The 57,054-nt window shown below is 70.9% G+C and carries 52 protein-coding genes, 1 pseudogene and 1 riboswitch (1 of these 54 running past the window's edge); of the genes and pseudogenes, 8 read left to right on the forward strand and 45 right to left on the reverse strand.

Annotated elements, in window-relative coordinates:
- Positions 1-37: 37 nt before the first annotated feature.
- Positions 38-556 (reverse strand): annotated as a pseudogene (locus ACJMNC_RS00605) (UbiA family prenyltransferase); the annotation flags it as partial.
- 168 nt (positions 557-724) lie between these two features.
- On the opposite strand from ACJMNC_RS00605, the gene tkt reads away from it, so the two are divergent.
- The 5 genes from tkt to pgl are packed head-to-tail and all read left to right on the forward strand — an operon-like array spanning position 725 to position 7,222.
- On the forward strand, positions 725-2,824 hold the full coding sequence (gene tkt / locus ACJMNC_RS00610; protein ID WP_408946024.1) for a transketolase: 2,100 nt from the start codon (positions 725-727) through the stop codon (positions 2,822-2,824).
- An 11-nt stretch (positions 2,825-2,835) separates the two neighbouring features.
- A complete protein-coding gene (tal, locus tag ACJMNC_RS00615) occupies positions 2,836-3,963 on the forward strand; it encodes a transaldolase (RefSeq protein ID WP_408946025.1) in 1,128 nt (375 codons plus the stop codon).
- A gap of 4 nt (positions 3,964-3,967) precedes the next feature.
- The gene (gene zwf / locus ACJMNC_RS00620) at positions 3,968-5,527 is read left to right on the forward strand and encodes a glucose-6-phosphate dehydrogenase (protein ID WP_408946026.1); all 1,560 of its coding nucleotides are present in this window, start codon (positions 3,968-3,970) and stop codon (positions 5,525-5,527) included.
- 31 nt (positions 5,528-5,558) lie between these two features.
- Positions 5,559-6,464, forward strand: a complete 906-nt coding sequence (locus tag ACJMNC_RS00625) for a glucose-6-phosphate dehydrogenase assembly protein OpcA (RefSeq protein WP_408946027.1) — start codon at positions 5,559-5,561, stop codon at positions 6,462-6,464.
- A gap of 44 nt (positions 6,465-6,508) precedes the next feature.
- Positions 6,509-7,222: a 6-phosphogluconolactonase gene (gene pgl, locus ACJMNC_RS00630; protein ID WP_408946028.1), complete on the forward strand. Its 714-nt coding sequence runs from the start codon at positions 6,509-6,511 to the stop codon at positions 7,220-7,222.
- Positions 7,223-7,917: 695 nt separating this feature from the next.
- Here pgl and ACJMNC_RS00635 read toward each other — a convergent pair.
- The 14 genes from ACJMNC_RS00635 to ACJMNC_RS00700 all read right to left on the reverse strand — a co-directional run bounded on the left by ACJMNC_RS00635 (position 7,918) and on the right by ACJMNC_RS00700 (position 23,191).
- Positions 7,918-8,205: a GIY-YIG nuclease family protein gene (locus ACJMNC_RS00635; protein ID WP_408946029.1), complete on the reverse strand. Its 288-nt coding sequence runs from the start codon at positions 8,203-8,205 to the stop codon at positions 7,918-7,920.
- 469 nt (positions 8,206-8,674) lie between these two features.
- Positions 8,675-11,455, reverse strand: a complete 2,781-nt coding sequence (gene ppc, locus ACJMNC_RS00640; RefSeq protein ID WP_408946439.1) for a phosphoenolpyruvate carboxylase — start codon at positions 11,453-11,455, stop codon at positions 8,675-8,677.
- 212 nt (positions 11,456-11,667) lie between these two features.
- Entirely contained in the window at positions 11,668-11,901 is a 234-nt protein-coding gene (gene secG, locus ACJMNC_RS00645) for a preprotein translocase subunit SecG (protein ID WP_408946030.1), read from the reverse strand.
- A gap of 133 nt (positions 11,902-12,034) precedes the next feature.
- Positions 12,035-12,823 (reverse strand): triose-phosphate isomerase, encoded by a 789-nt coding sequence (tpiA, locus tag ACJMNC_RS00650; protein WP_408946031.1) that lies wholly within the window; start codon positions 12,821-12,823, stop codon positions 12,035-12,037.
- Positions 12,823-14,040 carry a phosphoglycerate kinase gene (locus ACJMNC_RS00655; RefSeq protein ID WP_408946032.1) on the reverse strand — a complete coding sequence of 406 codons (1,218 nt, stop codon included), beginning with the start codon at positions 14,038-14,040 and terminating at the stop codon, positions 12,823-12,825. Before ACJMNC_RS00655 ends, tpiA begins: the two co-directional genes overlap by 1 nt.
- A gap of 4 nt (positions 14,041-14,044) precedes the next feature.
- On the reverse strand, positions 14,045-15,061 hold the full coding sequence (gene gap, locus ACJMNC_RS00660; RefSeq protein ID WP_408946033.1) for a type I glyceraldehyde-3-phosphate dehydrogenase: 1,017 nt from the start codon (positions 15,059-15,061) through the stop codon (positions 14,045-14,047).
- Between the two features lie 149 nt (positions 15,062-15,210).
- Positions 15,211-16,194 carry a DNA-binding protein WhiA gene (gene whiA, locus ACJMNC_RS00665; protein WP_408946034.1) on the reverse strand — a complete coding sequence of 328 codons (984 nt, stop codon included), beginning with the start codon at positions 16,192-16,194 and terminating at the stop codon, positions 15,211-15,213.
- Positions 16,195-16,255: 61 nt separating this feature from the next.
- Positions 16,256-17,272, reverse strand: a complete 1,017-nt coding sequence (gene yvcK, locus ACJMNC_RS00670) for a uridine diphosphate-N-acetylglucosamine-binding protein YvcK (protein WP_408946035.1) — start codon at positions 17,270-17,272, stop codon at positions 16,256-16,258.
- Positions 17,269-18,180, reverse strand: a complete 912-nt coding sequence (rapZ, locus tag ACJMNC_RS00675; RefSeq protein ID WP_408946036.1) for an RNase adapter RapZ — start codon at positions 18,178-18,180, stop codon at positions 17,269-17,271. Before rapZ ends, yvcK begins: the two co-directional genes overlap by 4 nt.
- A complete protein-coding gene (uvrC, locus tag ACJMNC_RS00680; RefSeq protein ID WP_408946037.1) occupies positions 18,177-20,180 on the reverse strand; it encodes an excinuclease ABC subunit UvrC in 2,004 nt (667 codons plus the stop codon). The genes rapZ and uvrC overlap by 4 nt, the downstream gene beginning before the upstream one ends.
- A gap of 63 nt (positions 20,181-20,243) precedes the next feature.
- Positions 20,244-20,750: a PH domain-containing protein gene (locus ACJMNC_RS00685; protein ID WP_408946038.1), complete on the reverse strand. Its 507-nt coding sequence runs from the start codon at positions 20,748-20,750 to the stop codon at positions 20,244-20,246.
- Complete coding sequence (ribH, locus tag ACJMNC_RS00690; protein ID WP_408946039.1) at positions 20,747-21,223, reverse strand: 6,7-dimethyl-8-ribityllumazine synthase; 477 nt, start codon at positions 21,221-21,223, stop codon at positions 20,747-20,749. Before ribH ends, ACJMNC_RS00685 begins: the two co-directional genes overlap by 4 nt.
- The gene (locus ACJMNC_RS00695; protein WP_408946040.1) at positions 21,220-22,530 is read right to left on the reverse strand and encodes a bifunctional 3,4-dihydroxy-2-butanone-4-phosphate synthase/GTP cyclohydrolase II; all 1,311 of its coding nucleotides are present in this window, start codon (positions 22,528-22,530) and stop codon (positions 21,220-21,222) included. Before ACJMNC_RS00695 ends, ribH begins: the two co-directional genes overlap by 4 nt.
- A 7-nt stretch (positions 22,531-22,537) precedes the next feature.
- Entirely contained in the window at positions 22,538-23,191 is a 654-nt protein-coding gene (locus ACJMNC_RS00700) for a riboflavin synthase (protein ID WP_408946041.1), read from the reverse strand.
- A gap of 58 nt (positions 23,192-23,249) precedes the next feature.
- Positions 23,250-23,434, reverse strand: a riboswitch (FMN riboswitch).
- 140 nt (positions 23,435-23,574) lie between these two features.
- Between ACJMNC_RS00700 and ACJMNC_RS00705 the strand changes: the two genes are divergently transcribed.
- Complete coding sequence (locus ACJMNC_RS00705) at positions 23,575-23,838, forward strand: LapA family protein (RefSeq protein ID WP_408946042.1); 264 nt, start codon at positions 23,575-23,577, stop codon at positions 23,836-23,838.
- Here the strand turns inward: ACJMNC_RS00705 and ribD are convergent.
- The 10 genes from ribD to mihF all read right to left on the reverse strand — a co-directional run bounded on the left by ribD (position 23,835) and on the right by mihF (position 33,948).
- Positions 23,835-24,824 carry a bifunctional diaminohydroxyphosphoribosylaminopyrimidine deaminase/5-amino-6-(5-phosphoribosylamino)uracil reductase RibD gene (ribD, locus tag ACJMNC_RS00710; RefSeq protein ID WP_408946440.1) on the reverse strand — a complete coding sequence of 330 codons (990 nt, stop codon included), beginning with the start codon at positions 24,822-24,824 and terminating at the stop codon, positions 23,835-23,837. The genes ACJMNC_RS00705 and ribD overlap by 4 nt on opposite strands.
- A gap of 41 nt (positions 24,825-24,865) precedes the next feature.
- Positions 24,866-25,585: a ribulose-phosphate 3-epimerase gene (gene rpe / locus ACJMNC_RS00715; protein ID WP_408946043.1), complete on the reverse strand. Its 720-nt coding sequence runs from the start codon at positions 25,583-25,585 to the stop codon at positions 24,866-24,868.
- 97 nt (positions 25,586-25,682) lie between these two features.
- A complete protein-coding gene (locus ACJMNC_RS00720) occupies positions 25,683-27,095 on the reverse strand; it encodes an RsmB/NOP family class I SAM-dependent RNA methyltransferase (RefSeq protein WP_408946044.1) in 1,413 nt (470 codons plus the stop codon).
- Positions 27,092-28,030, reverse strand: coding sequence for a methionyl-tRNA formyltransferase (gene fmt / locus ACJMNC_RS00725; protein ID WP_408946045.1), 939 nt, complete (start codon positions 28,028-28,030; stop codon positions 27,092-27,094). Before fmt ends, ACJMNC_RS00720 begins: the two co-directional genes overlap by 4 nt.
- A 1-nt stretch (position 28,031) precedes the next feature.
- A complete protein-coding gene (locus ACJMNC_RS00730) occupies positions 28,032-29,972 on the reverse strand; it encodes a primosomal protein N' (RefSeq protein WP_408946441.1) in 1,941 nt (646 codons plus the stop codon).
- A gap of 145 nt (positions 29,973-30,117) precedes the next feature.
- Positions 30,118-31,332, reverse strand: a complete 1,215-nt coding sequence (gene metK, locus ACJMNC_RS00735) for a methionine adenosyltransferase (protein ID WP_408946046.1) — start codon at positions 31,330-31,332, stop codon at positions 30,118-30,120.
- A 68-nt stretch (positions 31,333-31,400) separates the two neighbouring features.
- A complete protein-coding gene (gene coaBC, locus ACJMNC_RS00740; protein WP_408946047.1) occupies positions 31,401-32,675 on the reverse strand; it encodes a bifunctional phosphopantothenoylcysteine decarboxylase/phosphopantothenate--cysteine ligase CoaBC in 1,275 nt (424 codons plus the stop codon).
- A 10-nt stretch (positions 32,676-32,685) separates the two neighbouring features.
- Positions 32,686-32,985, reverse strand: a complete 300-nt coding sequence (rpoZ, locus tag ACJMNC_RS00745; protein ID WP_408946048.1) for a DNA-directed RNA polymerase subunit omega — start codon at positions 32,983-32,985, stop codon at positions 32,686-32,688.
- 67 nt (positions 32,986-33,052) lie between these two features.
- Entirely contained in the window at positions 33,053-33,631 is a 579-nt protein-coding gene (gmk, locus tag ACJMNC_RS00750; protein ID WP_408946049.1) for a guanylate kinase, read from the reverse strand.
- Positions 33,632-33,633: 2 nt separating this feature from the next.
- Positions 33,634-33,948 (reverse strand): integration host factor, actinobacterial type, encoded by a 315-nt coding sequence (mihF, locus tag ACJMNC_RS00755; protein WP_408946050.1) that lies wholly within the window; start codon positions 33,946-33,948, stop codon positions 33,634-33,636.
- Positions 33,949-34,167: 219 nt separating this feature from the next.
- On the opposite strand from mihF, the gene ACJMNC_RS00760 reads away from it, so the two are divergent.
- On the forward strand, positions 34,168-35,244 hold the full coding sequence (locus ACJMNC_RS00760) for an alpha/beta hydrolase (protein ID WP_408946051.1): 1,077 nt from the start codon (positions 34,168-34,170) through the stop codon (positions 35,242-35,244).
- On the opposite strand, the gene ACJMNC_RS00765 is transcribed toward ACJMNC_RS00760, so the two are convergent.
- The 11 genes from ACJMNC_RS00765 to ACJMNC_RS00815 all read right to left on the reverse strand — a co-directional run bounded on the left by ACJMNC_RS00765 (position 35,241) and on the right by ACJMNC_RS00815 (position 47,430).
- Positions 35,241-36,272 carry a zinc-binding alcohol dehydrogenase family protein gene (locus ACJMNC_RS00765; protein WP_408946442.1) on the reverse strand — a complete coding sequence of 344 codons (1,032 nt, stop codon included), beginning with the start codon at positions 36,270-36,272 and terminating at the stop codon, positions 35,241-35,243. The two genes, ACJMNC_RS00760 and ACJMNC_RS00765, sit on opposite strands and share 4 nt — an antisense overlap.
- Positions 36,273-36,363: 91 nt before the next feature.
- The gene (gene pyrF, locus ACJMNC_RS00770; RefSeq protein WP_408946052.1) at positions 36,364-37,203 is read right to left on the reverse strand and encodes an orotidine-5'-phosphate decarboxylase; all 840 of its coding nucleotides are present in this window, start codon (positions 37,201-37,203) and stop codon (positions 36,364-36,366) included.
- Positions 37,200-40,553 carry a carbamoyl-phosphate synthase large subunit gene (gene carB / locus ACJMNC_RS00775; RefSeq protein ID WP_408946053.1) on the reverse strand — a complete coding sequence of 1,118 codons (3,354 nt, stop codon included), beginning with the start codon at positions 40,551-40,553 and terminating at the stop codon, positions 37,200-37,202. The genes pyrF and carB overlap by 4 nt, the downstream gene beginning before the upstream one ends.
- Positions 40,553-41,764, reverse strand: coding sequence for a glutamine-hydrolyzing carbamoyl-phosphate synthase small subunit (gene carA, locus ACJMNC_RS00780; protein ID WP_408946054.1), 1,212 nt, complete (start codon positions 41,762-41,764; stop codon positions 40,553-40,555). The genes carB and carA overlap by 1 nt, the downstream gene beginning before the upstream one ends.
- On the reverse strand, positions 41,761-42,333 hold the full coding sequence (locus tag ACJMNC_RS00785) for a transporter (RefSeq protein ID WP_408946055.1): 573 nt from the start codon (positions 42,331-42,333) through the stop codon (positions 41,761-41,763). Before ACJMNC_RS00785 ends, carA begins: the two co-directional genes overlap by 4 nt.
- Positions 42,330-43,616 carry a dihydroorotase gene (locus ACJMNC_RS00790; RefSeq protein WP_408946056.1) on the reverse strand — a complete coding sequence of 429 codons (1,287 nt, stop codon included), beginning with the start codon at positions 43,614-43,616 and terminating at the stop codon, positions 42,330-42,332. The genes ACJMNC_RS00785 and ACJMNC_RS00790 overlap by 4 nt, the downstream gene beginning before the upstream one ends.
- Positions 43,613-44,617: an aspartate carbamoyltransferase catalytic subunit gene (locus ACJMNC_RS00795; RefSeq protein ID WP_408946057.1), complete on the reverse strand. Its 1,005-nt coding sequence runs from the start codon at positions 44,615-44,617 to the stop codon at positions 43,613-43,615. Before ACJMNC_RS00795 ends, ACJMNC_RS00790 begins: the two co-directional genes overlap by 4 nt.
- Positions 44,614-45,192 carry a bifunctional pyr operon transcriptional regulator/uracil phosphoribosyltransferase PyrR gene (pyrR, locus tag ACJMNC_RS00800; protein ID WP_408946058.1) on the reverse strand — a complete coding sequence of 193 codons (579 nt, stop codon included), beginning with the start codon at positions 45,190-45,192 and terminating at the stop codon, positions 44,614-44,616. Before pyrR ends, ACJMNC_RS00795 begins: the two co-directional genes overlap by 4 nt.
- Before the next feature lie 61 nt (positions 45,193-45,253).
- On the reverse strand, positions 45,254-45,721 hold the full coding sequence (gene nusB / locus ACJMNC_RS00805; RefSeq protein WP_408946059.1) for a transcription antitermination factor NusB: 468 nt from the start codon (positions 45,719-45,721) through the stop codon (positions 45,254-45,256).
- Positions 45,708-46,271: an elongation factor P gene (efp, locus tag ACJMNC_RS00810; RefSeq protein WP_408946060.1), complete on the reverse strand. Its 564-nt coding sequence runs from the start codon at positions 46,269-46,271 to the stop codon at positions 45,708-45,710. Before efp ends, nusB begins: the two co-directional genes overlap by 14 nt.
- A gap of 49 nt (positions 46,272-46,320) precedes the next feature.
- A complete protein-coding gene (locus tag ACJMNC_RS00815) occupies positions 46,321-47,430 on the reverse strand; it encodes a M24 family metallopeptidase (RefSeq protein WP_408946061.1) in 1,110 nt (369 codons plus the stop codon).
- 42 nt (positions 47,431-47,472) lie between these two features.
- Here ACJMNC_RS00815 and ACJMNC_RS00820 point away from each other — a divergent pair, with 42 nt between their 5' ends.
- Positions 47,473-47,964: a B-4DMT family transporter gene (locus tag ACJMNC_RS00820; protein WP_408946062.1), complete on the forward strand. Its 492-nt coding sequence runs from the start codon at positions 47,473-47,475 to the stop codon at positions 47,962-47,964.
- Between the two features lie 266 nt (positions 47,965-48,230).
- Here ACJMNC_RS00820 and aroB read toward each other — a convergent pair whose 3' ends face one another.
- The 9 genes from aroB to alaS all read right to left on the reverse strand — a co-directional run.
- Positions 48,231-49,340 carry a 3-dehydroquinate synthase gene (gene aroB / locus ACJMNC_RS00825; protein WP_408946063.1) on the reverse strand — a complete coding sequence of 370 codons (1,110 nt, stop codon included), beginning with the start codon at positions 49,338-49,340 and terminating at the stop codon, positions 48,231-48,233.
- Complete coding sequence (locus ACJMNC_RS00830) at positions 49,333-49,878, reverse strand: shikimate kinase (protein ID WP_408946064.1); 546 nt, start codon at positions 49,876-49,878, stop codon at positions 49,333-49,335. Before ACJMNC_RS00830 ends, aroB begins: the two co-directional genes overlap by 8 nt.
- A gap of 29 nt (positions 49,879-49,907) precedes the next feature.
- A complete protein-coding gene (aroC, locus tag ACJMNC_RS00835; protein ID WP_408946443.1) occupies positions 49,908-51,116 on the reverse strand; it encodes a chorismate synthase in 1,209 nt (402 codons plus the stop codon).
- 71 nt (positions 51,117-51,187) lie between these two features.
- The gene (locus ACJMNC_RS00840; RefSeq protein ID WP_408946065.1) at positions 51,188-52,006 is read right to left on the reverse strand and encodes a DUF1906 domain-containing protein; all 819 of its coding nucleotides are present in this window, start codon (positions 52,004-52,006) and stop codon (positions 51,188-51,190) included.
- 65 nt (positions 52,007-52,071) lie between these two features.
- Entirely contained in the window at positions 52,072-52,488 is a 417-nt protein-coding gene (locus ACJMNC_RS00845; RefSeq protein ID WP_408946066.1) for a prepilin peptidase, read from the reverse strand.
- A gap of 115 nt (positions 52,489-52,603) precedes the next feature.
- Positions 52,604-53,434: a shikimate dehydrogenase gene (locus ACJMNC_RS00850; protein ID WP_408946067.1), complete on the reverse strand. Its 831-nt coding sequence runs from the start codon at positions 53,432-53,434 to the stop codon at positions 52,604-52,606.
- The gene (gene mltG, locus ACJMNC_RS00855) at positions 53,434-55,455 is read right to left on the reverse strand and encodes an endolytic transglycosylase MltG (protein ID WP_408946068.1); all 2,022 of its coding nucleotides are present in this window, start codon (positions 55,453-55,455) and stop codon (positions 53,434-53,436) included. Before mltG ends, ACJMNC_RS00850 begins: the two co-directional genes overlap by 1 nt.
- Positions 55,448-55,909 (reverse strand): Holliday junction resolvase RuvX, encoded by a 462-nt coding sequence (gene ruvX, locus ACJMNC_RS00860; protein ID WP_408946069.1) that lies wholly within the window; start codon positions 55,907-55,909, stop codon positions 55,448-55,450. The genes mltG and ruvX overlap by 8 nt, the downstream gene beginning before the upstream one ends.
- Positions 55,906-57,054 carry the 3' portion of an alanine--tRNA ligase gene (gene alaS / locus ACJMNC_RS00865; RefSeq protein ID WP_408946070.1) on the reverse strand. Its footprint extends 1,554 nt past the window's final position, so the window shows 1,149 of its 2,703 coding nt (coding positions 1,555-2,703); the start codon falls outside the window, past its right edge — the gene reads right to left on this strand; its stop codon occupies positions 55,906-55,908. The genes ruvX and alaS overlap by 4 nt, the downstream gene beginning before the upstream one ends.

A 57,054-nucleotide genomic window follows, 5' to 3' on the forward strand; every position in this document is an offset into this window, starting at 1 on the left:
AGCCGAAGATGCACCCGCAGATGTGCGACTAGGAGTTCGCGGCGCCCCAGATCACGTTCTGCCAGGTCCGGCGCTTGAGGATCAGCGTGTAGACGCCCACGTAGCAGCCGATGGTGATCATCACCAGCACCGGCGGCAGCCACTTGTTCCCGGTGCCGAAGTAGAGAATCGCGAACGATGCGGCGGCGAGCACGATGCCGAAGATCAGCGCATTGCGCACCGGTACCGCGTGCCGGGCCAGCGGCCGCCGTTCGGTGCGCTTCATCTTCTGATCGATGTCGGCGTCGGCCACCATGTTCAGGCTGTTGGCGCTGGCCGCGCCCATCCAGCCGCCGATCACGGTGATCAGGACCAGCCCGATGTCGACGTGGCCGCGATCGGCCTGCAGCATCACGGGAATCGTCGAGACCAGCAGCAGCTCGATCACCCGGGGCTTGGTCAGCGCGATGTACGCCAGCAGGGTGGCCTTGATCCGGCTCGGGAGAGACTGCGGTTCAACGGTGTTCCGGGATGCCTCGGCGGAAGGGTTCGCGCTCACGCTTTCCCCAATCTTCAACGCCAGGCTCCTTAAGTACGCAAGAAAGCCGCCGCAAGAATCGCCGATCGGGAATCGCCGGGGCCGCTGTCCTCCTGACCGATGGTATCCCTCCGGCTCCCCACAGAAGAATCCGGGCCGCTAGGCTGGAGGAACCCGCAGCTTCGACCCACAGGAGACACCCCCACCGTGGCCGTTACAGATGAGATCCGTGCGCTGACCCAGCAGATCTACCCCGACGACTGGACCGATGTGGACTCCCGTGCGGTGGACACCGCCCGGATCCTCGCCGCCGACGCCGTCCAGAACTGCGGCAGCGGCCACCCGGGGACCGCGATGAGCCTGGCACCGCTCGCCTACACCCTGTACCAGCGGATCATGCGGCACGATCCGGCCGATCCGGCCTGGGTGGGCCGCGACCGCTTCGTCCTCTCCTGCGGACACTCGAGCCTCACCCAGTACATCCAGCTCTACCTGGGCGGTTTCGGTCTCGAACTCGGCGATCTCGAAGCGCTGCGCACCTGGGGCTCGCTGACCCCCGGTCACCCCGAGTTCCGGCACACCAAGGGTGTGGAGATCACCACCGGCCCGCTCGGCCAGGGGCTGGCCTCCGCGGTCGGAATGGCGATGGCCGCCCGGCGCGAACGCGGCCTGTTCGACCCCGACGGCGGCGCCGGGCAGAGCCCGTTCGACCACTACGTCTACGTGATCGCCTCCGACGGCGACATCGAAGAGGGCGTCACCTCCGAGGCCAGTTCCCTGGCCGGCACCCAGCAGCTGGGCAATCTGATCGTCTTCTACGACCAGAACCACATCTCGATCGAGGACGACACTCAGATCGCGCTCACCGAGGACGTGGCCGCACGCTACCGCGCCTACGGCTGGCATGTGCAGACCGTCGAGGGCGGCGAGGACGTCGCCGCCATCGAAGCGGCCGTCGCCGCCGCGCAGGCGGTGACCGACCGGCCGTCGATCATCTGTCTGCGCACCATCATCGCCTGGCCGGCACCGACCAAGATGAACACCGGCGCCTCGCACGGCAGCGCGCTCGGCGCCGACGAGGTGGCCGCCACCAAGGAGCTGCTCGGCTTCGATCCGGCGAAGAACTTCGAGGTGCCCGACGAGGTGATCGCCCACACCCGCGCGCTGCGCGAGCGGGCCGCCGCCGTGCGCGCCGAATGGCAGCGCGACTTCGACGTGTGGGCCGCGGACAATCCGCAGCGCAAGGAACTCTTCGACCGGCTCTACGCCCACGCCCTGCCCGAGGGCTGGACCGAGGCGCTGCCGTCCTGGGAGCCCGGCGACAAGGCCGTGGCGACCCGGTCGGCGTCGGGCAAGGTGCTCTCGGCACTCGGCCCGGTGCTCCCCGAACTGTGGGGCGGCTCGGCCGACCTGGCCGGCTCGAACAACACCACCATGGAAGGCGCCGCCTCGTTCGGCCCGGAGGCGATCAGCACCGGCACCTGGACGGCGCACCCGTACGGCCGCACGCTGCACTTCGGCATCCGCGAACATGCGATGGGCGCCATCCTCAACGGCATCGTGCTGCACGGGCCCACCCGGCCGTATGCGGGCACCTTCCTGCAGTTCGCCGACTACATGCGTCCTGCCGTGCGGCTCGCGTCGCTGATGGAGATCGATCCGGTCTACGTCTGGACGCACGACTCCATCGGTCTGGGCGAGGACGGTCCCACCCATCAGCCGGTCGAGCACCTGGCCGCGCTGCGCGCCATCCCGCACCTGGACGTGGTGCGCCCGGCCGACGCCAACGAGACCGCGCACGCCTGGCGGCACCTGCTCACCCGCCGCAACCGGCCGGCCGGTCTGGCCCTGACCCGGCAGAACGTGCCGGTTCTGGAAGGCACCTCGTACGAGGGCGTCGCCCGCGGCGGTTACGTCCTTGCCGACGCCGAGGGCACCCCCGAGGTGGTGCTCATCGGCACCGGCTCCGAGGTGGAGTTGGCGGTGGCCGCCCGGGAAAGCCTGGCCGCCGAAGGGATTTCGGCGCGGGTGGTGTCCATGCCGTCGATCGAGTGGTTCGATGAGCAGGACCAGGCGTACCGGGAGTCCGTGCTCCCCGCCGGTGTTCCCCGCGTCTCGGTGGAGGCCGGTATCGCCATGCCGTGGTACCGGATCGTCAACGGCGGCAGCGGCATCCCGGCCGCGCCCGGCCGCATCGTCTCGCTGGAGCACTACGGTGCTTCGGCCCCGTACCAGAAGCTCTACGAGGAGTTCGGCATCACCGCCGCCGCCGTCGCCGGCGCCGCCCGCGAACTGCTCGGCCGATAGGAGACATTCCGATGACCCAGAACCCGAAACTCGCCGAACTCTCCGCTGCCGGGGTGTCGGTGTGGCTCGACGACCTCTCCCGTGACCTGATCGCCTCGGGTGGCCTGCAGGACGAGATCGACACCCGTTCGGTGGTCGGTGTGACCACCAACCCGGCCATCTTCCAGGCCTCGATCTCCAAGGCCAGCACCTACGACGAGCAGATCGCCCGGCTCGCCGCCGAGGGTGCGGACGTGGACGCGGTGATCACCGCCATCACCACCGACGACGTGCGGTCGGCCTGCGACGTCTTCGAGCCGGTCTTCGCCGACAGCGACGGCCTCGACGGCCGCGTCTCCATCGAGGTGGACCCGCGGCTGGCACACAAGACCGACGAGACCGTCGCCCAGGCGATCGAATTGTGGAAGCTGGTGGACCGGCGCAACACGCTGATCAAGATTCCGGCGACCAAGGCCGGTCTGCCCGCGATCACCGCCGTCCTGGCCGAGGGGATCAGCGTCAACGTCACGCTGATCTTCTCGGTGGAGCGCTACCGCGAGGTGATGGACGCCTTCCTCGACGGCCTCGAGGCCGCGCACCGCAACGGACACGATCTCTCGCAGATCGCCTCCGTCGCCTCGTTCTTCGTCTCCCGTGTCGACACCGAGATCGACAACCGGCTCGAGAAGATCGGCACCGACGAGGCCCTGGCCCTGCGCGGCAAGGCCGGCCTGGCCAACGCCCGGCTGGCCTACGCGGCCTACCGGGAGACGTTCGAGACCGAGACCAAGTTCCCGGATCTGCAGGCGCACGGCGCCCGGCCGCAGCGCGCTCTGTGGGCGTCCACCGGCACCAAGAACCCGGAGTATCCGGACACCCTGTACGTGAGCGAACTGGTGGCGCCGAACACGGTGAACACCATGCCGGCCAAGACGATGCAGGCCTTCGCCGATCACGGCTGGGTCGACACCGACTCGATCATCGGCCGCGCGGAGGAGTCCCGCGAGGTCTTCGCCGCCCTGACCGCCGTGGGTGTGGATCTCGCCGACGTCTTCGAGGTGCTCGAATCCGAGGGCGTCGCGAAGTTCGAGGATGCGTGGAACGAGCTGCTCACCGCCACCGCGGAGCAGCTCGACCGGTCGCGTTCCGGTCAGGCCTGAGCCGATGGCGCACGCGGAGGGCTCACGGAAACCGTCCGACGGAACCTGGCGCAATCCGCTGCGTGATCCGCACGATCGCCGGCTGGCGCACATCGCCGGGCCCTCGGCCCTGGTGATCTTCGGCGTCACCGGCGATCTCTCGCGGCGCAAGGTGATGCCGGCGATCTACGACCTGGCCAACCGGGGACTGCTGCCGCCGAGCTTCGCGCTGGTCGGCTTCGCCCGCCGCGACTGGGACGATGCGGCGTTCGCCGACGTGGTCCGTGAAGCGGTGGAGGCCAACTGCCGCACCGGATTCCGCGAAGAGCAGTGGAACCGGCTGGCCGAGGGGATCCGGTTCGTCGAGGGTTCCTTCGACGACGACGCCGCATTCGAGAACCTCAAGGCCACACTGGAAACCCTCGACGCGGAACGCGGCACGGACGGCAACCACGCCTTCTATCTGGCGATCCCGCCGAACGGCTTCCCCACGGTGCTCAGCCGGCTCACCCAGACCGGCATGGCCGTGACGGACGGACCGGGCTGGCGACGCGTGGTGATCGAGAAGCCGTTCGGGCACGATCTGGAGAGCGCCGAGGAGCTCAACCGGCTGGTCGGCAGTGTCTTTCCGGAGGACTCGGTGTTCCGGATCGATCACTATCTCGGCAAGGAGACGGTCCAGAACATTCTGGCGCTGCGCTTCGCCAATCAGCTGTTCGAACCGCTGTGGAACTCGCACTACATCGATCACGTGCAGATCACCATGGCCGAGGACATCGGTCTGGGAGGCCGGGCCAGCTACTACGACGGCATCGGTGCAGCCCGCGACGTGATCCAGAACCATCTGCTCCAGTTGCTGGCACTGGTCGCCATGGAGGAACCGGTCTCGTTCTCTCCGCGCCATCTGCAGGCCGAGAAGATCAAGGTGCTCGCCAGCACCCGCAACATGCTGCCGCTGGCCGAGAACTCCGCCCGCGGCCAGTACGGCCCTGGCTGGCAGGGTTCGGAGCCGGTGGTGGGCCTGCTCGACGAGGACGGCTTCTCCCCCACGTCCACCACCGAGACCTTCGCCGCGATCACCCTCGAGGTCGATACCCGCCGCTGGGCGGGCGTTCCGTTCTATCTGCGCACCGGTAAGCGGCTCGGACGGCGGGTCACCGAGATCGCACTGGTCTTCAAGCGGGCCCCGCATCTGCCGTTCGACGCCTCGATGACCACCGAACTCGGACAGAACGCCCTGGTGATCCGGGTGCAGCCCGACGAGGGCGTCACCTTGCGGTTCGGCTCCAAGGTGCCCAGCACCGCGATGGAGGTGCGTGATGTGAGCATGGACTTCAGCTACGGCGAGGCCTTCACCGTCAGCTCCCCCGAACCGTACGAACGGCTGCTGCTCGACGTGATGCTCGGCGAGCCGTCGCTGTTCCCCGGTACCGAAGAGGTGGAGCTGAGTTGGCAGATCCTCGATCCGGTCCTGCAGGCCTGGGAGCAGGAGGGTGCGCCGGAGACGTACGAGGCGGGAACCTGGGGACCGGAGTCCGCCGAGAAGATGATGACCCGGACCGGACGCGCGTGGCGGCGTCCGTGACCGCACCGACCATCGGCCGCAGGAGGACACCATGATCGTCGATCTGCCCGACACCTCCACCATGGAGATCAGCAAGAAGCTGGTCAGCATGCGCAACACCGGCGGCGAGGTGACCGTCGGACGGGTGCTCACGCTGCTGGTGGACACCGATGCGGACACCGATGCCGAGGGCCCGGTGGCGGCCTCGAACGACGCCAGTCGCGAGCATCCGTGCCGCATCATCGTGGTCACCCGGGGCGACCGCCGCGAATCCACCCGCCTGGACTCGCAGATCCGGGTCGGCGGGGACGCGGGCGCCTCCGAGGTGGTGGTGCTCGAACTGCACGGCGAGCTCGCCGATCACGCCGAGGCCGTCGTCGTCCCGTTTCTGCTTCCCGACACCCCGGTGGTCACCTGGTGGCCCGGGTGGGCCCCTGATCTGCCGGCCGCGGATCCGCTGGGCCGCTTGGCCTCCCGCCGCATCACCGATGCGCGCGGGGCCGAGGATCCGGCCGGTTTCCTGGCCGCGCGGCGCACCGGCTACACCGCCGGCGACACCGATCTGGCCTGGTCGGCCACCACCCCGTGGCGGGAGATGCTGGCCTCGGCGGTCGACCGTCCGCCGCATATGCCGATCACCTCGGCCCATGTGCAGGGTCCGGCGAGTTCGCCGTCGATCGATCTCATCGGCGGCTGGCTGGTCCATGCGCTGGGGGTGCCGGTGACCCGCGGTGTGGGCAACTGGGAGGTGCGTCTGGACCGCACCGACGGCCCGCTGCAGATGACCGTCGACGAGATCGGCGGGGTGCTGCGCAGCCCGGGCCATCCGGACGGCCGGGCGCCGTTCCATCCGCGGACCACCGCCGAATGTCTCACCGAGGAACTGCGCCGGCTCGATGCCGATGTGGTCTACCGGGCCGCCCTGCAGGGGCTCTCCGGTGTCCGGCGAGCCGACTGAGCCGCCGACTGATCAGCCCCCGACGAACCGAGAGGATCCCTGCCGTGAGCACTGCTGAAACCCTGGTCTTCGACGATGCGGCGGCGCTGGTCGCTGCGGCCGCCGAACGATTCGCAGCGACGGTCCGCCGGGCCCAGGACGAACGGGGTGTGGCCGCGGTGGCGCTGACCGGTGGCAGCAACGGCATCGCGCTGCTGCGGGCCCTGGTGGATGCACCGATCGACTGGTCGCGGGTCGAGATCTACTGGGGTGATGAACGTTTCGTGCCGGAAGGCGACCTGGAGCGCAATGCCGGGCAGGCCCGCGAGGCGCTGCTCGACCGGGTGCCGGTGGATCCGGCCCGGGTGCATCCGATGGCGGCGTCCGGTGGCGCCTTCGGCGACGACATCACCGCCGCGGCCGCGGACTACCGCCGGGTTCTCGGCGACACGGTCTTCGACGTGCACCTGTTGGGGATGGGCGGCGAGGGACACGTCAATTCGCTGTTCCCGCATACTGCGGCCACCGCCGAGAACGCGGAACCGGTACTCGCGGTGACGGATTCGCCCAAACCTCCGCCTCAGCGCATCACGCTGACGTTCCCGGTGATCAACCGCTCCCGGGAGGTGTGGCTGCTGGTCTCCGGTGCGGAGAAGGCCGAGGCGGTGGCCGCCGCCCACACCGGCGCCGACCGCGCCGACTGGCCCTGCGCCGGCGCCCACGGCACCGAATCCACCCTCTGGTTCCTCGACGCCTCCGCCGCCTCCCGCCTCCCCTGACGTCACGAGCACCGGACACGGTCTCGGTACACCCCCTTGCCGGGCTTGAGGGGCCGGTGCGTGTTGGTGGTGGTCGGTGCCCGGCGAGCACTCGGCCACCAAGTGGGCGCGTGCCTTCGGTAGTCGTCCGGTGTGGGGGCTGCTTCTTGGTGGTCGGTGCCCGGCGAGGCGCTAGCCGAGGCGGGTGTATCGAGACCCGGCACGGTGCCCTCGTCGCACCGGAGGATGTACCCGTGGAGGCTGTCGAGGACGCTGTCCACAGACGCCGGCGAAGGCGCGGACTCGGGTGAGGCCTCGATACACCGCCTCGCCCCCGGGGGCTCGTCGGCACTCGGCCAGCAACAGAGGCGACGCCGAGCTTGCGCGGCGGTGCGTGTTGTTGGTGGTCGAGTGCCCGGCGAGGCGCTAGCCGAGGCGGGTGTATCGAGACCCGGCACGGTGCCGTCGTCGCCCCGGAGGATGTACCCGTGGAGGCTGTCGAGGACGCTGTCCACAGACGCCGGCGAAGGCGCAGGCTCGGGTGGGGCCTCGATACACCGCCTCGCCCCCGGGGGCTCGTAGGCACTCGGCCAGCAAGTGAGCGCGTGCCTTCGGTAGTCGTCCGGTGCGGGGCTGCTTCTTGGTGGTCGAGTGCCCGACGAGGCGCTAGCCGAGGCGGGTGTATCGAGACCCGGCACGGTGCCCTCGTCGCCCCGCTAGCGGCGGAAGGTCTTGCGGGACAGGCCGGGCAGCAGATCGAAACGGCCGTCGATCAGCGCCTGCCGTTTGGCGCGCGACCAGCCGTGAATCCGCTTCTCGAAGCCGAACGCCTCGGCGACCGTGCTGCACTCGCGGCAGAAGACCAGCTCGACGGGCCGTCGGCGCTTCGTGTACTCGGCGCCGTCTCCGTCCTGATGCTGACGGAGCCGGTGATCGATGTTGCGAGTGCTGCCGACGTAGTACGTGCCGTCGGCGCATCGGAGGATGTACACGAAGCCGGTCATGCCGGTGATCATGCGCGTGACCGTGGAGGCTGTCGAGGACGCTGTCCACAGACGCCGGCGAAGGCGACGATGTCCACAGACGCCGGGGAAGGCGCGGGCCCGGGTGGGGCCTCGATACACCGCCTCGCCCCCGGGGGCTCGTCGGCACTCGGCCACCAACAGAGGCGACGCCGAGCTTGCGCGGCGGTGCGTGTTGGTGGTGGTCGAGTGCCCGACGAGGCGCTAGCCGAGGCGGGTGTATCGAGACCCGGCACGGTCCCGTCGGCGCCCCGGAGGATGTACCCGTGGAGGCTGTCGAGGGCGTTGTCCACAGACGCCGGGGAAGGCGCGGGCTCGGGTGGGGCCTCGATACACCGCCTCGCCCCTGAGGGCTCGTCGGCACTCGGCCAGCAAGTGAGCGCGCGCCTACGGTAGTCGTCCGGTGCGGGGGCTGGTTCTTGGTGGTCGAGTGCCCGGCGAGGGGCTTCGGCTAGCCGGAGTTGCGCAGGGCGGTGGCCAGGCCGTTCATGGTGAGCTGGATGGCGCGGCGGACCAGCGGCGTGTCCTCGCCGGAGCGGAACCGGCCGAGGAGTTCGACCTGCATGAGGTTGAGCGGCTCGAGGTACGGGAAGCGGTTGTAGACCGAGGCCTTGAGCGCGTCGTTGCCCACCAGCAGATCGTCGGTGCCGGTGATCTTCGCGTACATCTCGATGGTGCGCTCGTGCTCGGCGACGATCATGCCGAAGACCCGCTCGCGCAGGTCGGCGTCGGGCACCAGCTGTGCGTAGCGGTATGCCAGCCCCATGTCGCTCTTGGCCAGCACCTGCGCCATATTCGACATCACCGACGAGAAGAACGGCCAGCGCCGGTAGTAGTCGGCCAGCAGGGCCAGGCGCTCGTCGTCGTCGCCCACCCAGCGCTCCAGGGCGGTGCCGGTGCCGTACCAGCCGGGCAGCATCACCCGGCACTGCGTCCACGACAGCACCCACGGGATGGCCCGCAGGTCCGAGATCGCTGTGGTCTGCTTGCGGGAGGTGGGCCGGCTGCCGATGTTCAGCGCGCCGATCTCCGAGAGCGGTGTGGACGCGGTGAAGTACTCGACGAAGCCGTCGGTCCGATGCACCAGGTCGCCGTAGGCCTCCCGGGCCAGCGCGGCCACCTCGTCGAGGACCGCATACGCCTGCGCCGAATCGTCGCCGAGCCCCTCCGTGTCGAGCAGCGTCGATTCGAGGGTCGCCGCGACCAACGTCTCCAGGTTGCGCCGCGCGCCGACCGGTTCGGCGTACTTCGCGGCGATCACCTCCCCCTGTTCGGTGAGCCGCAGCGAACCCTGCACGGCGCCCGGCGGCTGCGCCAGGATCGCCTCGTAGCTCGGCCCGCCGCCGCGGCCGACGGTCCCGCCGCGGCCGTGGAACAGCCGCAGCCGCACACCCGCCTGCGCGGCGGCCTCCACCAGATCCAGCTCGCCCCGGTAGAGCGCCCAGTTGGCGGCCAGATAGCCGCCGTCCTTGTTCGAGTCCGAATAGCCGAGCATCACTTCCTGGACGTCGCCCTGCCGCGCGACCATGGCACGGTAGAAGTCCAGTTCCAGGGTGGCCGTCACGATCCCGGCACCGGCCTGCAGATCCTCGATGGTCTCCAGCAGCGGAATCACCCGCACCGTGCACGACGGGGCGCCGTCGGGCCCGATCGTGTACAGCCCGGCCTCCTTGAGCAGCACCATCGCCTCGAGCATGTCCGAGACGCTGCCGCACATGCTGATGATGTAGTTGGGCACCGCGGCCGCGCCGAAGCGCTCGACGGCCCGGGCGGCGGCCCGCACCACGCCGAGTTCCTTGGCGGCCGTCTCCGAGAGCTCCGCGTCGGCGGCGACCAGCGGCCGGCGTGAGGTCAGCTCGCCGGTCAGCACCGAGACGCGCTCCTGTTCGTCGAGCGACCTGTAGTCCGCGCAGACGCCCGCCCAGGCGAGCAGCTCGCTCACCACGTCCTCGTGCATCTCCGAGTTCTGCCGCATGTCCAGCCCGGACAGGTGGAAGCCGAACGTGGAGACCGCCTCCCGGAGTGCGCCGAGCCGATCGTCGGCGATGGCGCCGTCGACCACCGCGCGCAGCGCCGCGTCGATCACATTCAGATCGGCCAGGAACTCACCGGCCCCCGGATAGGCGCTCTCGCCGGCGGCCCAGCTGCGCTCCTGCACGGTCAGGAAGTCTTCGCCGAGGTTCTGGGCGGCGGTGGCCGCGAGCCGGCAGCGGATGGTGTGCAGGGCGGCCCGGAACGGCTCGTCGCCGTCGTCGCCCTCCCGCTCCCCGAGCGCGCGCAGTTCCGCGGTGATCGGCGGGACCAGCCGCGCCGACATGGCCAGCTCCTGCCGGAGCAGGGTCACCTCGTCCAGATGGTGCCGCATGACGGTGGCGGCGGCCTTGGTGGTGGCCTCGGTGACCACCTCCCCGGTGACGAACGGGTTGCCGTCCCGGTCGCCGCCGATCCACGAACCCATCTCGATGATCGACAGGTCGTCGAGTCCGGCCGCCGGGTAGGCCCGGCTCAGCTGCCGGCGCACCGAGCGGTTGAGGGCGGGCACCACCGCGAAGAAGGAGGCGTCGTAGTAGCGCAGACCGGTCTCGATCTCGTCGCTGATCGTCAGCCGGCGCAACCGGATCAGCGCCGTCTGCCACAGCAGCAGGATCTGGCGGCCGATCGCCGCATCCAGGTCCGCGGCCTCCTCCGGGGTCAGTTCGGTGCGCCCGCGCACGCGCATGAGCTCGGTGATGCGGTTCTGTGCGTCGAAGACCTTCCGGCGACGGGTCTCGGTGGGATGGGCGGTGATCACGGGCACCACGCGCCCCTGGTCCAGGGCGTGGCGGACCTGCTGGTCGGACAGTCCGGCCTCGGCGAGCTGGGCGTAGGTGTAGGTCAGGCTCGACGGCTGCGGCGGGTCACCGGCCAAAAGGTGGATACGCCGGCGACGCTCACGGTGCAGATCCTCGGCCAGGTTGGCCAGCAACGCGAAGTTGGAGAACGCCCGGATGGCCGGCATGAGCTCCTCGTGGACGGGGCGTCCGGCGTAGCGCTGGGCCAGCGAGTCGCGATCCATCTTGGAGTAGCGGATGGCGAAGGCGTCCCGCCGCGAACTCTCCACCAGGTCGAAGACCTCGGGGCCGGCGTGTTCGGCGATCACCTCGCCGAGCAGCCCGCCCAGGAACCGGATGTCCTCGCGTAACGGCTCGGTGGCCGCCCGGCCGGTGTCGAGGACCCGGATCCGCTCGACCATCGGCGTCGCGATGGCGCGGTTGATCAGTTCGGTGTCCGGGCTGGCGGTGCGGTGATCGGATACGGAGGCCATGACGCCCAGTATTCCCCGGCGGCGGCCTCGGCGCTCGCCTCAGGGCCGCAGAAGCGCGCCGCGGACGAAAACGAGAACTCCCGCGGCCGCCGGTGGGCGTTCGCGGGAGTTCCGGATGCTGCGGTGCCGGGCGGGTCCGGTCAGGAGTACTTGATGTCCAGGCCGACGCCGACGATGAAGATCACCCAGAGCAGGCCGATGATGATGGTCAGGCGGTCGAGGTTCTTCTCGACCACGGAGGAGCCGGAGAGGCTGGACTGCACGCCGCCGCCGAACAGCGAGGACAGGCCACCACCCTTGGCGCGATGCAGCAGCACCAGAACGATCAGCAGCAAGCTGGTGATGATCAAGCCGATGTTGAGCGCGATGGTCACTTCTCGTCGGTCCCGTCCGTTGAAAGAGCTGTGGCAGGCCGCCCCGCAGGGCAACCTGCCACAGTCTACGCGATGTTCGTCTGATCGCCGTGCACCGGGCTGAGCGGCCGCGCGGACGCGACCGCCGCACCGGTCACAGCAGCGGGCCTCCGGCGGCGATCGCCGAGAGCTGGGCGAATTCGTCGGCCTTGAGCGAGGCGCCGCCCACCAGGGCGCCGTCCACGTCGTTCTGGCCGACGATGTCGCCGACGTTCTTGGCGTTGACGCTACCGCCGTAGAGCACCCGCACCCCCGCCGCGGTCTCCGCGTCGGCGAGTTCGGTCAGTGCGCCGCGCACGGCGGCGCACACCTCCTGGGCGTCGTCGGCGCTGGCCACCCGGCCGGTGCCGATGGCCCAGACCGGCTCGTAGGCCACCACGGTCTGCGCGATCTCGGCGGCCGACAGTCCGGCCAGCGAGGCCTTGATCTGCTCGACGTTGTAGGCGACGTGCTCTCCGGCCTCGCGGACCTCGAGCCCCTCGCCGATGCAGACGATCGGAGTCAGACCGTGACGCAGCGCGGCCTTGGTCTTGGCCAGCACCGTCTCATTGGTCTCGCCGTGCAGCGTGCGCCGCTCCGAGTGCCCGACGACGACGAAGGTGCAGCCCAGCTTGGCCAGGAAGGCGCCGCTGATCTCACCGGTGTAGGCGCCCGAGTCGTGCTCGGACAGATCCTGGGCACCGTAGGTCAGAAGCAGCTTGTCGCCGTCGACGATGGTCTGCACGCTGCGGATGTCGGTGAACGGCGGGATCACCGTCACGTCGACCTTCTCGAAGTACTTCTCCGGCAGCGCGAAGGCGATCTTCTGCACCAGGGCGATCGCCTCGAGATGGTTCAGATTGCACTTCCAGTTTCCCGCGATCAGCGGGGTACGGCTGGCCATCAGTTCTGCACCTCCAGTACGGACAGACCGGGCAGTTCCTTGCCCTCGAGGTATTCCAGGGACGCGCCGCCGCCGGTGGAGATGTGCGAGAACGCACTGTCGGGCAGCCCGAAGGAGCGGACCGCGGCCGCCGAGTCGCCGCCGCCGACCACGCTGAACGCGCCGTCTTCGGTGGCTGCGGCGATGGCCTCGGCCACCCCGCGGGTGCCGTTGGAGAACTTCTCGAACTCGAAGACGCCGGACGGACCGTTCCAGAAGATGGTCTTGGCCCCGGTCAGCACCGCCGAGAAGCGCTCGACGGTCCCCGGACCGATGTCCAGACCCATGCCCTCGGTGAAGCCGTCCCGGGTGAGCGCGATCGAGGTCTCGGCGTCGGCGGCGAAGGCGTCGGCCACCACGATGTCGTGCGGCAGGTGGATCACGTCGCCGAACCGCTCGAGCAGGTCCTTGCAGGTGTCGATCATGTCTTCCTGCAGCAGCGAATCGCCCACCGGGCTGCCCTGGGCCTTGATGAAGGTGAAGGCCATGCCGCCACCGATCACCAGGGTGTCCACCTTGGGCGCGAGCGCCTCGATGACGCCGAGCTTGTCGGAGACCTTGGAGCCGCCGAGCACCACCGCGTAGGGCTGCTCGGTCTCGCCGGTCAGCTTGGCCAGCACGGCCACCTCGGTGGCGACCAGGTCGCCGGCGTAGGCCGGCAGCAGCGTGGCCACGTCGTAGACCGAGGCCTGCTTGCGGTGCACCACCCCGAAGCCGTCGGAGACGAAGGCCCCGTCGTCACCGACGAGCTCGACCAGGGCGGCGGCGAGCGCGCGGCGCTCGGCGTCGTCCTTGGAGGTCTCTCGCGGATCGAAGCGGATGTTCTCCAGCAGCAGCACGTCGCCGTCGGTGAGGCCCTCGGCCCGGGCGAGCGCATCCGAGCCGACGACGTCGCCGGCCAGCTGCACATTGCGGCCCAGTTCCTCCGCCAGGCGGGCGGCGACCGGGGCCAGCGACAGCGCCGGGTCCGGCTGTCCCTTGGGTCGGCCCAGATGCGCGGTGACGATCACCTTGGCACCGGCCTCGACGAGCTTGGTCAGCGTGGGGACACTGGCCACGATGCGGCCCGGATCGGTGATCTCGGTGCCGTCGAGCGGCACGTTGAAATCCGAGCGGACCAGCACCCCGCGGCCCGAAACCCCTTCGGCCAGAAGGTCTTCCAGAGTACGGACAGCCATGGCGTCAGAGGGACTTGCCGACGAGGCCGATGAGGTCGACGAGGCGGTTGGAGTAGCCCCACTCGTTGTCGTACCAGGAGACGGCCTTGACCTGGTTGCCGATGACCTTGGTCAGTCCGGCGTCGAACAGCGAGCTGTGCGGGTCGGTGACGATGTCGCTGGAGACGATCGGCGCGTCGTAGTACTTCAGGATGCCCTTGAGCGGCCCCTCGGCGGCGGCCTTCATCGCGGCGTTGATCTCCTCGGCGGTGGCCGGCTTCTCCAGCTCGGCGGTCAGGTCGGTGACCGAGCCGGTGGGGATCGGCACCCGCAGCGCGTAGCCGTCGAGCTTGCCCTTCAGTTCCGGGAGCACCAGGCCGATCGCCTTGGCCGCACCGGTGGAGGTGGGCACGATGTTGATGGCGGCGGCGCGGGCGCGGCGCAGATCCTTGTGCGGGGCGTCCTGCAGGTTCTGGTCCTGGGTGTAGGCGTGGACCGTGGTCATCAGGCCCTGCTTGATGCCGAAGTTGTCGTGCAGGACCTTGGCGAAGGGGCCGAGGCAGTTGGTGGTGCACGAGGCGTTGGAGATGATGTTCTGGCTGCCGTCGTACTTGTCGTCGTTGACGCCCATCACGATGGTGATGTCCTCGTCCGAGGCCGGAGCGGAGATGATGACCTTCTTGGCGCCGGCGTCCAGGTGGCCCTGGGCCTTGTCGCGGGCGGTGAAGATGCCGGTCGACTCGACGACGATGTCGACGCCCAGGTCGCCCCACGGCAGGGCCGCCGGGCCCTCCTTGATGGCCAGGGCCTTGATGCGCTGCTCGCCGACCACGATCTCGTCGCCCTCGACGCGCACGTCCTTGTCGAGGCGTCCCAGGATGGAGTCGAACTTCAGCAGGTGGGCGAGGGTGTTGATGTCGGTCAGGTCGTTGACCGCGACGATCTCGATGTCGGTGGTGCCGAGCGCCTTCTGCGCCTCGATCGCACGGAAGAAGTTACGGCCGATCCGGCCGAATCCGTTGACGCCTACCCGAACAGTCACAGTGAGCTCCTTAGCCATGGGGTTCCGGGCCGGTCTTCATCTCCGGCCCACTACCGTCTAAGCCTAATCGGCCGGAGGCCCCACGTGTAGAGAAGGTCCTGATGCACATCGGCGCGTCCAGGTGGGATTGCTCACCCTGCCCGGGCCGGTCAGGCGTCGTCGAGCAGTTCCGGGGTCACCGCGGACTCGGTGTCCGGGATGCCTTCGGTGCGGGCCTTCTTGTCGGCCATCGACAGCAGCCGCCGGATGCGGCCGGCGACCGCGTCCTTGGTCATCGGCGGGTCGGCGAGCTGACCGAGCTCTTCGAGGGAGGCCTGGCGGTGCTCCACCCGCAGCCGTCCGGCGGCCACCAGATGATCGGGCACCTCGTCGCCGAGGATCTCCAGCGCGCGTTCGACGCGGGCGGCGGCGGCGACGGCGGCGCGTGCCGAGCGGCGCAGATTGGCGTCGTCGAAGTTCGCGAGCCGGTTGGCGGTGGCCCGCACCTCACGCCGCATCCGGCGTTCCTCCCACACCAGGCGGGTGTCGTGCGCCCCCATCCGGGTGAGCAGGGCGCCGATGGCCTCGCCGTCGCGCACCACCACCCGGTCGCTGCCGCGCACCTCGCGGGCCTTGGCCACCACGCCGAGCCTGCGCGCCGCGCCGACCAGCGCCAGTGCCGCCTCCGGTCCCGGACAGCTGACGTCGAGCGAGGAGGACCGGCCCGGTTCGGTGAGCGAGCCGTGCGCCAGGAAGGCGCCGCGCCAGGCCGCTTCCGCGTCGCCGATGCTGCCGCCGACCACCTGTGCGGGCAGTCCGCGGACGGGCCGGCCGCGCGGGTCGAGCAGTCCGGTCTGACGCGCCAGGGCCTCGCCGTCCTTGGTCACCCGCACGATGTAGCGGGCGGATTTGCGGATACCGCCCGATCGCAGGACGTGGACCTCGGAGGTGTAGCCGAACAGGTCGTGGATCTCCTGCCGCAGACGCCGCGCCACGTTGCCCAGGTCCACCTCGGCTTCCACGACGACGCGGCCGGCCACGATGTGCAGCCCGCCGGCAAAGCGCAGCAGCGCCGAGACCTCCGCCTTACGCGAACTCATCTGCGGCACCGTGAGACGTGAGAGCTCGTCCTTCACTGCTCCGGTCATCGCCACGAAAAATGCCCCTCCTCCGACTTGGTCGTTGCCGACCCCCGACCATTCACCCTAGCCGGGCCTAGCCCTCGAGCAGCAGTCGGTCGACGACGGCGGCCATCCGCTCCGGGTCGTGGACCGCGGTTCCGGGCACCGCGAGATCGGCGATGACCAGGCGTGCACCGATGGTATGCGCCGCACGTTCGAGGTGCTCCCGTTCCCGGCCCGCCGGTACCGAACCCTCGTCGACGACCACGTCGTCGACCCGCAGGGTGTCGGCGTGCGCATGCAGGACATGCAGGTGCCGTTCGACGGAGAATCCGGTGGTCTCCCCCGGTTCGGCGGCCAGGTTGACGAACAGGATCTTCCGGCCGCCGGTCCGGCGCAGCGCGGCGAGCTGATCGGGCACCAGCACGTGCGGAATGACGCTGGAGAACCACGAGCCCGGACCGATCGTCACCACGTCGGCCGTGTGAATGACGTCGACGGCGGCCGGGCAGGCCGGCGGGGCCGCCGGATCGAGCCGGACGCGGCGTACCACACCGGGGGTGGTGGCGACGGCGACCTGCCCGCGGATCACCCGGCTCATCCGCGGATCCTCCTCCAGCCCGGTGACATCGGCTTCGATGACCAGTGCGGCGGTGGACATCGGCAGCACCGCCCCCTCGACGCCGAACAGCTCGATCAGCGCCTCGAGCGCCTCGACCATGTCTCCGGTCACCTCGTCGACGCCGCTGAGCAGCAGATTGCCCACCGGATGGCCGGCCAGCGCGCCGCTGCCGCCGAACCGGTGCTGCAGCACGCGTGCCCACAGCCGCCGCCGGCGGGCTGCGGCCGGGTCACGCTGGTCGAGCTCCTCGAGGGCGGCCGGCGCTGCGGTCAGCGCGGCCAGCGCCATCCGCAGATCGCCCGGCGGGATCAGGCCGAGTTCGTTGCGCAGCCGGCCCGACGAGCCGCCGTCGTCGGCGACGGTCACCACGGCGGTCACGTCGCTGGAGAGCCGGCGCATGGCGGTGAGCGTGTTGAACAGCCCGTGCCCGCCGCCGAGGGAGGCGATGCGCAGCGGGCGGGCACCCCCGGCCCGGTCCGCGCCGCTCATTCGCGCCCCAGATCCCGGTGGCTCACTTCCACCTCGTAGCGGGCGGCACCGTCCTCGCCGGTCTCGGCCGCGAGCCGGCGCGCCAGCTCCTCGCTCATCGCCACACTGCGGTGCTTTCCACCGGTGCAGCCGATGCCGATCGTCATGTACCCCTTGCCCTCGCGCTGATAGCCGCGGGCGACGATGTCGACCAGCCCCACGTACCGACCGACGAAGTCCTCGGCGTCGGGCTGACCCAGGACGTAGTCGCGCACCGGGGCGTCGCGGCCGGTGGACTCGCGCAGCTCGGGCACCCAGTACGGGTTGGGCAGGAAACGCACGTCGGCCACCAGGTCGCAGTCCACCGGCAGCCCGTATTTGAAGCCGAAGGACTGGACGGTGATCGAGATCCGGTCGCCGGCCGACGCCGGGAAGGCCTTCTCGACGATCGATCGCAGCCGGGTGGAGCTGAGGTTGGAGGTGTCGATCCGCACGTCGGCGTCGGCCTGCGCCCGGGCCAGCATGGCGCGTTCGTCGGCGATGCCGTCCGAGAGGGTGCGCGAGCCCTGCAGCGGGTGCCGCCGGCGGACCTGTTCGAAGCGCCGCACCAGCACCTCGTCGGAGGCGTCGACGAAGACCGTGGCCACGTGGGCGCCGTCGGCGGCGAGCTCGTCGCGCAGGGTGGCCAGCTCCTCCCCGAACGCCGGACCGGTGGCGCGCACCACCATGGCCACTTTGGGCACCCGTCCGTCCGCGTGACCGTCGGCATCGTCGCCGATACGGTCGATGACCTGCCGGATCACCGAGACCGGCACGTTGTCGGCCACATACCAGCCCTCGTCCTCGAGCACCTTGGCCACCGAGGTGCGGCCCGCCCCGGAGAGTCCGGTGACGAACAGGACCGTGGTCGCCGTGTCGTTCTCGCTCACCGCGAGGTCCTTCCTGTCAGTTCATCCGTGTGCGGGTGCAATGCGTCATACACGCTACGGGCGGTCGCCGGTCCGATACCGGCCACTTCGCCGATCTCCTCGACCGTCGCCGTGCTCAGCCGCGCCACCGAGCCGAAATGCGTCACCAGTGCGGTGCGCCGGGTGGCACCGAGGCCGGCGATCCCGTCGAGTGCCGAGGCGGTCATCCGCTTGCTGCGTTTGGACCGGTGGAAGGTGATCGCGAAACGGTGTGCCTCGTCGCGCACCCGCTGCAGCAGGAACAGGGCCTCGGAGTTGCGGGGCAGGATCGCCGGGTCGTCGTCGCCGGGGATCCACACCTCTTCGAGCCGTTTGGCCAGGCCGATCACCGTCACATCGGTCACCCCCAGCTCGTCGAGCACCGAGGCCGCCGCATGCACCTGCGGTGCACCGCCGTCGACCACGTACAGGTTGGGCGGGTAGGCGAAGCGCCGGGGCCGCCCGGTCTTCGGGTCGATCGCCGCCTCCGGAGCCGCATCGCCGCCGTTGTCCTCGTCGGGGGCGGTGCCCGCACCTGCCGGGCTCCCGGCGTCCTGATCGGCCCGGTGGCGGGCGAACCGGCGCCGGGTGACCTCGGCGATGGAGGCGACGTCGTCGGAGCGGCCGTCGCCGGCCGCCTCCCGGATCGAATAGTGCCGGTAGTCGGATTTGCGGGGCAGCCCGTCCTCGAAGACCACCAGCGAGGCGACCACGTCGGTGCCCTGCACGTGCGAGATGTCGACGCATTCGATCCGCAGCGGCGCCTCGTCCATGCCGAGCGCCTCCTGCAGTTCGGTCAGTGCCGCCGACCGGGTGGTCAGATCACCGGCCCGCTTGAGCTTGTGCCGGGTGAGCGCCTCGCCCGCATTGCGTTCGACGGTGCCGGCCAGCGCCGCCTTGTCGCCGCGCTGCGGGACGCGCAGCGACACGCGGCTCCCCCGGCGCTGGGAGAGCCAGGCGGTGAGATCGTCGACGTCCTCGGGCAGGGCCGGCACGAGCACCTCGCGCGGCACCCCGGAGCTGGCCCCGGGTGCGCCGCCTTCGTACTCGTCGCCGTAGAACTGCAGCAGGAAGGCGCCCACCTGCTGGGCCGGGGTCGCGTTCTCCTGCACCTCCACCACCCAGCCCCGCTCGCCGCGGACGCGGCCGTCGCGCACATGGAAGACGGCCACCGAGGTCTCCAGCTCGTCGCCGACCATGCCGATCACATCGGCGTCGGTGCCGTCGCCGAGCACCACCGCCTGCTTCTCCATGGCGCGCTGCAGCGCGGCGATGTCGTCACGCAGCCGTGCCGCCCGCTCGAAGTCCAATTCCTCTGCGGCGGCGGTCATCTCGCGCTCGAGTTTGCGGATCAGCGAATCAGTGCGGCCGGCCAGGAAGTCGCAGAAGTCCTCGGCGATGGCGCGGTGCTCGTCGGCGCTGACCCGGTCGACGCAGGGTGCGGCGCATTTGTCGATGTAGTCGAGCAGGCACGGCCGTCCCATCTGCGCATTGCGCCGGAAGACGCCGTTGGAGCAGGTGCGCACCGGGAAGACGCGGGTGAGCAGATCCACGGTCTCGCGGATCGCCCAGGCGTGCGAGTACGGACCGAAGTAGCGCACCCCCGGCCGGCGCGGTCCGCGGTAGACGAAGACCCGCGGGTACTCCTCGTTCATGGTCACCGCGAGCATCGGATAGGTCTTGTCGTCGCGGTAGCGGACGTTGAAGCGCGGATCGAACTCTTTGATCCAGTTGTATTCGAGCTGCAGCGCCTCGACCTCGGTGCCCACCACCGTCCACTCCACCGAGGCGGCGGTGGTCACCATCTGCCGGGTGCGCGGGTGCAGCGTCGACAGGTCGGCGAAATAGGACGTCAGACGCGACCGCAGCGACTTGGCCTTGCCGACGTAGATGACCCGCCCGTGCGCATCGCGGAACTTGTAGACGCCGGGGTCGGTTGGGATGGTGCCCGGCGCCGGGCGGTAGGTCGTCGGATCGGCCACAGACCCCAGGTTAGTCCGAGGGGACGACAAAGGCGGCCCGGCCCCGGTCCGCGGGCCGCGGGATCAGTGCGGGCCGCCGCCGGATCCGTCCGGATCGGTGTACCGGGCGCGCAGTTCGCGGAAGTGCCGCATGGCCTGCACCGCGGCGTCGCCGTCGCGGGCCTGCACGGCCATCACGGGGATGTGTTCGTCGTGCGGAAACAGCAGCCGGGCCCACTGGGCGCCGTCGGGATAGCTCATGCCGACCACCTGGTCCCAGCCGTACACCCGCTCGGAGACCAGATTGCGCACGCCCACGCCGTCCGGTCCCACCCGCAGCCGGGCCCGGGTCACCAGCAGCACGGCCCCGGCGATCACCAGCCCGATGCAGATCAGTGCCAGTTTGTCACCCCAGCCGATGTTGACGCCGGTGTACGAGATCGACAGCAGCAGGCCGAAGGTGACGTGGATGGCGATCACCACCAGCGCCACCCAGACGGCGATGATGCTGAAGGCGCGCGGCCGGTAGACGTAGTCCCAGCCGTCCGAGGACGCATCGAGTCGCTCGTACAGCCGCTCGAGGACGGTCATCGGCCGGCGAGGTCGGCGAGCACCAGCGCGGAGGCGAGCGCCGCGGTCATCGCCTGCGCACCCTTGTCCTCCGCGGAGTCGGGCAGCCCGGCCCGGTTGAGGGCCTGTGCCTCGTTGAGGGTGGTCAGTACACCGTTGCCGACCGGGGTGGACTCGTCGAGCGAGACCCGGGTCAGTCCTGCGGTCACCGCGTCGCAGACGTACTCGAAGTGCGGGGTCTCCCCCTTGATCACCACGCCGAGCGCGATCACCGCGTCGTGGCTGCGGGCCAGTGCCTGCACGATCACCGGCAGCTCGATAGCGCCGGCCACCCGAACGATGGTCGGATCTGTCACCCCGGCCCGGGCGGCGGCCGACACGGCCCCGTCCAGGAGCGCCGTGCAGATTCTCTCGTGCCACTGCGAGGCGACGATCGCCACTTTCAGTCCGCCGGCCGCGGCCAGCTCCAGCGTCGGTTCTCCGTGTTTGCTCATGCACCCTCTCCCGAGTCGTTCAGTACGCCCATCGCATCGGCTTCGGCCGGATCGTCCACGTCCAGGCCCACCAGGTCGTGCCCCATCCGGTCGCGTTTGGTGCGCAGATACCGGAGGTTCTCCTTGTTGGCGCGCACCGGCATCGGGACGCGGTCGACGATGTGCAGGCCGTAGCCGTCGAGGCCGACCCGCTTGGCCGGGTTGTTGGTGAGCAGCCGCATCGACCGGATGCCCAGGTCCACCAGGATCTGCGCTCCGAGACCGTAGTCGCGGGCATCGGCGGGCAGTCCCAGTTCCAGGTTGGCATCGACGGTGTCGGCGCCGGCGTCCTGGAGCTGATAGGCCTGCAGCTTGTGCAGCAACCCGATGCCGCGGCCCTCGTGGCCGCGCATGTAGAGCACCACGCCGCGGCCCTCGGCGGCCACCATCTCCATGGCTGCGTGCAACTGCGGCCCGCAGTCGCAGCGCAGCGAGCCGAAGACGTCGCCGGTCAGGCACTCGGAGTGGACGCGTACCAGCACGTCGTCGCCTTTGCCGTCCGGGCCGGGGATGTCGCCCATCACCAGCGCGACGTGCTCGACGTCGTCGTACGGGCTCGAATAGCCCACCGCGCGGAAGTCGCCGAAGGCGGTGGGAATGCGCGCCTCGGCGACGCGGACCACGTGCTTCTCGTGGTGGCGGCGCCAGGCGATCAGGTCGGCGATCGAGATCAGCGCGAGGCCGTGCTCGTCGGCGAAGACCCGCAGCTCGTCGGTCTGGGCCATGTGGCCCTCGTCCTTCTGGCTGACGATCTCGCAGATGACGCCGGCCGGCCGCAGCCCGGCCAGCTTGGCCAGGTCGACGGCGGCTTCGGTGTGCCCGGGACGGCGCAGCACGCCGCCCTCCTTGGCGCGCAGCGGCACCACGTGCCCGGGCCGGGTGAAGTCGTGCGGGGCCGCATCGGGATCGGCGAGCTTGAGGACGGTGGTCGCCCGGTCGGCGGCGCTGATCCCGGTGCCCACACCCTCCCGGGCGTCCACGGTGACCGTGTAGGCGGTGCCGTGCTTGTCCTGATTCTGCGCGAACATCGGCGGCAGCCCGAGCCGGTCGCAGTCCTCGCTCTCGAGCGGCACACAGACGTAGCCGGAGGTGTACCGGACCATGAAGGCGAGCAGTTCGGGGGTGGCCTTCTCGGCCGCGAAGATCAGATCGCCCTCGTTCTCGCGGTCCTCGTCGTCGACGACGACGACGGCTTTGCCGGCGGCGATGTCGGCGATCGCCCGCTCCACGCTGTCGAGCTTCACCGGCCCGGTGGTCTCTTCACTCATCGTCAGCTCACGCGCCTTCCTGCGTTGACGTGCCGTTCCCGGTTCCCGCGGCGGCCTCCCGGCCGTGGTCGGTGAGCCGTTCCAGGTACTTGGCTATCACATCGACTTCCAGATTCACCTCGGCGCCGACGCCGGCCGATCCGAGGTTCGTTTCGGACAGAGTGGTGGGGATCAGCGACACCTCCAGCCAGTCCCGATCCCCGTCGCGGCCGAGCGCCGAGACGGTCAACGAGATGCCGTCGACGGTGATCGAACCCTTCTCCACCACGTACCGGGCCAGCGCGCCGGGCAGCCCGATGCGCACCACGGTCCAGTTCTCGGTGGGGCTGACGGCGAGGATCTCGCCGACGCCGTCCACATGGCCCTGCACGATGTGCCCGCCGAAGCGGCCGTCAGCGGCCATCGCCCGTTCGAGGTTGACCGGTGACCCGGCCACCAGGCGTTGCAGGGAGCTGCGCCGGAGCGTCTCGGCCATCACGTCGACGGTGAATTCGTCGCCGTCGAGTTCGACGACGGTCAGACAGACACCGTTGACGGCGATCGAGTCGCCGAAGGATGCGTCGCTGGTGACCAGGGGGCCGCGGATCCGCAGCCGAGCAGCCTGATCGAAGTTCTCGCGCGCCACGAGGGTGCCGCGTTCCTCCACGATTCCGGTAAACACCCGTCTCTCCTCACACCGTGATGCTCGGGACGGATGCGGCCGCGGCCGGATGCCGCGTCGTCGTTCTCTCATATCCGGACTGTGACCGTCGGCTCCGGATTCGCACCGGAATCTGCTCGTCCCCGTCGTCGCGACCGAAGTCGGCGCCGACGGGCGCTCGCGGGCTCGTCTCCGGTCCCGGCCCGGCGGGCCGGGCGGATCATCACCGCCGGTGGGGAATTACACCCCGCCCCGAGAACGATTCGACGCTATCACGTGCCAGGATTGCGCGCCGCCGCCACCACCTGTGTCCTGCGGTGTTAGATGAACCCAGGGTGACGGAAAAGCCGTCACCGTGACACACCCTCCCGTCCCGCAGCGACGGCTATCCATGGAGTTAGACGATGTCGAAGAACCCCCCACCGTCCGCGCCGGCCCAGCGTTCTTTCGGCCGCGACGTCCTGAACTTCCTCACCCGGAACTGGCTGCCGCTGATCCTGGTGATCCTGGCCATCATCTTCATCGCGCAGAACACCAACAGGGCCAACTTCACCGTCTTCTGGGTGGACATCAGTTCGCCGGTGTGGCTGATGCTCACCATCACCGCGATCGTGGGTGTGCTGGTCGGCTGGTACGTGGGCCGCTACCGCGGCAAGGAGCGCGGCTAGCCGCGTTCGATCGCGAAGTCGATGAGGAGGTCGTCGCCGAGTTCGGTGACGGCCTCCCGTCGCATCCGGGTGGCCTGCGCCAGGGTGGTCACCGACGCATCGTCGACGGCTGCGGCGCCCCCGCCGAGCAGCACCGGCGCCTGATAGAGCTGGACGTGATCGACCAGACCGGCGGCCAGGAAGGCCCCGGCCACCGTCGGTCCGCCCTCGACGAGCACCCACAGTGCGTCCGGGAGGGCGGCGAGCACCGCGTGCGGGTCGTGCGAGCGCACGTCGATGAGCGGTCCGCCGGGACCGCGCAGCCGCGCCCCGGCCGGCACCTCCCGGTGGCCGAGCACCACCCGGGCGGGCTGGTGCGGGTGGTCGCCGCCGTCCGCGCGACGGGCGGTGAGCGCCGGGTCGTCGGCCAGCGCGGTGCCGGTGCCGACCACGATCGCGTCGATCCGTGCCCGCTGCGCGTGCGCGTGCTCGCGGGCCGCCGGACCGGTGATCCAGCGGCTGGTGCCGTCCGGTGCGGCGATCCGCCCGTCGGCGGCGGCCGCGAGTTTGAGGGTGATCAGCGGCCGGCCGTGCTGCTGCCGGAAGAGCCAGGGGCGCAACGGTCCGCGGCTCACCTCGTCGGCGAGGACACCTCCGGTCACCGCGACGCCGGCGGCGCGCAGGGTCTCGGCTCCCCCGGCCGCCTGCGGATTGGGGTCGGCGATCGCATAGTGCACGGCCGCGATGCCGGCGTCGATCAGTGCGCGGCTGCAGGGGCCGGTGCGGCCGGTGTGGTTGCACGGTTCGAGGGTGACCACGGCCGTGCCGCCGGCCGCCGCCGGTCCGGCCTGGGCCAGTGCCACGATCTCGGCGTGCGGTCCGCCCGGTTCGCGCGTGTGCCCGGCACCGGCGATGCGGCCCTCAGCGTCGAGGACGACCGCCCCGACCGGCGGGTTGGGGCTGCTGAGGCCCTGGGCGCCCGCCGATTCGGCCAGCGCCGTCGCCATGGCGGCGGCGACGGCCGGGGCGGGCTGCGGCGTCACCGGTGTCAGCGGTCCTGGCCGGCCGGCGCGCTCTGCGCGGCGGTGGCCAGCGCGCGCAGTTCGGCGACGCGGGCGGCGGGATCGTCGCCGGAGTAGACGGCCGAACCGGCGACGAAACAGTCCACCCCGGCTTCGGCGGCCTGCTCGATGGTCGAGGCGCTGATGCCCCCGTCGATCTCGACGAGCAGCCGCAGATCCCCGCGGTCGACGATCTTCCGGATGGTGCGGACCTTGTCGAGGACCTCGGGCATGAAGCTCTGTCCGCCGAAGCCGGGTTCGACGCTCATCACCAGCAGGGTGTCGAAGCCGGTGAGCACCTCCAGGTAGGGCTCGAGCGCGGTGCCCGGCTTGATGGCCAGCCCGGCGCGCCCGCCGGCTGCGCGGATGTCCTTGGCGACGGCGATCGGATCGTCGGTGGCCTCGGCGTGGAAGGTGACGTTGTGCGCCCCGGCCTCCGCGTACGGCGGTGCCCAGCGGGCCGGATCCTCGATCATCAGGTGGCAGTCCAGCGGGATCGTGGTGGCCTTGAGCAGCGAATGCACCACCGGCAGTCCGAGGGTCAGGTTGGGGACGAAGTGGTTGTCCATCACGTCCACGTGCACCCAGTCGACGCCCGGATCGACGCTCGACGGGCCGACCGCGGCGATCTCGGAAGCGAGGTTCGCGAAGTCGGCGGACAGGATCGACGGAGCGATCATCGGTGCGGGACGGGCGTGTTCACACATGCGCGACAGTCTACTGAACAGCGCTTGCCCGCCGCCGCCGACCGGGACTCGCCGCACTGACCACCGCTCGCGGCGCGAGCGTCCCGTGATGCGTCGTTCAGCGTTCCCGGCGCAGCACGGCCAGGAACATCGCGTCGGTGTCCTGCCGGTGGGGCCACAGCTGCACCTGCGGTCCGTCGCCGAAGCCGGCGGGATCGACCATGTCGCCTGCCACCAGCGGCCGCGCATCGAGCTGGGTCACTCCGGGCCGGTCGGCCAGCACCGCGCCGACCACACCGGTGGTCTCGGCCGGATGCGGTGAACAGGTCGAATAGACCACCACTCCGCCGGGGCGTACCAGATCCAGTGCGGCACCGAGCAATTCGCGCTGCAGTTCCACCAGGCCGGGGATCTCGCCGGGGGTCCGGCGCCAGCGCGCTTCCGGACGCCGGCGCAGCGAGCCCAGACCCGAGCAAGGTGCGTCCACGAGTACCCGGTCGTAGCCGGGCTTCAGCCCGCTGTCCCGGCCGTCGGCCACGTGCACGGTCACCGGCAGTCCGTCGACGACCTTCTCGATCAGCTCGGCCCGATGCGCCGACACCTCGACGGCGTCCAGGTGTGCCCCGGACAGGTCGGCGAGCGAGCCGAGCAGCGCCGCCTTACCACCCGGACCGGCGCACAGGTCCAGCCACCGGCCGGTGGACTCGCCCTCCAGCGGGGCGCGTTCGAGAGCCAGGGCGACGAGCTGGCTGCCCTCGTCCTGGACACCCGCGAAGCCCTCCCGCACGGCATCGAGCCGGCCCGGGTCGCCGCCGTCGGGCAGGTAGACGCAGTACGGCGAGTACCGGCCCTGTTCTCCCCCGCTGATCAGCGCGAGTTCCTCGGCGGTGATCTGACCGGGGCGCGCCACCAGGTGCACGATGGGCCGCTCGTCGTCGGCCGCGAGCGCGGCCTGCAGTTCGCCCACGCGACCGCCCAGGGCGTCGACGAAGACCTCGGCGATCCACCGGGGGTGGGCATAGGCGAAGGCGAGGTGACCGACCATGTCGTCGGCCATCGACGGGGCGAGCGCGTCCACCCAATGCCGTTCGTCACGCTGAGAGACCTTGCGCAGCACCGCGTTGACGAAACCGGACGGCCCCATGCCCGCCTCGCTGCGCACCAGGTCCACCGAGGTGGACACGGCCGCATGCGGGGCGATCCGGGTGCGCAGGAGCTGGTACACGCCCAGGCGCAGCACGTCGAGCAGCGGACCGTCGATCTGGTCGACGGGCCGGCCCGCGGACTGCGCGATCACCGCATCGAGCAGGCCCTGACTGCGCGCGGCTCCGTAGGTCAGTTCGGTGGCCAGGGCGGCGTCGCGCCCGGTGAGCCCGCGTTCGCGGAGCAGGGTGGGCAACAGCAGATTCGCGTAGGCGTCACGCTCCCGGACGGCCCGGAGCACATCGCGGGCGGTCTCCCGTACCGGATCGACGGACTTGTCCCGGAGCTTCTTGTCCCGGGAGACCTGCTCGCCGCGGCCGCCGGTCATGCGAAGACCTCCGAACCGTCCAGGCGCGCGCCGCGGGCCCAGTCCGCCGCCGGCAGCGCCTTCTTCCCGGGCGGCTGCACCGTGCCGAGACGCACCGGCCGTGCGCCGGTGCCCACGAAGACCGCCTTCTTGCCTGCCGCGAGCTGTCCGGGTGCCAGGCCGTCGGGGGCGTCGTCGCCATCGGCCACGGTCACCGGGCCCAGTTTGATGCGGTCGCGGCCGAGCAGGGTCCACGCACCGGGCGCCGGGGTGTGCGCGCGGATGGTGCGGTCGACGATGTGCGCAGGCAGATTCCAGCGCACCTGGGCGTCGGCCGAGGTGATCTTGGGGGCGTGCGAGATGCCGGACGGATCCTGCGTCACCGCGGCCAGCTCACCGACGGCCAGCCCGTCGAGCACGGACGTCACCAGTCCCGCGCCGGAAGCGGCGAGCCGTTCGAGCAGGTCGCCGGCGGTGTCGGTGGACCGGATCGGGGCGGTGAGCGAGCCGAAGACCGGTCCGGTGTCCAGACCCTCCTCCAGGGCGAAGACGCTGGCCCCGGTCACATCGTCGCCGGCTGCGATGGCGGCCTGCACCGGGGCGGCGCCGCGCCACGCCGGAAGCACGGAGAAGTGCAGATTGATCCAGCCGTAGGGCAGGGCGGTGAGCACCGACGGCGGCACCAGCCCGCCGTAGGCCACCACCACGCCGATCTCCGGCTGCCACCGGCTCAGGGCCTCGGTCACCTCCGGATCGCCCATCCGGGCCGGGGTGAGCACCTCGAGGCCGTGTTCGTCGGCGAGCGTGCCCACCTCGGAGCGGACGGTGCGGCGGCCGCGGCCGGCGGTGGTGTCGGGCCGGGTGATCACCCCGACCACCTGGTGATGCTCGGAGGCGAGCAATTCGGCAAGGGTCGGCACGGCCGCCTGCGGGGTACCCGCGAACACCACTCTCATGTCAACCGATGGTAGGCGGATCCACCTGGACCCGGATACCCGCCGTGTCTTCATGACGGGCGTGGCGCAGGACCTGCGCGGCCCGCAGCGCATCGGCGAGCTCGCGGCCCCGGGCCCGCTCGGTGCGCACCAGTACCCGCTCGACGTCGGCGGCCTCGTCCACCCCGGCCGGGCGGCGCACCCCCGACGGCAACGGCACCGGGCCGAGCAGCTGGGCGCGGTCGGGCAGCCGCAGCAGGTCCAGGAAGGCCGCGACCGCCGCCGGCGCCCCGTCGATCGAGGCCATGGTGACCGCCGGCGGAAAGCCGAGTACGGCCCGGGATTCCAGCTCGCCGGCCGCGAAACCGACCGGGTCCCAACGGATCAGGGCCTGCACCGCGGGATGGGCGGCTTCGGCGACGATCACCACCGCCCCGCCGTCGCCGTGCGGACGCACCAGTGCCGCGACACTCATCCAGGCCCGCACCGACTCCTCAGCGGCCCGCAGATCCTCGCGGTCGAGCTGCGCCCAGGTGTCGAGCAGCACGGCGGCGCCGTAGCCGCCGGGGGCGCTCGGTGCGGCGCCCGGCGTGGCGACCACCACCCGCGGCCCCTCCGGCAGGTCGTCGACGATCTTGTCGCCGCCGGAGGTGACCACCGGAACCCCGGGAAAGGCACGGCCGAGCTCCTCGGCGGTGCGCTTGTCGCCCACCATCAGCGCCCGGACGGCCGTGCCGCCGCACGCCGGGCAGACGAAGCGCTGTTCGGGGCGGCCGCACCAGCGGCACGACAGGTCGCCGCGGTCGCTCATCTGCAACGGTCCCCGGCAGGCGCGGCAGCGGGCGTGAGCGCGGCACCGGGCGCATGCCACCGACGGCAGGTAGCCGCGTCTCGGGACGCTGAACAGGACGGGGGCGTCGGCCGCCAGGGCCCGGCGGGCGGCATCGAAGGCGATCGCCGGAATGCGGGCGGCGCGGGCCAGCGGATCCCCGGCGATCCGGCGGTCGTCGTCGGAGATGCCGGTGATGCGCGGCATGACGGCGCGGACGGTCTCACGTGCGGCCAGCAGATCGTGCGCCCACCCCGACTCGACCAGGGCCTGGGCCTCGGCGGTCCGGGAGAAGCCGCCGACGAGCAGCGCCGATCGGGTCTGGTGCGCACGCAGTACCGCCACCTCCCGCGGATGCGGGTACGGGGTGCGCGGCTCGACGAGGCTCTGGTCGCCGTCGTCGAAGACCACCGTCAGTGCCAGTTCACGCACCGGTGCGAAAACCGTGCTGCGGGTGCCGATCACCACCCGGGCCTGGCCGCGCAGCACCGCCAGCCAGCGCCGGTAGCGGGCGGTGGGTCCGAGCCCGGCGGCCAGGGCCACACACCAGTCGCCGAGCAGCGGCGCGCAGGCGGCGGCCAGCCGGTCCAGATCGCGCTGATCGGGCACCACGATCACCACACCGCGTCCCGCGGCGGCGACGGCGGCTGCCAGCTCGGCGAGCCGGGCCGCCCAGTCCTCCCCCGGCAGCGCCTGCCAGCAGGCGCGCGGCGCCCGGCCGGCGAGCACCGCATCGCGGAATCCGGCGGCCGCGGGATAGCTCTGCCAGCCGGACCAGTCGGGCGGCTCCGGTGCGGTCTCCGGCGGGGGCGGCGGTTGCGCCTTCTCCACGCGGGCGTGCCGCGGCGGGACGGCCAGCCGCAGCACGTCGGGCATGGTTCCGGCGTAGCGCTGTGCCACCGACCGGGCCAGCTCCGCCAGTTCGGCGGTGAGCACCTGCTCCGGGGAGACCACCCGGTCGAGCCAGGCCAGCCTCCCGCCGTGCTCGCTGGTCTCGAGGCGTTCGAGGAGGTAGCCGTCCACCAGCCGACCGGAGAAGCGCACACGGACGCGGACGCCCGGCTGGGCGTCCGCGTCCTGTTTGGTGTCGACGAGGTAATCGAACGGCCGGTCCAGGTGCGCCAGCGACAGCATGGGCAGCACCCGGGCCACCGGCCGCGACCCGGCCGGCAGCCGCCGGTTCTTCGCCTCGGCGGACGTCGTCTTCTCCGGCACCGGAGCGGACGGTTCCGGTGCCGATCCGTCCTCGTCCGGCAGCGGTGCAGTCACATGCGCGCGGTCACAGACCGGCGGCGGCCCGCAGCTCGGCCACCCGGTTGGTCTGCTCCCACGGCAGGTCGACGTCGGTCCGGCCGAAGTGCCCGTAGGCGGCGGTCGGCGCGTAGATCGGCTGCAGCAGGTTCAGGTCGGCGACGATCGCGGCCGGCCGCAGGTCGAAGACCTCCGAGATGACCTTCTGGATGGTGCCGGTGTCGACCTTCTCGGTGCCGAAGGTCTCGACGAACAGGCCCACCGGGGCCGCCTTACCGATGGCGTAGGCCACCTGCACCTCGATGCGCTTGGCCAGCCCCGCCGCGACCGCGTTCTTGGCCACCCAGCGCATGGCGTACGCCGCGCTGCGGTCCACCTTGGACGGGTCCTTGCCGGAGAAGGCGCCGCCGCCGTGCCGGGCGAAGCCGCCGTAGGTGTCGACGATGATCTTGCGACCGGTCAGGCCGGCGTCGCCCATCGGCCCGCCGAGCACGAAGGAGCCGGTCGGGTTGACCAGCAGCCGCGGGTTGGAGGTGTCGAGCGGGGTCGGCAGCTCCAGTTCCTCGAAAACCGGTGCCAGGACGTGCTTTTCGATGTCCGGGGTGAGCATGCCCGCGATGTCGATGTCGGCGGCGTGCTGGGTGGAGACCACCACGGTGTCGAGCCGGACCGGCAGATCGTCGGCGTACTCGATGGTGACCTGGGTCTTGCCGTCTGGGCGCAGGTACGGCAGCACGCCGCTCTTGCGGACCTCGGTGAGCCGGCGGGCGAGCCGGTGCGCGAGTGCGATCGGCAGCGGCATCAGCTCGGGGGTCTCGTCGGTGGCGAAGCCGAACATCAGGCCCTGGTCACCGGCGCCCTGCAGGTCCTTCTCGTCGGCGTGGGTGCCGGTCTGCTTCTCGTGCGAGTCGGTCAGACCCTGCGCGATCTCCGGGGACTGCGCGCCGATGGCCACATTCACACCGCACGAGGCGCCGTCGAAGCCCTTGGTGGACGAGTCGTAACCGATCTCGAGGATCTTCTCGCGCACGATCGTCGGGATGTCTGCGTAGGCGGTGGTGTTCACCTCGCCGGCCACGTGCACCTGTCCGGTGGTGACCAGCGTCTCGACCGCCACTTTGGCGTGTGGGTCCTGACCGAGCAGTGCGTCCAGGATCGAGTCGCTGATCGCGTCGCAGATCTTGTCGGGGTGGCCCTCGGTCACGGACTCACTGGTGAACAGGCGTGAAGATGACGCAGTCATCGGTTCCTCTCGGATCTCGTGCAGCAGTGCGGTTTCGATGCTTCGGTGTCGACGCTCGATGGCCGCAGTCAGACCTCGCCGCTGCGGCCGCCCTCACCATTCGGCACGAGGGAGGCCACTTCGTCAAGGATTCTGCTCGCCATCAATGTCTTCGAACCGTACGGCAAGCCGATTTCGGTGCCGTCGGCGGCCAGCAGCCAGCCGGTGTTGTCCTCGGTTCCGAAGGCCCGGCCGTCGCCCACCGCGTTGACCACCAGCAGGTCGCAGCCCTTACGGCGGAGTTTGGCCCGGCCGTGGTCGAGGACCCCGCCGTGTTCGTCGCCGGTTTCGGCGGCGAATCCCACGATCACCGTGCGTTCGGGGATCTCACCGGCGGTGCGGCCGGCCACCAGGCCGGCCAGGATGTCGGGGTTGGTGTCGAGCTCGATCGGAGCCGGACCGCTCTCGCCCTTCTTGATCTTGGCGCCGGCCACCGACACGGGCCGGAAGTCGGCCACCGCGGCGGCCATGATCACCACGTCGGCCTCGGCGGCGCGCCGGATCATCTGCTCCTGCAGTTCCCGCGCCGAGGCGATGCGCACCACCTCCACCGCGGCCGGTTCTCCCGGCTCGTCGACGGCGCCGGCGACCAGGGTCACCTGGGCGCCGCGCTGTGCCGCGGCCCGAGCCAGTGCGTACCCCTGCTTGCCGGAGCTGTGGTTGCCCAGGTACCGGACCGGATCAAGGGCTTCGCGGGTGCCGCCGGCGCTGATCAGCATGCGCACCCCGCCCAGGTCGTGCGGGAGGGCGTCGGGGCGGGCCAGGAGCAGATCGCCCAGCAGCCCGATCTCGGTGGGTTCGGGCAGGCGGCCGGCGCCGGTGTCGGCACCGGTCAGCCGGCCCGAGGCGGGTACGGCGACGGTGGCCCCGTGCCGGCGCAGGGTGGCGACGTTCTCAACCGTGGCCGGGTGCTCCCACATCTCGGTATGCATGGCCGGCACGAAGAGCACCGGGCACCGCGCGGTGAGCAGGGTGGCGGTCAGCAGGTCGTCGGCGCGGCCGGCGGCGGCCCGGGCCATCAGATCGGCGGTGGCCGGTGCGATCACCACCAGATCCGCCTGCCGCCCCAGCGCCACATGGGCCACCTCGTCGACGTCGTCGAAGACCTCGGTGGTGACAGGGTTGCCGGACAGCGCCTCGAAGGTGGCGGCGCCGACGAACTTCAGCGCGGCGCGGGTGGGGATCACCCGGACGTCATGGCCGGCCTCGGTGAAGTGCCGGATGACCGAGCAGACCTTGTATGCGGCGATTCCGCCGCCGACGCCGACGACGATACGACGACGGGTCGTGGAGCGCTCTGCCACGGCCGGCGCCCTACTCGCCTTCGGTGTGCTCGAGCAGGTCGGAGTGGATCTCGCGGAGAGCGATCGACAGCGGCTTCTCGTGAACGCCCGGCTCCACCAGCGGTCCCACGTACTCGAGGATGCCGTCGGCGAGCTGGTTGTAGTAGTCGTTGATCTGGCGGGCACGCTTGGCCGCGTAGATCACCAGGGCGTACTTCGACGAGGCGCGCTCGAGCAGCTCGTCGATCGGCGGGTCGGTGATGCCCAGCGGGGTGTCGTAGACGGGCTCGTCGACGACGGCGTCGATCTCGATGTCGGTCTGGGTGCTCACGCAATCTCCTGCACAGTGAAAAAATATCTAGATCCCGGCGAGCCGGAGGCTCCGGCCGAGAGGTTCTCTAGTGGCCGATCAGCAAGTTTACCAACTGCTGCACCGCCGCGTCGACATCGTCGTTCACCACGACGTGTTGGAACTCGTCGCGGGCGTCCATCTCGACGCGTGCGGTCTGCAGCCGGCGCTCGATCGCCTCGGGGGTCTCGGTGCCGCGGCCGGTGAGCCGGGTCACCAGTTCGTCCCAGCTCGGCGGCGCGAGAAAGACGGTGATCGCCTCGGGCAGTGCCTCGCGCACGGCGCGCGCGCCGGCCAGATCCACCTCCACCAGCACCGGGTCGCCGGCCTCGAGGGCCTGCAGCACCGGTGCGGCGGGCGTTCCCGAACGCTGCAGCCCGCCGTGGATGTCAGCCCACTCGAGCATCTCGCCGCGATCGATCATCGCGTCGAACTCGGGCCGGCTGACGAAGTAGTAGTCGCGGCCGTGCTGTTCGCCCGGACGCGGGTCACGGGTGGTGGCCGAGACGCTGAAGTTCAGGCCGGGCACCTGCTCACGGAGCCGGGCCACCACCGTCGACTTCCCAACGGCCGAGGGGCCGACCAGCACAAGCAGTCGGCCCCTCGCCGGGGTTGGTTCAGCGGGCACGCTCAGCTGGGGAACTTCTCGAGCAGGGCCTTGCGCTGGCGGTCGCCCAGACCGCGCAGGCGGCGGGTCGGCGCGATCTCGAGCTCGGTCATGATCTCCTGCGCCTTGACCTTGCCCACCTTCGGCAGGGCTTCGAGCAGGGCCGAGACCTTCATCTTGCCCAGGATCTCGTCGTTCTCGGCGTCGGCCAGCACCTGCTTGAGATCGGTGCCGCCCCGCTTGAGACGCTCCTTCAGCTCGGCACGGGCACGACGGGCAGCAGCCGCCTTCTCCAGCGCCGCCTTACGCTGCTCGTCTGTCAACTGGGGAAGAGCCACGGTTCCTCCGTCTTTCGTGTTTGCGGTTCGGTTGGTCCACCGAAGCTATCTCAACTTCCGGCGGTAGTGCACCCGGGGTCTGTCAGGACCTCGGCGCTCACGACGATCGTAACCGTTCATCGTGATGACCAGGAGAGACGGTACCCCCTGGCGTGGCGCCGCACGAACACCCACCCCCGGGCGAGTCGCCTCTCGCCGCTCACAGTAGCGTGTCGCTGCATGCAGCCGACTGACCTGCGAACCCTCAGCCAGCTCCTGCGCGGCGACCTCGCCCCGACCGCCACCACCGAGCACACCGTGGTGTCCGATCGGCCGCATGCCCGGCTCCTCCGGTACGGCTCCGACGAACAGCTCGATCAGGCCCGCCGGGACGGGGCCGTGCCGGTGCTGCTGGTTCCGCCGCTGGCCGTGCCGGCCTTCGCCTACGACCTCGCCCCGCACGCCCAGCCGGCCAATTCGGTGGTCGAGTTCCTGCTCTCGACCGGCACGGTGCCGTATGTGGTGGACTTCGGCGACGTCTCGCGCGCCGACCGGCACATCGGCTTCGAGACCTACTTCGATCATCTGGTGCCGAGGGCGATCGGCCAGGTGGTGGCCGACTTCGCGGGTGCGACCGATGCCGTGGACCTGATGGCCTGGAGCCTGGGCGGCACCCTCAGTTTCATGACCGCCGCCAACGATCCGGGGCTGCCCATCCGGTCGATCATCACCGTCGGAACTCCGTTGAACTACACCAAGATTCAGCCCTATCCCCTGGTGCGTGCGGTGCTCGGGCCCACCGGCGGGCGGCCGGCCACCTATCTGCTGCGCGCGCTCGCGGGCATTCCGGCTCCGCTGGTGCGCGCGGCGTACCGCGCCACCTCCTGGGATCGCGAACTGCGCAAGCCCGCCTACATTCTGCGGAACCTGCACGATCGGGAGGCGCTGAGCCGGATGCAGGTGATCGACCGTTTCCAGGACTCGCTGCCCGGATATCCGGGCAAGGTGGCCGAACAGATGCTGGTCAACCTGGTGGTGCGCAACGAGATCACCGACGGCGTGCTGCACTTCGACCGGCACACCGTGGATCTGCACAGCATCACCGCGCCGATCTTCCTCACCGGCTCCCACCGCGACGCCATCGTCTCGCACGCCGCGGCCGCCTGGGGCACCGAACTGTTCACCGGATCCCAGCACGTGGAGTTCCACACGATCGAATCGAGCCATCTGGGCATGCTGACCGGCGCCGACGCCGCTCAGCACACCTGGCCGGCGGTGCAGGCGTTCCGCGCGCGGCTCGACGCCGACCGGATCTAACCGGCGGGATCGGGCACCAGGACGGCGGCGCCGTCGAAGCGGCCGGCCTTGAGATCGGCCAGCGCCTGATCGGCGCGGGAGAACGGATACGGGTGCGTGGTGGCGCGCACCCCGTAGCGCTGGACCAGCTCCAGGAACTCGCGGCCGTCGGCCCGGGTGTTGGCGGTCACCGAGCGGAGTTCCTTCTCGTAGAAGAGCTCCTCCTCGTATCGCAGCGGCGGTATGTCGCTGAGGTGGATGCCCGCCACGGCCAGGACGCCGCCCCGGCCCAGGGCCCGCAGGATCACCGGGACCAGCTCCCCGGCCGGCGCGAAGGTGATCGCCGCATCGAGCTCGACCGGCGGGCGGTCGTAGGCGCCGCCCACCGACGCCGTACCCAGCTCCCGCGCCAGGTCCTGCGCCTGCCGGCCCCGGGTGAGCACGTGCACCTCCAGGCCCATAGCGATCGCGAGCTGAGCGCACAGATGCGCGCTGCCGCCGAAGCCGTACAGGCCCAGGCGGGCCGGTCGGCCGAGGTCGGCGCCGTCGTCGAGCAGGCCGGTGCGCCGCAGCGCCCGGTAGCCGATGATCCCGGCGCACAGCAGCGGGGCGAGCGCCACATCGTCGACGGCGCCGGGCAGCCGGTAGGCGAAAGCCGCGGGGACGGTGGTGAACTCGGCGTATCCGCCGTCGACGTCCCAGCCGGTGTAGGCCGAGGCCGGGCACAGGTTCTCCGCGCCGCGCCGGCACTGCGCGCAGCTGCCGTCGGTCGAGTGCAGCCAGGCCACGCCCACGCGGTCGCCGACGGCGAAGTCCGCCACACCGCTGCCAACCGCGCACACCTGCCCCACCACCTCGTGGCCGGGCGTGATCTGCGGACGATGCACCGGCAGGTCGCCTTCCACCACGTGCAGATCGGTCCGGCAGACACCGCAGGCGCGCACCGAGACCAGCAACTCGCCCGGTCCGGCGACGGGCACCGGTTTGTCGAGCAGCCGCAGCGGCGAGGACTCGATCGGCCCGGGCTCGGCCACCGCCCACGCCTTCATCGTCGCCGGGAGCGGCCCGCCCGCGACTCCCCCGTCTGCCGATTCCGGACTCATACCCCCAGGGTAGGCCGGTTCGCCACGCTCGGCTCCGCTACGCGGTCCTCAGGGCCGCTTCGACGGCGTCGCGGGTGCTCTCCGCGGTGGCGGCGAGAGCGGCGGGCTCCGGCCCGGCCTGCAGAATGCTGCGGGACGCGGCCGGCAGCAGCCAGCCGGTGTCGAGGGTGCCCGCGAAGATTCCCGGCAGGTCCTGCGGTGTCGCCCCCTGGGCGCCGAGTCCCGGTGAGAGGACCGGACCGGCCAGTTCCCGCAGATCCAGGCCGTGCTCGCGGGTCGCGCCGACCACCAGACCGACCGTCCCCCGCCCGTCGGCGTTGCTCTGGGCGGCCAGGTCGACGATGGACTGGGCGACGGTGCGCTCCCCCGCCGCGGCGGCCGTCTGCACGGCGGCCCCCTCCGGATTGGAGGTCCTGGCCAGCACGAACACACCGCGCCCGGTGGCGCCGGCCTGGGTCAGAGCCGGGTCGAGGGAACCGAAGCCCAGGTAGGGCGAGGCGGTGACCGCGTCCGCGCACAGCGGCGAGGCGTCGTCGAGCCACGCGGTGGTGTAGGCGGCCATCGTGGATCCGATGTCACCGCGCTTGGCGTCGGCCAGCACCAGCGCACCGGCCTCCCGGCAGCCGGCGATCACGTCCTCGAGGACGGCGAAGCCGCCCGCACCGAAGGCCTCGAAGAAGGCGACCTGCGGTTTGATGACCGCCGCCACCGGACCGAGTCCCTGCACGCAGGCCTGCCCGAAGGCGCGCAGACCGTCCACCGACACCGGCAGACCCCACTGCTCGAGCAGAGCCGGGTGCGGATCGATGCCCGCGCACAGCCGGCCGCGGCCGGCCACGGCGGCGCGGTACCGGTCGCCGAACCCGGCGGTGGTCACCGGCCGCTCCGCAGCGCGGACTGCCGGCGTTGCAGCGACTCGACACCCATCGTGGAGCTGAGCGCCGCCTCGATTCCCTGCACGGCGGCACCGGCACCGGGCACGGTGGTGATGCACGGGATCCGCGCACCGAGCGCCGCCGCCCGGATCTCGTAACCGTCGGCGCGGGTGCCCGAGTGCCCGAACGGGGTGTTGATGATCATGTCGACCCGGCCGTCGCGGATCATCTCCACCACCGACTCCTCCCCCTCGGCCGCCTCGTAGTGCTTGCGCACCTCGGTCACCTCGATGCCGTTGCGCCGCAGGACCTCTGCGGTGCCGCCGGTGGCCAGGACGGTGAAGCCCAGGTCGGCGAGCCGTTTGGCCGGGAAGATGATGGAGGCCTTGTCCTTGTTGGCCACCGAGACGAACACCGCCCCGGAGGTGGGCAGCGAGCCGCCGGCCGCCTCCTGCGACTTGGCGAAGGCCCGCCCGAAATCGGCGTCGATACCCATCACCTCACCGGTGGACTTCATCTCCGGCGAGAGCAGGGTGTCGATGACCTTGCCCTCCGGGGTGCGGAACCGGTTGAACGGCAGCACCGCCTCCTTGACCGCGATCGGTGAGCCGCTCGGCACCGCGGTGCCGTCGCCGTGTGCGGGCAGCACTTCCTGGGTGCGCAGTTCGTCGATCGTCATGCCCATCATCACCCGCGCGCAGGCCTTGGCCATCGGCACCGCGGTCGCCTTGGACACGAACGGCACGGTGCGGCTGGCCCGCGGGTTGGCTTCGAGCACGTAGAGCACGCCGTCCTTGAGGGCGTACTGCACATTGAGCAGTCCGCGCACCCCGATCCCCCGGGCCAGGGCCTCGGTGGAACGGCGCACCGCCTCGATCTCCTCGGCGCCGAGGGTGATCGGCGGCAGCGCACACGCCGAGTCGCCGGAGTGGATGCCGGCCTCCTCGATGTGTTCCATCACGCCGCCGATGTACATGTCGGTGCCGTCGAACAGGGCGTCGACGTCGATCTCGACCGCGTCCTCGAGGAAGCGGTCCACCAGCACCGGCCGGTCGTCGGAGATCTCGGTGGCGCGGGAGATGTAGTCGGCGAGCGCCTGCTCGTCGTAGACGATCTCCATGCCGCGCCCGCCGAGCACGTACGACGGCCGGACCAGCACCGGGTAGCCGATGCCGGCGGCGATCTCGCGTGCGCCTTCGAAGGTGGTGGCGGTTCCGAACTTGGGGGCCGGCAGGCCGGCGGCGACGAGCACCTTGCCGAATTCGCCGCGATCCTCGGCCAGGTCGATGGCGGCCGGGCTGGTGCCGACGATCGGCACCCCGGCGGCCTCCAGCCGCGCCGCCAGCCCCAGCGGGGTCTGCCCGCCCAGCTGCACGATCACCCCGGCCACCGTCCCGGACTCGGACTCGGCGTGGACCACCTCGAGGACGTCCTCGAAGGTGAGCGGCTCGAAGTAGAGCCGGTCGGCGGTGTCGTAGTCGGTGGACACCGTCTCCGGGTTGCAGTTGACCATCACGGTCTCGTAGCCGGCCTCGCTGAGGGTCAGCGCGGCGTGCACACACGAGTAGTCGAACTCGATGCCCTGCCCGATCCGGTTGGGACCGCTGCCCAGGATCAGCACCTTGGGCCGGTCGGTCTGCGGCGCGATCTCCGAGGTCGCCGCGGGGTCGAGCTCATAGGTCGAGTAGTGGTACGGCGTCTTGGCCTCGAACTCGGCGGCGCAGGTGTCGACGGTCTTGTAGACCGGCCGCACCCCGAGCGCATGCCGGTGGGCGCGGACCGCGTCCTCGTCGCCCAGTTCCGCCGCCGGGTCCCGGTGCCGGCGCAGCGCCGCGATCTGCCGGTCGGACAGGCCGGTGCTCTTGGCCAGCCGCAGCAGATCCTCGTCGAGCGCGTCGGCGTCGCGCACCTGTGCGCCGACCTCCCCGATCCAGCCGATCTCGGCCAGGAACCACGGGTCGATGGCGGTGGCCTCGTAGAGCTGCTCGACGGTGGCACCGGCCTCGAAGGCCTGCATGATCTTGTACATCCGGCCGTCGCGCGGCACCGCGATCTCGGCGAGCAGTGCGTCGAGGTCGATCGACGCCGGATCCGGCCGGTCGGGTTCGGTCCAGAAACCGGCCGCCTTGGTCTCGAGCGAGCGCATGACCTTGCCGAAGGCCTCGGTGAAGCTGCGGCCCAGGCTCATCGCCTCGCCCACCGACTTCATGGTGGTGGTCAGGGTGTCGTCGGCGCCCGGGAACTTCTCGAAGGCGAACCGCGGCGCCTTGACCACGACGTAGTCCAGGGTCGGCTCGAAGCAGGCCGGGGTCACCTTGGTGATGTCGTTGGTGATCTCGTCGAGTGAGTAGCCGATCGCCAGTTTGGCGGCCATCTTGGCGATCGGGTAGCCGGTGGCCTTGGAGGCCAGCGCCGACGACCGCGACACCCGCGGGTTCATCTCGATCACCACCAGCCGGCCGTCCCGCGGATCCTGCGCGAACTGGATGTTGCAGCCGCCGGTGTCCACACCCACTTCGCGCAGGATGGCGATCGACTGGTCGCGCATGATCTGGTACTCGCGGTCGGTGAGGGTCATCGCCGGGGCCACGGTGATCGAGTCGCCGGTGTGCACACCCACCGGGTCGACGTTCTCGATCGAGCAGATCACCACGACGTTGTCGCGGTTGTCGCGCATGAGCTCGAGCTCGTACTCCTTCCAGCCGAGGATCGACTCCTCGATGAGCACGTTGGCCGTCGGCGAGGCGGCCAGACCGCCGCCGGCGATCCGCTCCAGATCGCTCTCGTCGTAGGCCATGCCCGAGCCGAGCCCGCCCATGGTGAACGACGGCCGCACGACCACCGGGTAGCCGAGTTCGGCGACGGTGGCGCGGACCTCGTCCATGGTGTGGCAGACCGCGGAGCGGGCCGATTCCCCGCCCACCTTGGCGACGATGTCCTTGAACATCTGGCGGTCCTCGCCGCGCTGGATCGCGTCGAAGTCGGCGCCGATCAGCTCGATGCCGTACTTGTCGAGAATCCCCTGCTCGGACAGGGCGACCGCGGTGTTCAGCGCGGTCTGGCCGCCGAGGGTGGCCAGCACGGCGTCGATCGGATGGCCGCCGTCGCGTTCGGCGATGATCACCTTCTCGACGAATTCGGCGGTGATCGGCTCGACATAGGTGGCGTCGGCGAACTCCGGGTCGGTCATGATGGTCGCCGGGTTGGAGTTGACCAGCGAGACGCGCAGGCCCTCGGCCTTGAGCACGCGGCAGGCCTGGGTGCCCGAGTAGTCGAACTCGCAGGCCTGTCCGATGACGATCGGGCCGGAGCCGATCACCAGGACGTGAGAGATGTCGGTGCGGCGTGGCATCAGGAACGGGTCCCTTCCTGCTCGGTTTCGACCTGTTCGGTGCGGGACTTCTCCATCGCGGCGACGAACTTGTCGAAGAGGTTGGCGGCGTCGTGCGGGCCGGAGGCGGCCTCGGGGTGGTACTGCACCGAGAAGGCGGTGCCGTCGAGGAGTTCGACGCCTTCGACGACGCCGTCGTTGGCGCAGACGTGGCTGACCCGGGCGCGCCCGAAGTCGGTGTCGAACTCTTCGCCGGCCTGGCCCTCGAGGGCGAAGCCGTGGTTCTGCGAGGTGATGGCCACCTCGCCGGTCGCGACGTCGATCACCGGGATGTTGATGCCGCGGTGACCGAACTTGAGCTTGTAGGTGGAGCGGCCGAGGGCCCGGCCCAGGATCTGGTTGCCGAAGCAGATCCCGAAGGTCGGCAGCTTGGCGGCCAGCACCTGGCGGGTCAGCTCGACGGCCCGGTCGGCGGTCACCGGATCGCCGGGACCGTTGGACAGGAAGAAGCCGTCGGGGTCGATGGCCTGCACGTCGGCGAGGGTCGCCGTGGACGGCAGCACGTGCACCTCCACCCCGCGGGCGGCGAGCATGCGCGGGGTGTTGGCCTTGATCCCCAGGTCCACGGCGGCCACCCGGTAGCGGGGTTCGCCGGCGGCTTCGACCACGTAGGTCTCAGCGGTGCTCACCTCGTCGGCGAGCGAGGCCCCGGCCATCGACGGCTGGCTGCGCACGGCGGCGAGCAGCTCGTCGGTGTCGGCCAGTGCGGCGCCGGAGAAGATCCCGGCCTTCATCGACCCGTGCTCACGCAGCACCCGCACCAGGGCGCGGGTGTCGATCCCGGAGATCGAGACGACCCCCTGGCGGATCAGCTCGTCTTCGAGGGAGCTGCTCGAACGCCAGTTGGAGACCCGGCGGGTGGGGTTGCGCACCGCGTAGCCGGCCACCCAGATCTTCCCGGGGTCGTGGTGGTCGATGAACTCCGCCGACCAGCGCACCTCGGAACGCTTGCCCAGCAGGCTCTCCGAGTCCTCGGTGTTCCAGCCGGTGTTGCCGATCTGCGGCGCCGTCGCGACCACGATCTGCCGGTGGTAGCTGGGGTCGGTGAGGGTCTCCTGGTAGCCGGTCATGGCCGTGCAGAAGACCGCCTCCCCCAGCGTCTGGCCCTCCGCCCCGAAACTGCGGCCGGTGTAGACCTGGCCGTTCTCCAGCACCAGCACTGCTCTGCTCATGACTTCTTCCTCTTCTTGCCGTTGGTGGTGCTGCCGGCCGCATCCTCCTGCGCCAGCTTCTCCCGGGTGGCGTCGGTGACCTTCTCGTAGGCCTCGCTCCACTGCGGGTACACGTCCTTGTCGTCGCCGCGGATACCGGTGTCGATCTCCAGTCCGGACGGCAGGGTCCAGCGGATCACCAGCACTCCGTCCCGGGACATGACCTTGCCGGCCAGGCCGTTCTCCGGGCGCACCGCACTGATCGACTCCTCCGGGATCCAGACGCTCGAGGCGCCGTTGCGTTCGATCAGGATCCCGCCCGGGTAGCGGGCGTAGGTGCAGGTGGCCCGGTCGCCGACATCGCCGACCGCGATCCGGTTCTGCCAGCTCGGCGCCATGGTGGCACCCAGGTACAGGCCGGTGTGCGGACCGATCGTCGGCTCGCCCGGCTCGGCGGGCGGTGCGGGCAGTGTGCCGACGGCCTCCTCCTGGCGGCGGCCGCGGTTGCGCCAGCCGCGCAGCACCAGGCCCACCAGCATGAGCCAGAACGCCAGCACGATCAGCATGACGACGAATTCGTACCAGCTCATCGGTGCGTCACCGTCCCGCGCAGCACGGTGCCGAGCACCCTGGCCGGGAGCGTCATCTCGGCGTACGGGGTGTTGCGCGACTTGCTGGCCAGCTCGTCGGCGGCCACCGTCCACTGCGCGTCCGGATCGACGACGGCCAGGTTGCCCGGTTCGCCGACGGCGATCGGCCGCCCCTGGTCGTCGAGCCCGACCAGCTGCGCCGGACGTTCGCTCATCACCCGGGCCACCCCCCGCCAGTCGAGCAGTCCCGGGCCGACCATGGTCTCGACCACGATCGACAGCGCCGTCTCGAGGCCGAGCATGCCCGGGCGGGCCTGGGAGAACTCGCAGCACTTCTCCTGCGCGGCGTGCGGAGCGTGGTCGGTGGCGACGCAGTCGATGGTGCCGTCGGCCAGCGCGGCCCGCAGCGCGAGCTTGTCGCGTTCCTCGCGCAGCGGCGGGTTGACCCGGTTGACGCCGTCGTAGGTCTCGAGCCGGCTGTCGTCGAGCAGCAGATGGTGCGGGGTCACCTCGGCGCTGATCTCGATGCCCTGCCCGCGCGCCCAGCGCAGCAGTTCGACGGTGCCCTCGGTGGAGGCGTGCGCCACGTGCACGCGGTAGCCGGCGTCGCGGGCCAGCAGGGCGTCGCGGGCGACGATCGACTCCTCGGCGGCGCGCGGCCAGCCGGTCAGGCCCAGCCGCGCGGCGATCGCCCCGTCGTGGGCGACGGCGCCCTCGGTGAGCCGCGGCTCCTCCGAATGCTGGGAGATCAGGACGCCCAGGCCCTTCGAGTACTCCAGCGCCCGCTTCATCACCAGCGGATCGTGGACGCATTTGCCGTCGTCGCTGAACAGCTTCACCCGGCCCGTGCCGGCGGCCATCATGCCCATCTCGGCGAGCTGCTCGCCGGCCAGGCCCACGGTGACCGCACCCACCGGGTGCACATCCACCAGTCCGACCTCCTGGCCGAGCCGCCACACCAGGTCGGTGACGGCCGCGTTGTCGGCCACCGGGTCGGTGTTGGCCATCGCGAAGACGGCCGTGTATCCGCCGGCCGCGGCCGCGGCGGATCCGCTGGCGACGGTCTCGGTGTCCTCCCGGCCCGGCTCACGCAGGTGGGTGTGCAGGTCGACGAAGCCGGGCAGCAGGATTCCGCCGCGGCCGTCGAGGACCTCGGCGCCGTCGGGGGCCTCCAGGCCTGCGCCGATCGCGGTGATCGTCCCGTCGGTGACCGCGACATCGACCGGTTCGCCGTCGCCGTAAGGCCGGACATTGGTGATCAGAACCGATCCGTTGACGGTCACTGCTGATTCCCTCCTGCGAGGTCGGGGTGGGGGTGTTCGGTCGGCGCCGGGTCGGCGTCACTGGCGAGCAGGCGGAACAGCACGGCCATCCGCACGTGCACACCGGCGCGCACCTGGTCGAGGACCACGGTCTGCGGGGCGTCGGCCACGTCGAAGCCGATCTCCATGCCGCGCAGCATCGGGCCCGGGTGCAGGACCGCCGCGTGATCGGGCAGCAATGCCAGGCGGGTGTCGCTGAGCCCGTAGCGCACCGAGTATTCGCGGGAGCTCGGGAAGAAGCCACCGTTCATGCGTTCGGCCTGGACCCGCAGCATCATCACCGCGTCGGCGGCCGGGAGTTCGGCGTCGAGCTCGGTGCCCACCCGGACCGGCCAGGTCTCGACGCCGGTCGGGAGCAGGGTGGGCGGGGCCACCAGCACCACCTCGGCGCCGAGGGTGGAGAGCAGGTGCGCGTTGGAGCGGGCCACCCGCGAATGCAGGATGTCGCCGACCAGCACGATCCGCCGCCCGTCGAGCGAGCCGAGCCGTCGGCGCAGCGAGTACGCGTCCAGCAGTGCCTGAGTGGGGTGTTCGTGGGTGCCGTCGCCGGCGTTGATCACCGACGGTCCGGTGCTGGGCAGGCCCAGCACGTCGGTGCCGTCGTTGGTCCACCGGGCGATCTGGGCGGCCGCTCCGGAGGCCGGGTGGCGCACGATCAGCGCGTCGGCACCGGCGGCGCGCAGCGTCTTGGCGGTGTCGCGCAGCGATTCGCCCTTGTTCACCGAGGAACTCGAGGCGCTGACGTTGATCACGTCCGCGCTCATCCATTTGCCGGCCACCTCGAAGGAGACCCGGGTGCGGGTGGAGTTCTCGTAGAAGACCGTCATCACGGTGCGTCCGCGCAGGGTGGGGAGCTTGCGGATCTCCCGGCCCGCGAGGGCCTGTTCGAAGCGGGCCGCCTCGTCGAGCAGCTCGACGGCCTCGTCGCGGTTCAGGTCGGCCGTCGAGAGCAGATGCTTCATGCCCGCGCCTCCGGCGTGGACAGCACCACTTCGTCGACGCCGTCATGCTCGGCGAGGTGCACCTCGACCTCTTCGTCGCGGGCGGTCGGAATGTTCTTGCCGACGTAGTCCGCGCGCAGCGGCAGTTCGCGGTGGCCGCGGTCGACCAGGACGGCCAGCTGAACTCCGGCCGGCCGGCCGAGGTCACGCAGTGCGTCCAGCGCCGCACGGACCGTCCGTCCGGAGAACAGCACGTCGTCGACCAGGATCACCAGCGCACCGTCGACGCCGCCCGCGGGCACCAGGGTGCGTTCGAGCGGCCGGTGCGGCTTGTCGCGCAGGTCGTCGCGGTAGAGGGTGATGTCGAGGTAGCCGGTGGGCACCTCCACACCGGTGAATTCGGCGATCTTCCCGGCGAGCCGCTGCGCCAGCGAGGTGCCGCGGGTAGGAATGCCGATCAGCACCACGGACCCGGAGTCGTCGGCGTCGAGCGCCGTCTTCTCGATGATCTGGTGCGCCATCCGCGCTACGGTGCGGCCCACATCGGATGCGTCCAAGAGCACCCGGCTGCGCGCACCATCGACTGGCGTGGCCAAGCCGACCTCCTTCTCCGCCTCACCGGACGGCCGTTAAAGGAAATTGCTTCGGCGACTGAGTCTACTCCCGTTCGGCCGCCGCCCGAACCTGGGGGGCGAGAACCGCGATCCGGTCGAGCACCGCGTTGACGAAGGCCGGCGAATCATCGGTCGAGAGCTCGGTCGCCAAAGTCACCGCCTCGTCGATCACCACCGTCAGGTCGACGTCGGAGGCGTAGAGCAGCTCCCAGGTTCCCAGCCGCAGAATGGCCCGGTCGACGGCGGGCAGCCGGTCGAACTCCCAGTTCTGGAGCCGGGCCGCGATCACCGCCTCGATCTGATCGGCTTCGGCGGTCACCCCCTCGGCCAGCTGCACCGCGTAGCCGGTCATCTCGCCGACGCTGTCGTCGGTGGCGAAGATCTCCCGCCGCTGGGCGATCAGCTCGGTGGCCGGCACCCCCTTGGCCTCCGCCTCGAACAACAGGTCCACGGCGCGCCGCCGCTGCCGATGCCGACCGCGGGACTCGCCTCCCCGGTCAGCTGTTGACACGGCCCAGATAGCTGCCGTCGCGCGAGTCGATCTTCAGCTTGTCCCCGGTGTTGATGAACAGCGGCACCTGCACCTCGGCGCCGGTCTCCACGGTGGCCGGCTTGGTGCCGCCGGTGGAGCGGTCGCCCTGCAGACCCGGATCGGTGTGGGTCACCTCGAGTTCGACGGTGACCGGCAGTTCCACCGACAGCGGCTCACTGTCGTGGGTGGAGACCTGCACGGACATGTTCTCCAGCAGGAACCGGGCGCCGTCGCCGACGAGTTCGGGGGTGAGGCTGATCTGGTCGAAGGTCTCGCCGTCCATGAAGACGTAGTCGGAGCCGTCGTTGTACAGGTAGGTCATGTCCCGGCGGTCCACGGTGGCGGTCTCCACCTTGACACCCGCGTTGAAGGTCTTGTCGACGTTCTTGCCGGTGGTCACGTTCTTCAGCTTGGTGCGCACGAAGGCGGGGCCCTTGCCGGGCTTGACGTGCTGGAATTCGACGATCTGCCAGAGCTGGCCTTCCATCTTCAGCACCAGGCCGTTCTTGAAGTCGGCGGTCGTCGCCATACGCGTATCTCCTTGCAGGTGTTCGGTCTTCGTGGTGTGCGCCGCGGGGCTACAGGATCCGCAGATCCCGCGGGGTCGTCGTCAGCAACCGCGATCCGGTCTCGGTGACCACCAGGGTGTCCTCGATCCGTACACCGCCGCGCCCGGGCAGATAGATGCCCGGTTCGACGGTGACAGTTGCGCCGAGAGGAAGTGTACCGGTCGCCGTGGCGCCGATCGGCGGCGCTTCATGGATCTGCAGCCCCACCCCGTGGCCGAGACCGTGCACGTAGTACTCGCCGTAGCCGGCATCCTCGATCAGCCGGCGCGCCGCGGCGTCGACGTCGGCGAGCGCCGCACCCGGTGTCAGGGCGTCCCGGCCGGCCTGCTGAGCGGTGGCGACGATCTGGTAGATCTCGCGCTGCCAGGGCTGCGGCGGACCGAGGACGACGGTGCGGGTGATGTCCGAGTGGTAGCCCTGGTAGACGGCGCCGAAATCCATCTTGACCAGGTCGCCGGAGGCCAGGACGGCATCGGTGGGCCGGTGGTGCGGGACGGCCGAGTTCGGCCCGGCCGCCACGATGGTCTCGAAGGCGATGGCCTGCGCGCCGCGGGCGTACATCTCCCATTCGAGGTCGCGGGCCATCTGGCGTTCGGTGCGTCCCGGCGCCACCGCACCGCGCTCGAGCAGCGCGGCCAGGGCCTCGTCGGCGATGCGGCAGGCCTCGGTGACCAACACCACTTCCCCGTCGTCCTTGATCGCGCGCAGCCCGGTCACCAGTGCGGCGGTGGGCACCAGGTCCACGCCGGACAGCGCCTCGTCGTCGGCGAGGGCCCGGTACTGCGCGTAGCTGAGGGCGTCGGCGTCGAAGGCCAGGCGCAGTCCGGGCCGGGCCGCCGCTGCGGCGCGGGCAAGTTCGGCGACGGTGTTCCGGGCGATGCGGGCGGTCAGTTCCGGCGCCTGGGCCGCGACCTGTTCGGTGTAGCGGCCGTCGGTGCTGATCAGCGGGTCTTCGCCGGCGCCGTCCGCCCAGATCAGCACCGAGCCGTTGCTCCCGGTGAATCCGCTCAGGTAGCGCACATCGGTGAGGTCACTGACCAGCATCGCGTCGGCACCCCGCTCGGTGAGCAGGGCGGCAAGCGCCTGCCGCCGGTGGACTAAGTTCTGCGAAACAGCCATGTCCACATTGTTGTACACGTCTCACCGGGGTATGTTCTCCCCATGGAATCGTGGCTCTTGCGTGGCGTCGTCATGTCCATTGTGCAGATCGTCGCCCGTGTACTGCTGGGTGCGGCCGTCATCGCCTGGCCCGTCTCCTCGCCCACCTACCGCTGGCTGGCCATCGCCGCCGTGGTGCTGGTGGCGCTGCTGTGGGGCGGTGTGGACGGTATCCGCGATGCCCGCGCCAATCCGGATCCCGACGACTACGCCGACCTCACCGTCCGCTGGGTCAAGGCCGGCCTGCTGGCCGGCGTCGTGTCCTGCGTGGTCTGCTGGTTCCTGGGCACCTACTGGCTCAACGGGATCGGCCAGGCCTCGTTCTGGATCGAGCTCTTCGCCGGCACCTCGTTCATCACCCTGCTGGTCTTCGTCCCGGCGTTCATCGGTGCCAGCGTGGGCCGCGCGATCATCCGCCGCGAGCAGCGCAAGAACGAGACCGACGTCTGGGGCTCCGACGCCGAGACGGTCCCGGAGCAGCCCGCCGCGGTCTGACTCCTCCCCCGACCAACCGGAAAGGCCCGGACTCTTCACGAGTCCGGGCCTTTTCGCTGCGTATCCGCCGATCCGGGGTTAAGTACGTACGGCGCAGCTTCACGCGACTCCGAGACGTTCGCGCGACAGACCGGTCAGCCGCGTGAAGATCTGGAGGTCGCGTGAAGATCGCGGAGGCGGACAGCTCACCACCCGGACAGGAAAGTCCCCGATAGCGCGCACCATCGACGTCAGATCGATGGCACTGCCTATTGGGGACTTTCGCGTCAGCCGAGCGAGATGCCGGTGGCGGTGCCGGGGTCGCGGGCGATGGCCGAGTAGGCGGCGGCGATCAGCGACGGATCCGGGCCCTCCAGACGGCCCGGCTTGGCCGGTCCGTCGAGGATCACGAAGCGCAGCAGGCCCGAGCGGTTCTTCTTGTCCCCGGCCATCGTCTGCATCAGGTCGCCCAGCGCGTCGGCGTCGTAGCCGGTCGGCAGACCGACGAGCTCGAGGATGCTGCGGTGCCGGTCGGCGGTGACGTCGTCGAGCCGGCCCGCGGCCCGGCCCAGTTCGGCCGCGAACACCATGCCGACGGCCACCGCGGCACCGTGCCGCCACTTGTACTGCTCGCGGCGCTCGATGGCGTGGCCGAGGGTGTGCCCGTAGTTGAGGATCTCGCGCAGCGAGGACTCCTTCAGGTCGGCTGAGACCACATCGGCCTTGACCTGCACCGACCGCCGGATCAGTTCGGGCAGCAGATCGCCTGCCGGATCCACCGCGGCGGCCGGATCGGCCTCGATCAGGTCCAGGATCACCGGGTCGGCGATGAAGCCGGTCTTGATCACCTCGGCCAGGCCGGCGATGATCTCGTTGGGCGGCACCGTCTCCAGGGTCGCCAGATCCACCAGCACCGCATCGGGTTCGTGGAAGGAGCCGACCAGGTTCTTCCCCGCGTCCGTGTTGATGCCGGTCTTGCCGCCCACGGCCGCGTCGACCATGGCCAGCAGCGTGGTGGGCACGTGCACCACCCCGATACCGCGCATCCAGGTGGCGGCGACGAAGCCGGCCAGGTCGGTGGCGGCGCCGCCGCCCAGCGAGACCACCTTGTCGTTGCGCTTGAGGCCGATGCGGCCGAAGATCTCCCAGCAGAAGGCGGCGACCTGGAGATCCTTGCCCTCCTCGGCGTCCGGGATCTCCACCCGGTGCGCGTCGAAGCCGCGGTCGGCGAGGAACTCGCGGATCTGTTCGGCGGTGGCCTTGAGAGTGGGCTGGTAGACGATGGCCACCCGATCGGCACCGCGCACGGCCTCGGCCAGATCGCCGAGCAGCCCGCGGCCGATCAGCACCTCGTACGGGTCGGCGGCGTTGACGGCCACCCTCACCGGTTCACTCATGGGTCGGCTCCTCCTTGGGGTCGGCGGACGGGACCGGCGCAATGCGCGGGTCCGGCAGGGCGTTGAGGATCTGGTCGACGATCGTCGCGACGGCGACGGTCGCATCCACGGTGTGACCGGCCACCGCGCGGTAGGCGTCGACCCGGCCGGCCAGCAGCTCGCCGTAGCGGCCGGCCGGATCGGGGTCGCGCAGCAGAGGCCGGTCGGAGGCGGCCACCCGGGCGAACCCGGCGCGGGCGTCGATCTCCAGGTAGATCACGTGGTGGGCGGCGAGCGCGGTGGCGATCTCGGGTATGGTCACCGCTCCTCCGCCCAGGGCCACCACCCCGCGTTCGCGGCCGAGGACCTCGAGTACGGTCGCCCGTTCGAATTCGCGGAAGGCGGATTCGCCGTCGTCGGCGAAGATCTCCGGGATGCGCCGGCCGGCGCGCCGTTCGATCTCGGCGTCGGTGTCGACGTAGTCCACTCCGAGGCGGTCGGCGAGGGCGCGGCCGACCGTGGATTTGCCCGAGCCCATGAAGCCGGTCAGCACCGCCACCGGCCGATCGGCTCCGGCCGCCCCGACGGTCACGGCCGCGGGGGCCGGGCGGCGACGGCGTCGAGGTAGCCGCGCAGGTTGGCGGAGGTCTCGGGCACCGAGTCGCCGCCAAACTTCTCGAGCGCGGCCTGAGCCACGACGAGCGCGACCATCGCCTCGGCCACCACGCCGGCGGCCGGGACGGCGCACACATCGCTGCGCTGGTGGATGGCGCTGGCCGGTTCGCCGCTGGTCATGTCGACGGTGGCCAGTGCCCGGGGCACGGTGGAGATCGGCTTCATGGCGATCCGGACGCGGATGTCCTCACCGTTGGTCATGCCGCCCTCGAGGCCGCCGGCCCGGTTGGTCGACCGGAGCACCCCGTCGGGGCCGGGCACCATCTCGTCGTGGGCCGCGCTGCCGCGGCGACGGGCGGTGGTGAAGCCGTCGCCCACCTCCACACCCTTGATGGCCTGGATACCCATCAGTGCGCCGGCCAGCCGGGCGTCGAGACGGGTCTCACCGCTGATGTGCGAGCCGAGGCCCACCGGCGCACCGGTGGCCAGGATCTCGACGACGCCGCCGAGGGTGTCGCCGTCGCGCTTGGCGGCCTCGATCTGCTCGATCATCGAGGCCTCGGCGTCCTTGCCGTAGGCGCGCACCGGACTCTCGTCGATCGCGGCGAGGTCGCTGTAGCGCGGCGCCGGTCCGTCGTAGGGCTCGCTCGCGCCGATCGAGATGACATGCGAGAGCACCTCGATGCCGAAGACCTGGCGCAGCAGGTTGCGGGCGACCGTACCGGCGGCCACCCGGGCGGCCGTCTCGCGGGCGCTGGCCCGCTCGAGGACCGGACGGGCGTCGTCGAAGCCGTACTTGAGCATCCCGGAGTAGTCGGCGTGGCCGGGACGCGGGCGGGTGAGCGCGGCGCCGCGGGCGCTGGCGGAGAGCACCTCCGGATCCACCGGATCGGCGGCCATCACCTCCTGCCACTTGGGCCATTCGGTGTTGCCGATCTGGATGGCGATCGGGCTGCCCAGGGTGCGCCCGTGCCGCAGACCGCCGACGACGGTGATCTCGTCGGCCTCGAACTTCATCCGGGCACCGCGACCGTAGCCGAGGCGGCGCCGGGCGAGTTGCTCGGCGAGGTCGCTCGAGGTGACCTCGACTCCGGCGATCATGCCTTCGACGAGGGCGATCAGGGCGGGGCCGTGAGATTCTCCGGCAGTAGTCCATCGCAGCACGATGCCCAATTGTTCCAGAAGTGGTGCGCCGGGCGAACTTCAGGCTCGCCCAGCGACGATTTCACCGTCCGGCCCGGTGGCCGGGCGGCTCAGACCCACTGCCCGTACTGCGGATTCAGCACGGTGTTCAGGTCGACGGTGATGCCGTCGACGGTCTTCTGCCCTCGCTCCTGGCGCAGGTGGGCGCGCGGATGGGTGTACCCGGCGGGCGTGCCCCAGCCGTGCTGCCAGAACCAGGACGCCAACCCCAGGGAGGAGGCGAAACTGATGGTCGGGGCGTTACCGTAGACGCCGACCCGTCCGGGGCCGAGGACCGAGATCCAGCCGAGCAGGAACGGGGCCACCTGGGTCACCAGCTGGGTCTGGGTGGGGTTGTCGTCGATGGACGCGTAGATCGGTGCCGTCGCCGGACCACCGGCGGCGGCGTGCAGGGCCAGCGCCTGCCGGGCGTGGTCCACCCCGGCCGGGAAGCCGCCGAGCCAGTCGGCCGTGGCCGCCTTGCCGTACTGATAGCACGAGACCACGGTCAGTCCGGCCGCCCGCATGGCATCGGCCTCGCTGCGCTGGAGTGGTTTGCCCTTCATCCATTCGGCACCGGGACGGCGCTGGGAGACGTAACGGTTGACCCCCTGATAGCCGGCGTCCGCAACGGCGGCGGCCGTGGGGACGTCGGCGGCGTAGTCGAGGATCGTGCCCAGTCCGGCGGCTCTCGACGAGGGCGGCAACTCCGAGGAGCCGGCCGCGAGCCCGGCCAGGGTGTCGGCCGACGGGGTGTCGGCGCTCGCAAGGGCCGGCACGCCGGCACCGGCCGCCGCCAGGGCCACCAGGCCGGTGCCGGCGGCCAGTCCCGAGAACAGACGACGGCGGCTGACCGGTGTCCCGGTCGGGGTCGGGCGCGGCAAAGACATGCGGTCACCTCAGAGTCGACGACAATCGATCTCAACAGTAACTCAAATCACTTACATCACTCTAGTCACACCAGTAACAGGATGGTGGCGACGGCCAGCACGGGGCCGTGCGGCACCGACCGGCGGCGGGCGAGCGCGCACAGCACCAGCGTGCCCGCGGCGGCGAGGAAGCCGGCCAGCAGGATCCGGAGCGGATCGGCCAGCAGCAGCCCGCACGCCGCGGCGAGTTTCACGTCGCCACCACCGCACAGCCCGCGGTGAAAGCCCAGCAGATACGGCGCCGCCGCGACCGCACCCGAGATCAGTGCGGTCGGCGCCAGGGCTGCCGCGGCCACCGTCAGCCCGGCCAGACCGGGGAGCACCAGCCGGTTCGGCAGCAGGCCGGAGCGCGCGTCGACCCAGCCGAGCAGGACGAGCCAGCCCACGACGGGCCAGAACGCGATGCGGCTGAACGTCTCGGGCCAGATCTCGACGGCGGTCATGAGGCCCAGTGCACCCGGCGGCGCCGGAGCAGGCCAGGCCGGCATCCACAGCCTCGGCGCCGTCCACAGTGCCGCCACGGCCGGGTTGCCCGGACCGCCGCGCGGTGCGTGAGGTTCAGCCGTGCAGCGCGGCGGCCATCGCCTCGCGGGGTGCGGGCAGCCCGGTGAACTGCTCGACCTGGCTGTACGCCTGATTGAGCAGCATGACCAGGCCGCCGACCACCTTCCCGCCGGCGGCCTCGACCGCCGCCGCGAGCGGTGTGGGCCACGGGTCGTAGATGACGTCGATCAGCCGCGGCACGCCCGCCAGAGGATCGGCGAGCGCCGCGGCGGCCCGGGCCGGGACCGTGGAGATGCACACATCGGACGCATCGGCCACGTCGGCGATCGCGGCGGGATCGTCGAAGGCCACGAAACGGGCGGTGATCGCCAGCTGAGCGGCCAGTTCCAGGACGTCGGCCGCCCGGCCGGCATCCCGGGCGATCACGTCGACGGTCGTGATACCCCAGTCGGCGAGGGCGGCAACGGTCGGCAGCGCCGTGCCGCCCGCACCGATCAGCACGGCGTGGTCGGCCTCGGCCGGGAGCCCGGATTCCTCGAGTGCTCCGGTCATCCCGTCGATGTCGGTGCAGTCGGCCCGCCACCGGCCGTCGGGCAGCCGGACCAGAGTGTTGGCCGAGCCGATCATCTCCGCGCGGGCGGTGCGCTCGTCGGCGAAGGCCAGCGCGGCGAGTTTGCCGGGCATGGTCACCGAGAAACCGACCCACTCGGGGCCCGCCACGCCGACCCGGCCGGGAAGCTGTTCGGCGGTGGTGTCGAGCGCCTCATAGGTCCAGCCGGTGAGCCCGAGCGCGGCATAGGCCGCCCGATGCAGGTCCGGGGACCGCGAGTGATTCACCGGGGAACCGAGTACCGCCGCCCTGCGCGGCCCTGCTGCAGCCGGCATCACTCGCAACCGACGGACAGCAGCTTGTTCTCGCAGGCCACCTGGCGGTTCTGCTTGTGCTTGGCGAAGGTGTTGGCGAAGAGCGTGGTGCCCTCCTCGTCGACGGTCACGAAGTACAGCCACTTCCCCTGGGCGGGCTTCTCGACGGCCTGCAGTGCCCGCTCCCCGATCGCGCCGATCGGCGTCACCGGCAGTCCGTCGCGCTGGTAGGTGTTCCAGGCGTTCGCATCCTGGTAGTTGTCGCCGTGCACGTCGATGTCGGTGATGGCGGCCGTGTAGTTGACGGTCGAGTCCATCTGCAACTGCTGGTCCCTGGCGAGTCGGTTGAGGATCACCCGGGCCACCTTGGGATAGTCGTCGGCGTGCTTGACCTCGCGTTCGACGATCGAGGCCACGATCAGCGCGTCGTACGGCAGCAGCCCGGACTCGTTGGCGGTCAGCAGACCCCAGGTCTCCAGACGTGCGGAACTGCGGCTGATCAGGTCCTTGAGCATCTCGGTCGCGCTCAGCCGCGGGTCGATGTCCTCCCAGGTGCCCGGCGCGATCAACCCCTCGATGCGCCGGTAGTCGCCGGTGAGCTTGTCAACCGGTGCGGTGGCCCACTCCGGTACGCCGAGTTCGGCGGCGGACGTGCCGGCCGCAGCCTCCTGAAGCTGCTCGGTGCTCACCCCGTAGTGATCGTCGCCGGCATCCATAGTGGTCGCCTCGGACAGCAGAGCGAAGATCCCCGGGGTGGTCGTGCCGTCCGCGCCTTCTTTGGAATCGAGTTGCAGACCGTCGGGAATGACGATCCGGCCCACCCGATGGTCGTTGCCCTCCATCATGGTCACCGCGGTCTGCGCCGAGATGCCGGTGGGCAGGTCGTAGTAGCCGGCCGAGAGCGCACGGCCGTCGGCGGCGTCGACGAAGGCCCGCCGCGAGCCGACCACCCCCGCATCGGCGAGGATGTCGCCGAAGCTCTTGAGGGAGGCGTTCTCGGGGATGTGCACCAGCGCATGGGTGCCGCCGGTGGTGCTGTCGAAGTCCTTGCGGGAGTCGAAGACTCCCACGGCCCGCAGACCCAGCACGGCCACGACGATGATCACCGCCGCCACGGCCAGCAGGGCGAGCACCGCTTTGCGGTTGCGGTGCCGCACCGGCATCCGCTCACCGTCGGCCGCGGCCTCCTCGTCGGGTTCGGCCTCGAGAATGGTCGGCACCGCCGGATCCGGCGCCGGTCCCGGGGGCGGATCGTATTCGGCGAAGGCGGTGGGCTCCTGCTCGGCGAGCGGCCCCCAGCCGCCCGCATGGGCGACGGCCTCGGTGCGCGGCTCCTCGTCGACCGCGTCATCGAGGATGTCGAAGGCCGGGGCGGCCGGCGGCGCTACCGGCTCGGGCAGGGTCGGCGGCGCCGCGCTCTCGTGCTCACCGGTTTCGTACTCTGCGGCCCCGTACTCTGCGGCCCCGTACTCTGCGGCCGGTGGCTGGTCCCGGACCGGGTAGCGCACCGGCGCCGTCTCCGGTTCGCTGACCGGCGGCACCGGAATCGCCGCTGTGGGCGGCTCCGACGGCGGCACCGGCCGCTGTGGCTCTTCCCGCTGCGGTTCTGCCCGCTGCGGTTCTTCCCGCTGCGGTTCTATCCGCTGTGGTTGTGCACGCCGTGGTTCTGCCCGCGGTGCTTCCGTCGGCTGCTGGGGGGCCGGTGGCGGGGTGACGGGTGGCTCGGTACTGCGGTACCGCACCTCGATCGGACCGAAGGACGACTGCGAGTAGTCGATCTCCAGGTAGGGATTGGGCGAGTACGCCGGCCGCTCCGGCCGCCGGTACTCCTCCGTCGGCTCCGGCAGCTCCGGGTCGGTCCGCACCACCGGAATGCTGCCGGTGGTGGTGGGATCGCCGGGTGCACGGCGGCGCCGGTGCCGGCGGGCCGGCGCAGCGGCGTCGTCGTCGAGCGCGAACCGCCGACGGATGTCGTCACCGTCGCCGTTGCCGTGTCGTGCCCTGCGCGGGTTGTCCCCTCGGTTCGGAGTTTCGTCAGTCACCTGCGAGTCGTCCCTGTCCTTGAGAAGCCGATTGCACGTCGAGCCATCCCTGAAGGATAGCGACCGCGGCGGCCTGATCGATGACGGCTCGCGCAGACTTTCCCTTCCGGCCGCTCGCCCGCAGGGCGCCCGCGGCCGTCACCGTGGTGAGACGTTCATCGTGGTAGATCACCGGAACCGGGTCCACCAGCGCGGCCACCCGGTCGCCGAAGGCCTTCGCCGAAGCCACCGCGACACCCTCGGTGTTGCGCAGCGTGCGGGGCAGACCGACGATCACCGCCAGCACCTCGTACTCGGCGGCCAGCGCCGCCACCCGCTGCACGTCGCCGTCGCCCTCGGTGCGCTGCACGGTCTCCACCGGCGTGGCCAGGATGCCGTCCGGGTCGCAGACCGCCACGCCCACCCGGACCGTTCCCACGTCCAGGGCCAGCCGTCTGCCGCGCGGGGTGATCACCGGGCGCCGACGACCTCTGCCACGCGGGCCAGCGCGGCATCGATGCCGTCCGCGTCGGTGCCCGACCCCTGGGCCAGATCCGGCTTGCCGCCGCCACGTCCGGCCACCAGCGGCGCGATCTCCCTGACGATGTCGCCGGCCTTGAGACCGGCGCCGCGCGCCGCCTCGGTGGTCGCCACGGCGAAGGGCACCTTGCCGTCAGCCGCGGAGAAGAGCACCACGACCGCATCGCGGTCGGCGACCCGGCCGCGCAGATCGGTGGCCAGGGTGCGCAGGCCGTTGGCGTCCACGCCGTCGGCCACCCGCCCGGACACCACCAGCGTGCCACCCACCGTCCGGGCCTGGTCGATCAGCCCGGAGACCGCCGCACGCGCCTGCTCGGCCCGCACGCTCGCCAGTGCCTTCTCGGCTTCCTTGAGCCGCACCACCAGCTGCTCGACCCGGTCGGGCACCTGCTCGCTGGGCACCTTGAGGCTCGAGGCCAGACCCGCCATCAGGGCGCGTTCGCGCGAGAGATAGCGCACCGAGTCCATGCCGACGTAGGCCTCCACGCGCCGCACACCGGAGCCGACGGAGGATTCGCCGATCAGGGTGACCGGCCCCACCTGTGCGGTACCCGAGACATGCGTGCCGCCGCACAGCTCCATCGAGAACGGGCCGCCCATCTCCACCACGCGCACCCGATCGCCGTAGTTCTCGCCGAACAGGGCCAGCGCACCCATCGCCTTGGCGGCGGGCAGATCGGTCTCGAAGGTGTTCACGGTGAAGTCGGCCTCGACGGCCTCGTTGCTGATCCGCTCGATCTCCTCGCGCTGGGCGTCGGTCAGGCCCGAACCCGAGTGGAAGTCGAAGCGCAGGTAGCCGGGCCGGTTGAGCGAACCGGCCTGGGTGGCGGTGGGCCCGAGGACCTGCCGCAGCGCCGCATGCACCAGGTGGGTGCCCGAGTGGCCCTGGGTGGCGCCGTGCCGCCAGGGGCTGTCGACGGCGGCGAGCACCTCGTCGCCCTCGACGATCTCGCCCTCCTCGACCACCACCCGGTGCAGCCAGACCTTCTTGCCCACCTTCTGGACGTCCTTGACGGCCAGCCGGGCTCCGGCACTGGTGGTGATGGTGCCGATGTCGGCGAGCTGCCCGCCCGATTCGGC

The sequence above is a fragment of the Gordonia sp. VNK21 genome (assembly GCF_046098115.1).
Lineage (GTDB): Bacteria > Actinomycetota > Actinomycetes > Mycobacteriales > Mycobacteriaceae > Gordonia.

Bases quoted from the DNA above. Each gene is read 5' to 3' on its own strand.
- tal (WP_408946025.1), top strand. From the start codon at position 2,836: ATGACCCAGAACCCGAAACTCGCCGAACTCTCCGCTGCCGGGGTGTCG.
- zwf (WP_408946026.1), top strand. From the start codon at position 3,968: ATGGCGCACGCGGAGGGCTCACGGAAACCGTCCGACGGAACCTGGCGC.
- ACJMNC_RS00625 (WP_408946027.1), top strand. From the start codon at position 5,559: ATGATCGTCGATCTGCCCGACACCTCCACCATGGAGATCAGCAAGAAG.
- ACJMNC_RS00635 (WP_408946029.1), bottom strand. From the start codon at position 8,205: ATGACCGGCTTCGTGTACATCCTCCGATGCGCCGACGGCACGTACTAC.
- ppc (WP_408946439.1), bottom strand. From the start codon at position 11,455: ATGGTCGAGCGGATCCGGGTCCTCGACACCGGCCGGGCGGCCACCGAG.
- tpiA (WP_408946031.1), bottom strand. From the start codon at position 12,823: ATGGCCAGCCGTACCCCGCTGATCGCGGGAAACTGGAAGTGCAATCTG.
- ACJMNC_RS00655 (WP_408946032.1), bottom strand. From the start codon at position 14,040: ATGGCTGTCCGTACTCTGGAAGACCTTCTGGCCGAAGGGGTTTCGGGC.
- yvcK (WP_408946035.1), bottom strand. From the start codon at position 17,272: ATGAGCGGCGCGGACCGGGCCGGGGGTGCCCGCCCGCTGCGCATCGCC.
- ACJMNC_RS00685 (WP_408946038.1), bottom strand. From the start codon at position 20,750: ATGACCGTCCTCGAGCGGCTGTACGAGCGACTCGATGCGTCCTCGGAC.
- ribH (WP_408946039.1), bottom strand. From the start codon at position 21,223: ATGAGCAAACACGGAGAACCGACGCTGGAGCTGGCCGCGGCCGGCGGA.
- ACJMNC_RS00695 (WP_408946040.1), bottom strand. From the start codon at position 22,530: ATGAGTGAAGAGACCACCGGGCCGGTGAAGCTCGACAGCGTGGAGCGG.
- ACJMNC_RS00705 (WP_408946042.1), top strand. From the start codon at position 23,575: ATGTCGAAGAACCCCCCACCGTCCGCGCCGGCCCAGCGTTCTTTCGGC.
- ribD (WP_408946440.1), bottom strand. From the start codon at position 24,824: ATGGCGACGGCGCTGGCCGAATCGGCGGGCGCCCAGGGCCTCAGCAGC.
- rpe (WP_408946043.1), bottom strand. From the start codon at position 25,585: ATGTGTGAACACGCCCGTCCCGCACCGATGATCGCTCCGTCGATCCTG.
- ACJMNC_RS00720 (WP_408946044.1), bottom strand. From the start codon at position 27,095: ATGACCGGCGGCCGCGGCGAGCAGGTCTCCCGGGACAAGAAGCTCCGG.
- fmt (WP_408946045.1), bottom strand. From the start codon at position 28,030: ATGAGAGTGGTGTTCGCGGGTACCCCGCAGGCGGCCGTGCCGACCCTT.
- ACJMNC_RS00730 (WP_408946441.1), bottom strand. From the start codon at position 29,972: ATGCTGTCGCTGGCGCACCTGGACCGGCCGTTCGATTACCTCGTCGAC.
- metK (WP_408946046.1), bottom strand. From the start codon at position 31,332: ATGACTGCGTCATCTTCACGCCTGTTCACCAGTGAGTCCGTGACCGAG.
- ACJMNC_RS00760 (WP_408946051.1), top strand. From the start codon at position 34,168: ATGCAGCCGACTGACCTGCGAACCCTCAGCCAGCTCCTGCGCGGCGAC.
- ACJMNC_RS00765 (WP_408946442.1), bottom strand. From the start codon at position 36,272: ATGAAGGCGTGGGCGGTGGCCGAGCCCGGGCCGATCGAGTCCTCGCCG.
- carB (WP_408946053.1), bottom strand. From the start codon at position 40,553: ATGCCACGCCGCACCGACATCTCTCACGTCCTGGTGATCGGCTCCGGC.
- carA (WP_408946054.1), bottom strand. From the start codon at position 41,764: ATGAGCAGAGCAGTGCTGGTGCTGGAGAACGGCCAGGTCTACACCGGC.
- ACJMNC_RS00785 (WP_408946055.1), bottom strand. From the start codon at position 42,333: ATGAGCTGGTACGAATTCGTCGTCATGCTGATCGTGCTGGCGTTCTGG.
- ACJMNC_RS00795 (WP_408946057.1), bottom strand. From the start codon at position 44,617: ATGAAGCATCTGCTCTCGACGGCCGACCTGAACCGCGACGAGGCCGTC.
- efp (WP_408946060.1), bottom strand. From the start codon at position 46,271: ATGGCGACGACCGCCGACTTCAAGAACGGCCTGGTGCTGAAGATGGAA.
- ACJMNC_RS00815 (WP_408946061.1), bottom strand. From the start codon at position 47,430: ATGGCTGTTTCGCAGAACTTAGTCCACCGGCGGCAGGCGCTTGCCGCC.
- ACJMNC_RS00820 (WP_408946062.1), top strand. From the start codon at position 47,473: ATGGAATCGTGGCTCTTGCGTGGCGTCGTCATGTCCATTGTGCAGATC.
- aroB (WP_408946063.1), bottom strand. From the start codon at position 49,340: ATGAGTGAACCGGTGAGGGTGGCCGTCAACGCCGCCGACCCGTACGAG.
- ACJMNC_RS00840 (WP_408946065.1), bottom strand. From the start codon at position 52,006: ATGTCTTTGCCGCGCCCGACCCCGACCGGGACACCGGTCAGCCGCCGT.
- ACJMNC_RS00845 (WP_408946066.1), bottom strand. From the start codon at position 52,488: ATGACCGCCGTCGAGATCTGGCCCGAGACGTTCAGCCGCATCGCGTTC.
- ACJMNC_RS00850 (WP_408946067.1), bottom strand. From the start codon at position 53,434: ATGCCGGCTGCAGCAGGGCCGCGCAGGGCGGCGGTACTCGGTTCCCCG.